The sequence below is a fragment of the Eubacterium sp. genome, from assembly GCF_057858645.1.
Genome location: NZ_DBLZZO010000019.1, coordinates 1 through 53457, shown reverse-complemented (window position 1 = coordinate 53457; position 53457 = coordinate 1). Strand labels below are relative to the sequence as shown.

Genomic DNA, 53457 nt, shown 5'->3' with positions numbered 1-53457 from the left:
TATAATATCAAATGCTTCTTTATCTGTCAACACTTTTTTTGTCATTTATAGTGTAATTTATAGTGTAAAAAGTATAATTTTTTCTTTTATGCTTGCATAAAGGGAAAAATTTGGATTTTTTATACCCCTTCTCACGAGCCTATAAGCTCTCTAATGGAGAGCGATATGCCAGCGAGGGGGCGAATCGGGGGAGCACTTATGTGCGGAGCAATTCGTATAAATGACTTTTCATTTATCACTCTATGCCTACATGCAAGGGAAAATTGGGAGCCTGTTTGTTATTTAAATGCCAAATGGATTGCTATAGCGTTTTCGTTTTCTTAATCTTGTAAGAAATTTTCTACTACAGATATGTCTTCGGGAGTTGTTACTTTTATATTTTTATAATCTCCCTCTACAAATTTTACTTTTGCATGTCCAAACTGTTCCATTACCATTGCATCATCAGTAATATTTTCAGCATTTAATGCCATCATTTTTTGATAGGCTTCCTTTATCATAGTTGTCTTAAAACATTGCGGGGTTTGAGTTATCCACAACGTGTTTCTGTTTGGTGTGTCTACCACTTCATTATTTTCATTTACTATTTTTATTGTATCTTTAACAGGTACACCAACAACACAGGCATTATCTTTTATTGCGCCATTAATGCCTCTTTCTATTATTTCATTTGTTAATACAGGTCTGGCGCCATCGTGAATAAGTACAATGTCTCCTGATATATGTTTTAAACCGTTATACACTGATTCGTATCTTTCTTTTCCGCCGGCTACAATGTCTTTTACTTTTGTAAAATTATATTTTTCTACTATTTCTTTTTTGCAAAAGTCTATATCTTCCGAACCTGTTACCAGTATGATTTCATCTACTCCATATTTTTCAAACGCAAAAAGGGAATACCATACAAGAGGCTTCCCTTTTATTTCCATAAACTGTTTCTTTTTACTGCTTTGCATTCTACTGCCACTTCCTGCTGCAAGTACAATAGCTGATATTTTCATTATCTTTCTCCTAATTTTAAATTTGGTATTGCATTTAAGTCCCAACCGGAACGAACTCCATTAATATATTCATAATATGCTGCAGAGCCAATCATAACAGCATTGTCTGTACATAAAATAGGTGATGGATGATAAAATTCTACATTACGTTTTTCACATTCTTCCTTAAAGGCTTTTCTAATGGCTGTATTTGAAGCCACCCCACCTGCTATTGCAAACTTTTTCATGCCTGTTTCTTCAAGCGCATGCATTGCACGTGTTACCAAGGTATCCACCACGCAATTTTGGAATGATGCAGCCACGTCTGCAGGATTAATTTCTTCGCCTTTCATTTTTGACAAGTTAAGCTGATTTAGTACAGCAGATTTCAAACCGCTGAAACTAAAGTCATATACACTGTCAGTTATTTTTGCCCTAGGAAATTCGTATGCATGCGGATTTCCATCCTTTGAAATTTTATCTATTTTAGGACCACCTGGATATCCTAAGCCTATTGCTCTTGCCACTTTGTCAAAGGCTTCTCCTGCGGCATCGTCTCTTGTTTTTCCAAGAATCTTATACTTGCCATAATCTTCTACCACAACAAGGTGAGTATGACCACCCGATACAACAAGACATACAAATGGTGGTTCTAACTCTTTGTTTTCCACATAATTGGCGCAAATATGTCCTTCAATATGATGTACTCCAACTAAAGGAATATCTTTAGCAAAACATATAGCTTTCGCTTCCGCTACTCCCACTAAAAGTGCGCCTACTAACCCTGGTCCGTATGTAACTCCTATTGCATCAATTTCATCTAATGTTGTTTTAGCATCTGATAAAGCCTTCTCGATAACATAGTTAATGTTTTCAATATGTTTTCTTGAAGCTATTTCAGGTACTACACCTCCATATAATGTATGTAAATCTATTTGTGAAGATATGACGTTAGATAGCGCTTCTCTTCCATTAACAACAACTGCTGCTGCTGTTTCGTCACACGAACTTTCAATTGCTAATATTTTTATATCTTTCAAAACAATACCTCTACTTTTCTAATCTTCAAACATTAAATCAACAGACATCCCATCTTTTCCTGTCTTTGCATTTGGAAAAATGTCTGTAACCGTATCTAAATAAAGCCAAGGTTTTACAAGAGATGGGCTGTAGTGTGTCAGCCACATTTCTTTTGGATTGGCTTCTTTTGCGATGTTTGCAGCTTCCACAAAAGTCATATGTTTGTGTTCTTTCGCTTTTTCTTCTTTATCAGGTTCTCCATACATTCCTTCGCACACAAATAAATCTGCATCTTTTGCAGCTTTAGCAATGTTTGCAACAGGTCTTGTGTCAGTTGCATATGTTACTTTTAAACCTTTTCGTGGTGGTCCCATTACCATATCAGGTGTGAAAACCCGGCCGTCTGCCTCGATTGTCTCGCCTTTTTGTAAAAGACTCCATTTTTTTATTGGTATATCCAGTTCTTTTGCTTTTGTGGCATCAAACTTTCCGCTTCTGTCCACTTCAATTGAATATCCGTAACATGTTATGCTATGTTTTACCTTAAAAGCTTTTATTCTGTATTCTTCAAACTGGATTGTCTCCAAATCTTCTGATAATTCAATAAACTTTATATCAAAAGGAAGTTCAGGTGCAATTGTTCTAAGTGCCCTTACAACTCTTTCTAAGCCTTTTGGTCCAATCATTGTAAGTGGCTCTTTTCTTTCAGCATTTCCCATTGTAAGCAGTAAGCCTGGAAGTCCACTTATGTGATCAGCATGATAGTGTGTTATGCATATTACATCAATTGGTTTAAAGGTCCAGCCTTTCTGCTTTACCGCAACCTGTGTGCCTTCCCCACAATCAATTAATATGTTACTTCCATTATATCTGCACATTAAAGATGTCAGCCATCTTCTGGGAATTGGCATCATTCCTCCTGTACCTAACAAACATACGTCTAACATTCTCTTCCTCTTTCTTTTCTGCAATTCTACAGTTACTCTTTATTTTTACTACCTACAGGAATTCCAAATAAGTTCTTTATTTTTCCTGTCATTCTCAGAAATTAGAATTTTCACAATAATGCTTTATATTCTTTGTTGCTATCTGAAATCAGAATTTCTATAACAATTCTTTATATTCCCTGTGGTCTACAGGGATTAAAAATTCTCCCGTTATTTTGTCGTAACATTCTTCGCACAAATCAAAAAAATGTTCTCTTCCATCTTTGTTTGAAAAATAGTTCCATTTATATTCTACAGTAAAATTGCCTTCTTTTATAATTTCATTTTCTACGATTAATTTCTTCCCACATTTATTGCAAGTCACTTCCACTAATTTTTCATCTTCGTATCTTCTCATAACTTCCTCCTAAAATAAACATTTTTTATTTTATAGGTTTCACAGGTAAAATAATAGTGGAAAGTAATGTATTTTATAGATTTTGTTTCCACATTATAACTGCATTTTCTTTTGGTTTTTCGTAATAATCTTTTCTAATGCCGGCCTCCTTAAAACCATTCTTTTCATATAGTTTTATTGCGGGCACATTAGTTTCTCTTACTTCTAAAGTGAGATTTTTTATTTTTTTATTTTGTGACCAATCAAAGATATAGTCAAGCATATTCTGGGCAATATGCTTTCTTCTGTGTTTAAGAGAGACTGCAACATTTGATATATCAGCCTCTTCTCCAAATACATACATACCAATGTAGCCTACAATTTCATCATTGCACAAAGCTACTACAAAATTGGTATTTTCACTTTCCAGAGAATCTTTAAATGATTTTTCAGACCAGGGAATAGAAAATATGCTTTGTTCAATTTCAAAAACAGCAGGAATATCCTCTATGTTCATTTTTCTAATTGTTATTTTTTCCTGTTCCATATTTTAGTCCTACTCTTTATATTATATTTTATGCTTCAGCCTAATTCTTACTTTTTTGTATTTTCACTACGAAATTTTGTTCTGCTTAATTTTAATTAAAATTTTTATCTTTTTTTCATTATTAATCTCTGTTGTATTTTAATTAATTTTTTGTTTTATTTCTTTTCACACAGATTTATTTTTCTGCCTGCGCTTTTTCTTTGGCTAATTTTTCTTTAAGTTCTCTCTCTGCCTGAGATAATCTTAAATATTCAGGTTTATGGTCTGCCGCTTTTTCAATTTTTCCCTGAGCATAATAGATTTCACCAAGGGCTGCCACACTTGAAGCTTTCTGTCCATTCATAGATGCAGGTGCATAGTAATGCTCTGACTTCATTTGGGCGTCAATAATTTCTTTTCCTTTTTCAACACCATCGCCAAGGAAAATCACAGCTTTACCTATTTTATCTAATTCTTCAATTAAGTCCTCAAGCATCATAATGCACTGTTCTTTTATTGTTTGCATTTCTGTGCCTTCAAATTGATAAATTCCTGTATAAACCTGTCCTCGTCTCGCATCCATAATTGGACAAACAATATACTGTGACGAAAACATATTGTACGCCAAAGCGTCCATTGTTGGAACATTTATGATTGGAATACCAAGCGCCAAGCCGAAGCCTTTTGCTGTGGCACTACCTATTCTAAGTCCTGTGTAAGAACCGGGACCTCCTGATATTGCTATAGCATCTACTGTTTTCATATCAAGTTCAATTGTTTTACACATTTCATCTATCATTGGTAGCAATGTTTGAGAATGTGTTTTTTTGTGATTAATTGTATATTCTGCATTTAAAACTCCATCTGTTGTCACGGCAACTGTTGCCACCATTGCAGAGCTGTCTATTGCTAATATTCTCATAGTCCCTCCACTGTAATCTTTCTATAGTCTAAACCTTTTTCAAGATTTTTATCTATTTCAATATTTATTGCTTCCTCAGGTATTAATTCTTCTATTAATTTTGACCATTCTATGAGGCATACGCCTTCTCCGAAAAAATATTCCTCGTATCCGATTTCATACATTTCTTCAGGATCACCAATTCTATATACATCAAAATGATATAAAGGAATTCTCCCCTCCTCGTATACCTGTATAATTGTAAATGTTGGACTGTTGACGTTTTCTTCAATGCCAAGTCCCTTTGCAAATCCCTGAGTAAACACAGTTTTTCCAACTCCTAAATCTCCATTTAGGCAAAAAATCTGACCAGCCTTTGCTTGCTCACCCAGATTTTTTCCTAATTCAAAAGTTTCCTTTTCGGAATTTGTTTCGTATATCATCTATCCTCCAATATATTTAGGTTAACTTTGTTTTCATACTAGGATACATCCTAGCGTAATGCTTTTTGTGACATATTCTTCTTTGAAATTTCTATTACATTAAAAAGCACAGAAATATGCCATACTGATTAGTATAAACAATATTTCTGTGTTTTTCAAATTTTTCTATGTTTTAATTTGACGATTGTGTTTTGATTTAGCCATATACTTATTTTTTTAGAGTCAATATTTTTATTTTTTTGAACCAATCTCTTTTATAAATGAACTGATTCTTTTGTAGACAACGGCTGTGATTAAACTGTCGATTACACCTTTTAAAATATTAAACGGTCCTACACAAATAAGGACGAATGTAAATTTGTTAGAAATAGCTCCGTTGATTTTTGCTCCCATTCCAATAATTGCATCTAATGGCATGCCGAAAGCTTTTACATAAAAAGGAATTAAAACCCAATAGTTAATGGCAATTCCAGCAACTGCCATTACAAGTATACCTACTGCCATTCCAATGAACGCGCCCATTTTTGTTTTCTTATACTTGTATATTAAACTTGCAGGAACAACAAATGCACAACCAATTATGAAGTTTGCCAAATCTCCAACGTAGGCTGTTGATGTTCCTTTTACTAATAATTTTAATAATATTTTTATTGCTTCAATAAACACGCCTGCCAATGGTCCCATTATAAATGAACCAATTAGTACAGGAATTTCACTTAAATCTAATTTATAGAATTCCGGTGCAATTACAGGAATCGAAAAATCAAATAAGTGTAAAACTAAAGCCAATGCTGAAAACATCGCTATTAAAACTATGTTTTTTGTTGTAAAAGTTTTTTTCATTTATATTACCTCCAATCTATAACATTAATGTAACAAAGAATGTCCCTTGCGAAATTTTACACACCAAGCGCAGGTTACTTTAGTAACTTTTTTCTTTTCGCTGGGGTGGACATCCCTAGCGGGACGTTTTTTATTTAATAAGAAATCACACACGACTTTATGTGAGTGATTACCCCCAAGCTTGACAAAGAGCCAAAAAAAAACAACAACCAAAATTTCTTCAGTTGCTGTTTTTACTACTGCATGTAACAGTAATTATATTCTATCTTCTCTCATCCAGACTTTACTGTCGGTTATGGATTCTCACCATATCATGCCAATAGGCTCGCTGACTTATGCTTAAGCAATCACAGCCGGTTAGGAATTGCACCTTACCCCGAAGAACTTTATTCAATTTTCACATTAATGTTAATACTTTGTTATTATGTTGTCAAGTTTGTTAATAACTTATTCTTCACAAAATACTAACGTTAATAAAATTTACTTTTTTACTTATTTATTTTTTTACTTTAATGAATGCATTGTAAATTGCACGTAATGCAACTTCAAAATCTTCTTCTGCTACACCGATAATGATGTTAAGTTCTGAAGATCCCTGGTCAATCATTTTAATATTAACTCTTGCCTCTGCTAAAGCTGTGAATAAGATTGCAGCTGTACCTCTGGCACTCTTCATTCCACGACCTACTACTGCAATAAGGGCAAGGTTACTTTCAATAAATAACTGGTCAGGATGTACTCTTGAACGGATTTCGTCAAGAATAGCTGTTTCCTTTCCTGCTAATGCATCTGTCTGAATAACAACACTCATTGTGTCTACACCTGATGGCATATGTTCAAAACTTACATTGCTCTTTTCCAATGCACGAAGTACATTTCTACCAAAGCCTACTTCACTGTTCATTTTGTCCTTTTCAATATTAATTACTGACATACCCTTCTTGCCGGCAATACCTGTAATAATATGTTCACATGGCTCAGCAGTTTCTGAAACAATCATAGTTCCTCTATCCTGTGGGCAGTTTGTGTTTTTGATATTTACAGGGATACCTGCTGCTCTAACAGGGAAGATAGCATCTTCGTGTAAAACAGTAGCTCCCATGTATGCTAATTCTCTAAGTTCTGCGTATGTGATTGTGTTAATTGGACTTGGATTATTTACAATTCTTGGATCGCAAATTAAAAATCCACTAACGTCTGTCCAGTTTTCATAAATCATTGCGTCTGCTGCTCTGGCAACAATTGAACCTGTTACGTCTGAACCACCTCTTGAAAATGTTTTGATAGTTCCGTTAGGCATAGAACCATAAAATCCCGGAATCACTGCATATTCAGATTTTGCAAGCTTTGGAGCTAACTTTTCTGATGTTTTATCCCAATCAAATTCTCCTCTTTCATTGAAGAAAATATATTTTGCAGCATCAATGAAATCAAAGCCTAAAAATTTGGCTAATACTTTACTGTTTAAGAATTCACCACGACTGGCTGCATAATCTCTACCTGCCATATGAGAGAATGCGCCCTTTATAATGTCAAAATCTTCGTCCAACGAAAAATCCTGAATGCCTAAGCCTTCAATAATTCCATTATATCTTTCCTTAATAAGATTAAACTGTTCTTCAAATTCTTCACCTTCTGAAGCTAATTCATAACAGTTATAAAGCATATCTGTAACTTTAATATCTTCTACAAAACGTTTACCCGGTGCTGATGCAACAACAAAACGTCTTGTTGGATCTGCTAAAATAATATCTGCAACTTTTCTAAACTGGTTTGCATCAGCTAGTGAACTACCACCAAACTTTACAACCTTTGTTTCTTTCATAACCTGCCTCCTAATTTATCTTTTATTATCCTTCAATTCTAATTCTAGAGATTACATTTCCTAATTTTTCAGCTTTTGCATCAAAATCCTGTTCGCTTAATTTTTCTGTAGCAAAACCGATTTCTCCTGAAATTCCTGCATCAATGTATTCTACATTTCCAAATACAGCTTCAACTTCTTCTTTTGACTTTGTTGTTCTAACAAAGAACTTCTTCTTTGATTTTGAGAAATCTTCAACTTCAAGCTTTTCTTCTTTCCACATTACAGTTGTAGAAACATTCAAATGTCTAACGCTATCAACCACGTCAGATACTACCGCACTTGCTGTAGGAAGTTTGCCTGCACCGCTACCGATAAATACTAAATCACCAACCATGTTTCCACGTACTAAAATACCGTTAGTTACACCACTAACGTTGTATAATGGATGGTCAGGTGCTAAAAGTCTTGGCGCTACTGAACATACAACACCTGTATCTTCGTTTTTGCATTTTCCTAATAACTTAATTGAACGGCCCATTTTCTTTGCGTACTTAAAGTCTTCAGCTGTAATTTTTGAAATACCTTCTGTGTAAATTTCTTCAAAATCAACTGTCTTTCCTTTTGCTAATGAAGCTAAAATTGCAATCTTTCTAACTGCATCATAACCTTCAATATCAGCTTCAGGATTACGTTCTGCATAACCTAATTCCTGTGCTTTCTTTAATGTGCTGTCAAAATCAGCACCTTCTTTATCCATCTTTGTAAGAATATAGTTTGTTGTACCGTTTAATATACCTGTAATTTCACAAATCTTATCTGCTGTAATATGCATGTTCATTGGACGGATAATAGGAATTCCGCCACCTACTGCTGCTTCAAATAAGAAGTTTCTATTGTTTGACTGAGCAATCTTAATAAGCTCTGCACCGTATTTTGCAACTAACTCCTTGTTAGATGTACACACGCTCTTCTTTGCAAGTAATGCTGATTTTACAAAATCATACGCTGGTTTTAACCCACCCATTACTTCAATTACTACTTCTACTTCAGGATCGTTTAAAATAACATTGTAGTCATGTACTAAAACGCTTTCGCATGGATCTCCCGGAAATTCTCTTAAATCTAATACATATTTTACATCAATTTCTTCACCTGCATTTGCAGTAATAAGCTCTTTATTTTCATTTATAATTTCAAATACACCTGAACCTACTGTTCCGTATCCTAAGATTGCTACCTTTATCATATTTCCTCCTTAATTGTGTTTCTGCCCTTCATGGTGCAAATTCTTCGTAAATTTTAGCATGGTTAAATATTTTTATCAACTAATTTTAAGCTGTTTACTTTGTTTTCATAACAAATTATTGCATATTTATTAATTTTTTTAATAAATTACATGGGTTTTTATGCAATATTGTGGTAGTTCGGTAAAGTGTTAAAGTGGTTTATAATACTAACTTTCCTCATTAGCTGTATTAATCCATTTCAAATATCCATTAATAAAAGGATCAATGTAGCCATCTAAAACCTTGTTAACGTCAGTAACCTCCACGTTTGTTCTATGATCTTTGACCATAGTATACGGTTGCATTACATAAGACCTTATTTGGTTGCCCCAGCCAATCTCTTTTACTTCACCTCTGATTCCTGAGCGCTTTTCTTCCTCTTCCTGTTTTTTTAGCATGTATAATTTTGCCTTCAACATTTTCATTGCCTTGTCTTTGTTCTGAAGCTGTGATCTTTCATTCTGGCATTGAACAACTATGCCTGTTGGCATATGAGTAATTCTAACAGCAGATGATGTTTTGTTAATATGCTGTCCACCTGCGCCACTTGATCTATATGTATCAATTCTTATATCGTCGTCATTAATTTCCACATCTAAATCTTCCTCAATATCCGGCATTACATCTAAAGATACAAATGAAGTCTGTCTTTTGCCTGCCGCGTTAAATGGTGATATTCTAACAAGCCTGTGAACTCCCTTTTCAGATTTCAAATAACCATAGGCATTTTCTCCATTAACCTGAAAAGTTATTGACTTTATTCCTGCTTCGTCACCATCTAAAAAATCTAAAACTTCAGTCTTATAACCTTTTGACTCTGCCCATCTTGTAAACATTCTATAAAGCATACTTGCCCAATCGCAGGATTCTGTTCCACCGGCTCCTGCATTTAATTTAAGAATTGCGTTACATTTGTCATATTCTCCTGATAAAAGAGTGTCTATTTTTGTTTTTTCAAAATTTTCTATAAATTCATTTAACTGTTCTTTTACATCTTCAACGATAGACGCATCTTCCTCTTCATTGCCCATATCTATCAAAATTCCAATATCTTCATAATCCCTTTGGATTTTTGAAATTGTGTCTATTTGAGATTTAAGATTTTTCAATTCCTTCATCAGCTTCTGCGATTTTTCAACATCATCCCAAAACTCCTGTTGTTCCATTGCTTCTTCAATTTCGCGTATTCTGTTTTCTTTTGTTTCAATATCAAAAGAAGCTGCAAGTTCTTTTACTTTATCTTTGTACTGGTTCCACTCATATTTGTATTGTTCAAATTCAACCACAATATTCCCTCACTTGTTGTTTTATAATTTCAAGAAAAGGCGGGTAATCCCCGCCTTCTCGTAATTTTTATTATATGAACTTATGCTTTACGTCCACAACAGTTCTTATATTTCTTTCCACTTCCACAAGGACATGGATCATTTGGATAAATCTTAGCTTCAACTCTCTGCTTTGGCTTCTTAACTCCATCTGAGTCATCTTTGTTTGTTCCTGTAACTTCTGCTACCTCTTCACGTTCAACGTTCTGCTCAACCTGAATATGATATAAAGTCTTTACAGTATCAATCTTAATGTTTTCAATCATATAGCCAAACATTTCGAAACCTTGAATCTTGTATTCAACAGCCGGATCTTTCTGACCGTAAGCCATAAGACCGATACCCTGTTTTAACTGTTCCATGTCATCTAAGTGATCCATCCATTTCTGGTCGATTACTTTAAGAAGGACAATTCTTTCAAGTTCTCTAATATGTTCAGGTTCTGGGAATTCTGCTTCTTTTGCTTCATATAATTTCAAAGCTTCTTCCTTTAATTTCTGTTTGAATTCAGACTTTGTATATTTTTCAAGTTCTTCCGGTTTGCTCTTTAACTTAAATGGAATAATTTCAAATAATGACTGAACTAAACCTGCAATATCCCAATCTTTTGGTGACTGATCATCGCCTGCAAACATATCAACCTGAGATTCAATAATTTCGTTAATCATCTTGATTATTGCATCTCTCATGTTTTCACCGTTAAGAACTCTTGCTCTTTCAGCGTATATGATTTCTCTCTGGTCATTATTAACCTTATCATATTCCATAAGGTTCTTTCTTATACCAAAGTTATTTCCTTCAATCTTCTTCTGAGCTCTTTCAATTGTACTTGTGAGCGCCTTGTGATGTAACTCTTCGTCTTCAGGTACCCCTAATGCATTAAATACTGACATTAATTTTTCTGAAGCAAAAAGTCTCATAATGTCATCTTCAAGTGAGATGTAGAACTTAGATTCACCAACATCTCCCTGACGACCTGAACGACCTCTTAACTGATTATCGATACGTCGTGATTCATGACGCTCTGTACCAATAATCTTAAGTCCGCCTGCTTCTCTTGCTGCATCATCAAGTTTAATATCAGTACCACGACCAGCCATGTTAGTAGCGATAGTTACTGCTCCATGCTGTCCTGCCTGTGCTACAATTTCTGCTTCTTTTTCATGATATTTAGCATTCAATACCTGATGTGGTATACCACGTTTCTTTAAGATATCACTAATCTCTTCTGAAGCATCAATGTTAATTGTACCAACCAAAACAGGCTGTCCTTTTGCATGTGACTGTTCGATATCATCAGCTACTGCTTTTAATTTACCACGCTTTGTTTTAAATACTGCATCTTCGTGGTCAATACGGGCAATTGGTCTGTTTGTTGGTATTTCAACAACGTCCATGCTGTAAATATCTCTAAATTCTTTTTCTTCAGTAAGGGCTGTACCTGTCATACCAGCCTTCTTTTCATACTTGTTAAAGAAGTTCTGGAATGTAATTGTAGCAAGTGTCTTACTTTCTCTGTTAACTTTTACATGTTCTTTTGCTTCAATAGCCTGATGTAGTCCATCAGAATATCTACGGCCAGGCATTATACGACCTGTAAATTCATCAACGATTAATACTTCGTCGTCTTTTACAACGTAATCCTGATCTCTATGCATTAAGTTATGTGCTCTTAAAGCTAAAATAACATTATGCTGTAATTCTAAGTTTTCAGCATCTGCATAGTTATCTATGTGGAAGAATTTTTCAACCTTTGCAATACCCTGTGCTGTAAGGTTAATAATCTTATCCTTTTCATTTACTAAGAAATCACCATCTTCTTCGATATCAACACCCATAAGGGCATCCATCTTGCTCAATTCAGGACTTGCTGTTCCTCTTTCCATCTGTCTTGCTAAAATATCGCACATTTCATAAAGCTTTGTAGACTTACCACTCTGACCTGAAATGATAAGTGGTGTTCTTGCTTCATCAATAAGAACAGAGTCAACCTCATCGATAATACAGTAAGCTAATCCACGCTGAACTAACTGTTCCTTGTATACAACCATGTTATCTCTAAGGTAATCAAATCCAAGTTCGTTATTTGTAATATATGTTATGTCGCAGTCATAAGCTGCTTTCTTGTCTTCATGTTCCATGTCTGAAAGGACACAACCAACTGTAAGTCCTAAAAATCTATGAACCTGTCCCATCCATTCAGCATCTCGAGTAGCAAGGTATTCATTAACTGTTACGATATGAACTCCCTTTCCTGTTAATGCATTTAAATATGCCGGAAGCAAACATGTCTGTGTCTTACCTTCACCTGTTTTCATTTCTGCTATACGTCCCTGGTGAAGAATAATACCACCCATTATCTGACAAGGATAATGTTCTGTTCCAAGAGTTCTTCTTGTTGCTTCTCTTACTAAAGCGAAAGCTTCAGGAAGTAAATCGTCTAATGTTTCCCCCTCTGCATATCTTTTCTTGAATTCTTCTGTTTTTGCTCTCATTTCATCATCTGTTAATTTTTCCATTTCAGGTTTAAGAGCTAAAACCTTGTCTAATGTATGCTTATGTCTTTTTAATTCACGCTCACTATGCGTGCCAATAATTTTGTTAATTACACCCATTGCAATCTCCTCTTTAAATTTATTCTGATCTGCAACGTGGTATCAATTGCTGTTTTCAATCAATTCCCATTGCCAAAGTATTTCACACACTATCGAATATATTAACATTTTACCGTTATTAATTCAACATATTAGATTTTATTTTATTGTAAATTTTGTAAACTTTCCGTTAAAAACAAAGAAATCGCTGTTAACATACACTAATATGTCAACAGCGATTCCGCTTACTTAAATATCACGCAATATTCTAGTCGAAGTTTGGTTCGATTAATCCGAATGTACCGCCCTTTCTCTTATAAACCACGTTCACTTCATCTGTTTCTGCATTAAGGAATACAAAAAAGTTATGTCCTAATAATTCCATCTGAATACAAGCTTCTTCAGCATCCATAGGTTTAATGCCAAAGCTCTTTGTTCTTACAATCTTAACTACATCTTCGTCCTCATCTTCATAATCAGCTTCGATGTAATCATTTGTGAAATTGTCGCGATATGATTTTTTCTTGTCAACTAACTTATTCTTATATTTAACTAACTGACGTTCTATTGTCTCCTCTACCATGTCAATAGAAGCATACATATCCTCACTAACTTCTTCTGCTCTAATAATGCCGCCCTTTACTGGAATTGTTACCTCCACTTTTTGATCGTTTCGGTTAACACTAAGAGTAACATCTGCTTTTGTCTCTTCTGAGAAGTATTTGTCAAGCTTACCAAGCTTCTCTTCTACAGCGCCTTTGATGCCCTCTGTCACCTCAATATTTTTTCCGAAAATTTTAATTTTCATGGTACCACTTCCTTTCGTTATCTAGTAACTAGATTATACCATAAACCACCTACTTTTAACAACGAAAATCACACATTTTTCATTAGTTATATTTTTAACTATCTTTTTGTGCATTTTATACAATTTTTGCGGTTTTTCGTACATTCGATTACATTTAACATAAATTTACCATTTTCTAGTTATTAACATGTATTAACATAGGTTTTTTTTAGATTTTATGGGTTATTAACCGACTTATTAACATTATTAACTTTTTTCACACAGATTTTATGTAAATCTTTGTCGAATTATAAAAGAACAGATGTTTTGTGGGGAAGTTATGAAATTGTGCATTTTTCACATATATCCTTGACAAATGTGGTGACTTTAGTTTTATAAAACAGGCTTTTTGAGAGATAAAAAAAGACCTACAACATATAGTAACATAAGCCCTATATGTTGTAGGTAATAATGCTTTTTTATTAAATTAGTTTATGATTCTTCTTGCTGCACAAGGTGAACCCATACCACTTATTATAATTCCTGTTTCTTCTGTTGATGCATGTATTATCTGACCACCGCCAATGTACATTGCAACGTGAGAAATTGTTGAACTATTATATTTGTAGAATAATAAATCACCTGGCTGTAATGAACCTAATGAGACAGCTCTTCCGTTGTATACCTGAGTATATGATGATCTGTTAAGTGAGTATCCAAAGTGTGCATATACTGACATTGTAAATCCTGAACAGTCTGTTCCGTTTGTTAAACTTGAACCGCCATATACATACGGATTACCTAAAAACTGCTTTGCATAAGCAACTACTGCAGATGCCCCGCCTGATGATGTCTGAGTATTATTATTCTGTGGTGCCTGTGTTGTCTGCTGTCTTGTTGTTTTTGGTGCTGTATATGTATTACTGTTAGTATTTGTATTCTGTCTTGGCTGTGCTTCACCTATTTCTTCTTCCTCAGAAGCTCTCTGCTGTGCCTGAGCCTTAGCCTTGGCCTTGGCTGCTGCCTGAGCTGCTTTTCTTGCAGCTTTCTCTTTTTGTCTCTGTGCTTTCTTAATAGCCTTTTCTTCCTTCATTGTAACTGCTGTGTCCATATCAACACTAACTTTTACAAAATCTGCTGAAACCCAACCACTAACGCCATCGGCGATCTTAATCTTTACCCATTTGCCATCAGCGCTGTATTTTCTAATTGAATAATCTTCGTTACGATATACGTTTGTAACAATATCTGACTTAGTAGATGACTTTTCTCTAACGTGAACACCTGTTGCTGTTACATTAGCAAAAACATAACCATTATCTAATGCTCTTGACTGTGCCTTGTTACCTGTTACAAAAAATTCAGCCTTAATGTATCCTGTACAATTACCAGACTTTATCTTGTACCAGCCATTGCTTGTCTCTTCAATGATTGTGGCTCCACAGTTATTATAAATCTTACCAACTCTTTTTCCTTTTGCTGAAGGTCTTCTTCTAACATTTACATAACCTTCGCTACCACCTTCAACCTTTGCGATGGCAATATTGGAAAATAATTTGTTTTCGTTTGTTGTCTTTTTGCTTTCAACCTTTGTTGTTTTGTTTTCTGTCTTCTCAGGTGCCGGAAGATATGATGACAAACCGTCTTCACTTCCTGTGCTTGATATGTAATTCTCAATATCAACTGCTGCTCCTGCACTTGCCATTTCCGTATTTAAGTCATCAGCAAGCATTGGTTGTGCAAGGGCAAATGTCATAGCTAATGCAAAACATCCTCCTGCAATTTTCTTTGCACAATTGTGCTTCATTATTATACGCCTCCATAAAATATATTTTAACATAAAATGTTACAATAGTATTACAATAATAACATTGAAAAAAAAATCTGTCAACCTATACCTGAATGTGGTATTGTATGTGTATAACAATTCAGCCATGCACATAAAAACAGGAAGGCAAAAAAAGAATGCTTGCATTCTTTTAAGCATTACTGTTTTTATGTATTTGGAGAATCCAAATCAGCGAGATGAAACGAAGTGGAATCGAGCTGCATGGCTGAATATGTAGGCAGGCTGCTTGCGAGATGAAGCAAAGCGAAATCGAGCTGCATGGCTGAATATATAGGCAGGCTGCTTGCGAGATGAAGCAAAGCGAAATCGAGCTGCATGGCTGAATATGTAGGCAGGTTGCTTGCGAGATGAAAGGAAGGGAAAACATGAAAAAAACTGCTATTGTTACCGGAGCATCAGGAGATATTGGAAAAGAAATTGCAAGATTTCTTTTAGAAAAAAATTATACTGTTGTAGGTATTTATTTTAATAATAATGAAGCTTTAGACGAATTAATTGATATTTATGGAGATAATTTGCATACTCTTAAATGTGATTTGTCTTCTTTTTCCTGCGGCAAGGAAATTGCAGACTATATTAGTGAAAATAATCTCAATGTGAATCTTCTTATTAATAATGCGGGGATTTCTATAATTGGATTATTGCAGGACTTAAATGAGGATTCATGGAACAAAATATGGAATACAAATGTTACTTCTGCTATTTCTGTTAGTCAGGCATTAATACCTTTATTTTTGAAGCAGGGTTATGGTCAGATTATTAATATATCATCTGTTTGGGGTAATTGTGGTGCTTCCTGTGAAGTTGCCTATTCTACAACAAAAGGTGCCATTAACACTTTCACTAAAGCTTTAGCAAAAGAGCTGGCACCTTCTAATATTCAAGTTAATGGAATTGCGTGCGGTATCATTGATACCAAAATGAATTCACATTTAGATTCTGAGGATATCGCTTCTATAATAGAAGAAATACCTGTTGGCAGACTGGGCACACCTGAAGATGTAGCCAAAACTGTATATTCCATAAGTGAAGCTGGTTCTTATCTAACCGGGCAAATTATTACTCTAGACGGCGGTTGGACAAGTTAATTGTCCTTTCCGCTATATTCACAAGACTATTCCTTGCTATAAAGTAAAAGATTAATTATTTCTTGTGAACGTGATGACAAGTTAATTATTTTTTATCAAGATATTCCATATCTTCATTGCTTATTTCAAAATCAACCTGTACGTTAGAAATAATTCTTTCTTCCTTAGTTGATTTTGGAATAGCTATTGCATCTTTTTGAATACAATATCTAACACAAATCTGTGGAATTGTTGCGTTGTATTTTTCAGCAATTTTTGCAACATATTCATCATTTACCAAGCCACCTGTTGCAAGTGGTGAATATGCCATTAACTGAATGTCATGTTCCTTACACATAGCAACTACTGCTTCCTGTCTGTTTCCAATATGGAAGTTTCTTTAAGTATCATTTATTTCTACTATCCTTCTATATATTTTTTATTGAATAATAATTCCGTTTTCGTATTCTCTTATTCTGCATGCATCACCTAAATTTTCAGTTGCTGTTCCACTTTTGTTTATAATGTGGGAAATCTGTCCCTGACCGTTTAGTTTTACTGTGCATGTGTTATGTAGCTTAACTCCTTTTCTATCAGGAACTTCCACTGCTGATGTAATGTCTATGTCACTGTCTCTGTTATAACAGTAAACACCTATGCCGTAGCTCTCAAACTTTTTAACACTGTCTACAACTTTAATTGAAGCACAGCCGTTGACTTTTCCATTGTGGCTTTTATAGGCTTCCTGCTTTGGCACATCGTATGGCAACTCACTTTGGTAAAAGAATAATTTACCATTTTCGCCATTCCAAATAGTCTGATATTCCTTAAAGTGTTCCACAAACAAACCATACATTGTTACATTATCACCGTTAATGATAATTCCGTTAGTTGCTGTGTTAACGTCCCAACCTACATTTGTGCTATGGTCAGCTCGCCATACCCAGAAATTATCGCCTATTACGTTATTGCTGTTAATTGTTACGCAGTTTTTAACCTTGCCTGCGTACTTTCCACCACCAACTCTAAAGTACACATCACTAAAAGAAAGTGGATTTTTTTCATGAGATACATTTGTTTTCTTATCGCCAACCTGTAATAATGTTTCTGACTCTTTTTCACCTGCATCAAACAAAAGTCCGCATACCTTTATACCGTCTTCATCTGAAACATTCATGACAACATTTCCTTTTGAAGCTTCAAGTGTAGCCAGTCCCATACCGTAAATAATTGTATCTTTCTTTGTTACTTTTAGAGTTTCTTTTATATTATAGATGCCCGGTGTAAATAAAATATTCTTTCCGTCAGCTAAAGCCTTGTTTAATGTTTTGCTATTGTCTTTGTCAGGATTTGCAATGTAAAAAGTGTTTAGGCTGTAAAATGTGCCTGTTACACCATTTTCCCATGAAATGCCTTGTGCATTTTTGCGAAGTTTTGGAACCATAACCCCATAGCCTTTGTCATTATCGTAGCAAATATATGGCTTCTCCTGTACTACCGGTGACTCTTCCACTACTGTATATGGAGCGTATGGCCACTCTCCTGAAGGATTACTGTAAGCTTCCTCGCCTACAAAAACCATGTTCCAAACACCGTTTTCCCAGTTGTTCCACTGATTATTTCTACATAAATACTGCTGCTGTGAACCTGAAGAAACTGTCCCGTCAAATTTGCTGTCTGCAATAAAACCGCCACTTGACCAGCCTTCTCCATCACTTAAAACAATCCCATCACTTGAATTAACTCGTCGTAATGAAACTGCCTGAGAATTAGCCCACATACAATATTTATTAATGGAAAAGTTTTCTGCACTTCTCCAGAAGTTACATGTTGCATTTGTGCCCATCCACTTTGCATCGACCCATAATTGATTAATATTAGTATCTGTAGGTTCAATTCCTAAACCTGAAACCTGAGTATAAAATCCTACTTTTACAGATAATGATTTATCATACTTACCGGATTTAAACAAAAGTGCATATCGCTCATCACCAAACTGATTTGACTCCTGTTTTTTGTACACCGAATCTATTTTGTTCTGTGCATCTTCTATTTTGTCTTTGCTGTCAAAAACATAAACATTATCTCCGAAAATCTTGTTGTCAGTTACAGGATTTCCTTTTGAAACGTATGTTATTTTTTCTTTAGATTCCTTTGCACTATCGCTGTTATTTTTGCTATTATTTTTGCTGCCACCGCAACCTACCATGGTAAAAGCCAACAACGCAGCTAATGCCATAATCAATCCTTTTCTCATAATTTTAATAATCCTTTACTAAATATACTGCATGTCTCGTTGTCACAATAAGATTGTTTCTCTTCTCCCCTCCAAAATCAAAAGTTGTAGGTCTTTGTGGCAACTTAATTGTGTCTGACAATTTGAAATCTTCATATATTTTAATATTGTCATCTGCCACGTAAATTTTATTGTTAAACTTTCTTACTTTATAATCGCCCTCTTCTATAATCGGAACCGGGTTCTCCAGTAAACCGTCTTCTGTAATATCACACTGCCATACGCGCTTGTACAATTCATCTACTGAATATAACTTTCTTCCCGGCTTTGATCTTGATAAATTATTTGCTCTCATTAAATCATAGTGGCATGGGATAATTGTCTTTCCGTCTTTTGCCAAAAATGCCTTCTTTGGATTGTAGGTAACAACCTGTTCAAAGTCATTTCCATCTCTCCAACGGTTTCCCGGATATAAAACTCTTTCCGGTTTAATATCGCCTATATTGACTTTGTGCAATTTCTCAATGTCACCATTTTTGTCAATTGTAAATGCCACAACAATTGCTCTGCTGTCATACCAGAAGCCATAAGATGTGCCATAGCTGTCAGGTGGTAAGTTGTTTATTATTTCCTTGCCATTTAAAGTAGCTTCTCTTGGAATTGAATATTCACCAACTACAACAATATTGTCTCTTGTGTCAAAACCAATAGAATTAATCTTGAACGGTGATTCAAAATACATTGTCATCTTCAGGGTTTTGCCATCTATTCGATAAATCTTCTTGTCTAAGCTATCAAGGAAATAGAAGTTACCTCTGCCGTCACAACAGCCACCATCAGCAAATCTAAATCCACTGTATAATAATTCATTACTATATTTATTTTTGGAATCCATTGAAAATTCAACTACCGTATTTCTTGTTATGTGACTTGTTTCTTTTCCAGTAACTTCAATTCTTGCCGCCTGCCAAGGTCTTACCTCAATGCCTGTATTAACATCTAATAGGAAATTGTCTATTGTATATTTCATCTGAGAATAATTGTGTACATTAAGGAATTTAATGTTTTCACAATCCCAGGTTTTGACACAATATGGATAAGGCTTGTTTACAAATACAGTTCTGAAACAGTAGGTTGATGCAAAAGTAATATCCTTACAATTATGTAATTCTATTGGCTGTGCAAATTCGCCCTCTGCTTTTTCCTCTTCACTTTGGAAACCATAAATTGTTACGTCTTTTGCCTTTATCATTCTAATTTCGCATCTTTGATGATGTTCTAAGGACAAACAGTAAATTCTAATTGGAGAACTGTTTTTCTCAATTTGAACACCTGCTGTAACATAAGGGCTGGCTGACCAAACGTCTTTAAAAATACCTCCACCATTTCTGATTAACAAACTTGGATATTGATAGTCCCATATTTTCTTAAGGTCAGCGTCTCTTGCTCTTCCTCTGTCGTATGGCATTTCAAAGTCGCCTGTGCCTTTGACCAAATTACCATGACCACCAAAGAATTTCACGTCGTTCATATATGAATCGCCGTTGGCACACCAGAACACACCACATGCTCTAGGATTTCGACCACCTGTGTACACGCCTAATCCAAAGAGAATATTCTTTCCGGTTGATGTCTTTATGAAAGGTTTTACCTTTCCAAAACCTGTAAATTTCTCTGCATTTTCTTTTAATACTAATCTTGTGGAAACCGGATTCATACCAACAAAAGAAGTATCCTCTTTTAAAGTAATTGTGTCTGTTAAAATGTATTCTCCCTGTGGGAAATATATTGTCTGATACTTTTCAACTGCATTCTTTAAGGCTTCTGTATCATCTGTAACGCCATCACCTTTCAAGCCTAGATCTTTAGCATTTGCCCACAATTTCATCTCCTGAAGTACCGGCAGGTCTGTTTTTAAAATAGAATAATCCACTTCTCTTGCATAGCGGTAAATTTCATCGTGGAACTGTTTGTCAGGATTAATGTCACTTGCCACAATTCCATGGGTATACTTTTTCAATCTGCACTGGTAATCTTCGCTGTTTATTTTTCTTCCTGTGTCTTTAAAAGAAACAATATTTTCCACTGCCCTCAGATAACAGTTTTTTACATTAATCTGTGTAAGCTGATTTTTCTCCTGAGCAATGTCCAAAAATGTATTCATGTCCTCAAATATTGAGTCTTCTATAATTAATTTTTCAAAATAACCTTCATCAACATCAATGAACTTGGATGTGTTAGTGCTGTGAGCTCTTATTATATTAAGACCTGCTTCGTGGGTTCTAATGGCTGCTGCAGTCTGACCGTTAAACCTTACATCAACCATAACAAAAGGCCAGCCCGGAGAACACTTTGTAGTAACGATGCCATACTTTCCACCATTAATGAAAATATCTTCCATTTCGTTTCCAACATCGTAAATGCCTGCCATTCCTGACTCAACATTAATATCGATATGATTAATGAAACAATGCTGTGCGTAATGAGTTCTAAAAGCCACTGCCTGAGAATTGCCCCTGCCCAGACTTACATTTACGTTAGACATTGCACTGTAAAAAGTTCCCGGATTGGCATCCTGAATACGACTTTCGTCCTCTTCCATTTTGTTAGTAAACCAAAACAGATATTTAAAACCACCTTTTTGTTCAGGATGTGGTTCATCAAAACCATCCGCATTATCCTGTAAAATAAATTCAGGTCTGTTCTTGCCATAACCTATAATTCGTACTGCTTTTGGAACATAGATTGTTCTACTAAGAAGGTACTTACCTTCAGGCACAAATAGCACTCCATATCCATCCTGTTTTACAACAGCGTGGATTGCTTCCTGTAACTGCACACTTACATCTTCCGTTCCATCATTTTTAATATTAAAATTGTCCTGTGTAAAATACACAGCTTTACCATCCGTTAGTTTTTCCTTATAAAATGACACTCCATTCATACGCTATACCGATTCCTTTTTATAATTTATGATTAGGTACAACTGCATACATTACAAAATCCTCTGTACCTTTATTTACCATTCCATGACTATGTCCCATTGGACAATAATGAACTGTACCGGGTTTTAAAATTTCTGTCTTCCCGTCCATTATTACTTCCGCTTCCCCTGAAAGTGCAAAAACTACTTCGCTGTTATTTTCGTGAGTGTGAACACCTATGGAAGCTCCCGGAATTAAAGTGCCTTTCATTAATTTTAAATTGTCGTCCACATGCATTTTGGCACTAATCTGTTTTTCTCCACCATAAAAATTAGGAATTACTGTATCTTCCATCTTACTAAATTCAAAAATCATAATCTGTCTCCTTTTTTACTGTTTATTTTTATATTAAAATATCTATTTGATTCCTTTTGCAAGTGCGTTCTTTTCAATACTTTTCTTAATGTTTTCCATTTTTTGGTCTAAATCGGCACACTTTAGGGCACACTCTGTTAATTCTTTTGACAATTTTTCAAGGATATCCTCATCTAAATCTTTCTTGTATCTTAATTTGTGCTCAAGACTTGCCCAAAAATCCATAGCAATTGTTCTAAGCTGAACTTCTACTTTCATGGCTCTTTTTTCGTTTTCCAAAAATATTGGTACTTCAACAATCAAATGAAGACTCCTGTAGCCACTTTCTTTAGGATTTTTAATATAATCCTTCTTTTCGATTAATGTTATGTCATCCTGCTGTAACAGTAAATCTGCCATTTTATAAATATCTTCCTTAAAAGAACAAATTATTCTAATTCCTGCAATATCAAAAATATTTTCCTCAATTCCTTCTGTTGTCATTGGAATATTTTTCTTTCGCATTTTTTTCATTATACTATCCGGTGACTTAAGTCTTGACTTAATTGCCTCAATAGGGTTCTCGTCATAACGTAGTGAAAACTGTTCGTTTAGCACCTTAAACTTAGTTTCCACCTCCATAATGGCACATCTGTAATAGGTCATTAGTCTGTTATAAGACAATGTACCCTCTTTTATTTTCTCTAGATGTTCTTCCTTTGTTAGTTCATTAAAAAAATGATCCTTTAAATGTTCTACAATCATATTTTTCTCCTGTTCCATTTATATATAATCTCTTTGCGTGTAAGCTATTTATATAAATATATTTACTATTCAACCAGAGTTATCATTTAACTAGGGTTAATTTTTATTATTCAATTTTATCCGACCTGCAAACTTGCTATAATTATACCATTTAGGAGTAAAATATGAAACGATTTTTTAACAATATTTAATCCTGAATAGCCACTACTCAATTTTGCAATCACTGGTTAAAACATAATTTTTTAGTGTTTGTATGACTTGAAAACACATTATTCCCAACTGATTTTTGCCATATTAAATAAGCTGCACGCTAATTGTTTAGTGTGCAGCTTATTTAATAATTAATATTTATTTTGCATACATAGCCGATATATATTCATTATCGTCTACTTCTACTTCTGTTCTGTTTTTTTCTGTTAATTTATCTTTTTCCATTATGTATTCAACTATTTCATCATCAAAGTTTACAATATATAATTTATTTCCTACAACATCATACTGTATAGCACATGAATTAATATTATACTCTGTTTCGATTTTTTCTAAATCCATATTATACTTTATAATTTTTGAATCATTGTTTTGTGCATGCATAGATGCCACTAATACATACAAATAATTCCCTACGCCCTTTACCAATATAGGATCAGTATACTTTAAAGTTTTTATTTTTATTTTATGAACCTTGTTATTTTTAACATACAACAGGCTTTTTCTCCCCGGCATATAGAGCTTATTTTTATATTCATAAAAAGATAAAGGTTCTGTATCTTCGTCACAATATTTCGTCAACTCTATTTTATTACCTGATTTGTCTTTTCCATCAAAGTCTACTTTGGCTAGAAATGCTCTTCCATTTATCCAATCGGTTAGTCTATAAAAATCTCCACTATATACGCAACACTCCATGCACATTTCATTTTTCACTTCTACCTCGTCCATTTTATTATCTTTAATAGTAGTTCTGCTAACTGTTGTTGCTCCGTTTAAATTAGCTATTCCATATATGTATTTTTCATCTACGCATATGTTATTTGTATATTTACATACTTTATATTCCTTTATTTCTCCTGTTTCAGTATTCAACTGCAAGACTTTACATTTTTTTTATCTATTCCGTGACCTATACTCATTTCATAAATATATTTTCCCTTTTTTATTGGTAATCCAAAATTTGTTCTGCCAACGCCACCATAAGAATATTTATTTGTTTTAATTGATTTTAAATGCTGGTTGAAAAATTCTATTTTTGTTTTTCCGAATATATTATTTGTTTTTGGCGTTTTCACAACTGCTACGCTATATTTTTTTTCTTTACCACTTAGCTTGGAATTTGTATTAGTACAACCACTTGTTACTATTAGTACACACACAATGACTGATAGCATTAAATATTGTTTTAGTTTCATTTTTCATTATCTCCTTACCTATTATGTTTATTAAGGAATTCCCCATTATATACATTGCGAGTACCCAGTCATATCTGTTCCTCCACAATGTACCTACAGCTAACTTAACTATATTTTTACACAATTTTGTTTTTTATTCAATTAACAATTTTTACAATATCCTTTTTTCAAAAAACGACATTTTCGTCTTATTGTTTCTTTTTTTTGTGTCATTGTATATTGTGTATAATATGAGTAACGTTTTTTGTAAAATGTGTTGCATTGTTTTGTTTACTTATAATTAAATAGAATGTCTATTGCAAAAATCACAAAAAAGAACTAAACCACAAAAACAGCATCGACAATTGTCAATGCTGTTCTTGTTCTTAAAGTTCATTTTTTAATTATATCCGAAATTTTTTCCGGTTGTTTATGTTTTTATAGATGAAGCACTCTATCTTTTATTTCCTGTGTTCTTCCCTGGTTCCAGAACTGTGTTCCGATGTAACCGCAAGTTCTTCTAGCAACACTCATTTTGTCCTGGTCTCTGTTTCCACAGTTTGGACATTCCCAAACAAGTTTGCCTGTTTTTTCATCATTTATAATTTGAATTTCGCCGTTATATCCACAACATTCGCAATAATCTGATTTTGTATTTAATTCAGCGTACATAATGTTGTCATAAATAAACTTCATTACTTCGATTACTGCTTCTATATTATCCTGTAGGTTTGGAACTTCTACATAACTGATAGCTCCACCCGGTGATAATTTCTGGAAATCTGATTCGAATTTAAGTTTGCTGAAAGCGTCTATTTTTTCTGTAACATGTACGTGGTAACTGTTTGTAATGTAATTCTTGTCTGTAACGCCTTTAATAATTCCAAATCTCTTCTGTAAACATTTTGCAAACTTATATGTTGTAGATTCCATTGGTGTACCATATACTGAATAACTAATGTTCTCTGCTGCTTTCCATTCTGCACATTTGTCGTTAAGTCTCTGCATAACTTTAAGAGCAAATGGTCTAGCCTCAGGATCTGTATGTGATTTACCTGTCATTCTTACACACATTTCATAAAGTCCGGCGTAACCAAGAGATATTGTTGAATATCCATCAAATAATAATTTATCAATTGTTTCACCTTTTTTAAGACGGGCCAATGCTCCATTTTGCCAAAGAATTGGTGCCACATCTGAAGGTGTTCCAAGTAATCTTTCGTGTCTGCATCTTAATGCTCTGTGACATAACTCTAATCTTTCATCTAAAATTTTCCAGAATAAATCCATATCTCCGTTAGATGAACATGCAACATCAACTAAGTTAATAGTTACAACACCCTGGTTGAAACGTCCATAGAACTTATGGCTTCCGTCTTCATTTCTCTGACTGTCTTCTACAGTAAGGAATGAACGACATCCCATACATGGATAAACGCACCCCTGTTTCATTTCTTTCATTACTTTGGCTGAAATATAATCAGGTACCATACGTTTAGCTGTACATTTTGCTGCAAGTTCTGTTAACTTCCAATATTTTGAATCAGGTGTTACATTGTCTTCGTCTAAAACATATATAATCTTAGGGAATGCCGGTGTAATCCAAACACCTTTTTCATTTTTTACACCCTGAATACGCTGCTTTAATACTTCTTCTATAAGTGTAGCCAAGTCATCTCTTGTCTGACCTTCAGGCACTTCATCAAGGTACATAAACATTGTTACAAAAGGAGCCTGTCCATTACATGTCATAAGTGTAATAAGCTGATACTGAATAGTCTGTATACCTCTGTTGATTTCGTCTTTTAATCTTCTCTCAACAATTTTCTTTACCTGTTCATCGCTGTAATTAAGTCCAATCTGCTCTCTTTCAGCTAAAACTTCTTTTGTAATTTTCTCTCTACTAACCTGTACAAATGGTGCTAAATGTCCTAATGAAAAAGACTGTCCACCGTACTGATTACTTGCAACCTGAGCAACAATCTGTGTAGTAACGTTACATGCTGTGTAGAAACTATGTGGTTTATCAATCTTTGTTTCTGAAATGCATGTTCCGTTCTGTAACATATCCTCTAAATTAATTAAGTCACAGTTATGCTCTTTTTGAGCAAAATAGTCTGAATCGTGGAAATGAATAATTCCCTGTTCATGTGCTTCAACTATTTCTTCAGGTAATAATATACGTCTTGTTAAATCCTTACTAACTTCGCCTGCCATATAATCTCTTTGAGTTGAGTTAATTGTAGGATTTTTGTTTGAGTTCTCCTGCTTAACTTCTTCGTTTAACTGTTCAATAAGCGCAAGAATTCCTTCGTCTGTTGTATTAGTTTTACGTGCAAGTTCACGTACATAACGGTATCTTACATACTTCTGTGCAACTTCATAGCCACGCATTTCCATAATTCCACGTTCAACCATATCCTGAATATCTTCAACTGATGTGGCATGCTGTGTAGACATAATTTCTTTCTCAAGTATATTTCCTACTGCTGCAATCTGGTATTCATTTAACTTGTGTATTGGTTCCACTTCGTTATTTGCAGCTCTAATTGCATTTAGGATTTTATTTACATCAAAAGAAACTTCCTCTCCATTTCTCTTAATAACTCTTCTAATCTTTGACTCCATATTAATACCTATCTCCTTTGCAATTTCTTGTATATTTCCCTAACTATTGTTCTAAATATTGTTAATCTTATCTCCAAAAAATCCCTTTATTCTGCCTGAACTCCCCTATTTATGGGGTGATTCCTATATTTTGTCCGTTTTTTAAGCGAACACAAGATATTGTGTCCGCCTAACGTATTATAGCACAACATATTCTATTTTGTATAGTACATATTTTTCTTTTTTTCAAAATTTTTTTTATTATTTTTCAATAAGTTACCTTTTATATAATCTGTGTTTAAAATATATAATTTTGTTAAGTTACTGCAATGTTTTAAACACTTTTCTTACGACTATAAGTGACAGTGCTGCTGCAAGAAAATCTGAAATCGGTGCAACGTACATTACACCTTCAATTCCCATTGCCTTTCCACCTATTGTTGTAAAAATAATTGGAAGAACCAACATTAAAGGAATAAAACAAATCACCTGTCTTGTAAGAGATAAAAATGTTCCCTTGTTAGGTTCACCGATAACTGTACAAAATGTTGATGTTATTGGCTGTATTCCATTTAAAAATGTCATAAATAAAAATACTCTAAAGAATTTGACTCCAAACTGTATGTATTCTTTGCTTCCTGAACCAAATATGCTTAAAAGCTGTTCAGGGAATAACTGAAATACAACAAATGCAATACATGAAATTACAACGTTGCATGTAAGTGCCATCTTGTAGGTTCTCTTAACTCTGTCAAACTTTCCTGCTCCTCTGTTAAAACTTACAATTGGCTGCATGCCCTGGGCTACCCCAATACAAACTGAGAAGTAAACCTGATTTACCTTCATTACAATTCCGCATACTGCAAGGGGTATATTTGCTCCGTATGAACTTAACGCCCCGTAATATGTTAGTGTCTTGTTCATTACAATCTGAACAAACATAATTGCCAACTGATTTAGTCCTTGAGCCATACCAAGGTGACTTGCTCTTAAACATATTTTTGCATTTGGCACAAAATGCTCTTTCTTTAATTTAACTGTTTTAAAATGTATTAAATACCAAATAACCATTAATGTAGCAACGTACTGACCGATAATTGTAGCAATTGCAGCACCTGACATTCCCCAACCAAAGAGAATTACAAAAATATAATCAAGTACAACATTAATAACCGCCCCTGTCAGATTGCACGCCATTGAAAAGTTAGGATTACCATCTGCCCTTACTAAATGTGCTCCACCTGCTGATACAATGGCTGCCGGAAATCCTAATGCAATAACTCTTGTATATTCCATTGCAAAAGGAAGCACCTTGTCTGTTGAACCAAAAAATAAAAGCATTGGCTTCATAAAAACTATACCGATAACTCCTATAATCACACCTATAATAAGCATAAGTGTTGTTGCATTACCTATGTAATATGGTGCTTTCTTTGTGTCACCTGCCCCCATGTTTAAATTAAAGCCTGATGCCGAACCTATACCTAATGTAAGAGCTGTAGCAAGGCATAAAGTTGTAAGCGGAAAAGCCACATTAGTTGCCGCATTTCCTAACTCTCCTACTGTTTGTCCTATAAAAATTTGGTCTACTATATTATATAGGGACATTACTATCATTGATATAATACTTGGCACTGCGAATTTTTTTAATAATTTTCCTATTGGTTGTGTTCCTAAAGGATTAGCTATTTCCTGTGTCATTGTTTTCCTCCCTATTTCTTCTTTTTTTGCCAGACAGCTAAACTCTATAATACAACTGTATTGTATGTTTTTTCAACATTTATTTTCAAAAATATTATTATTTTCTATTATTCATTATTACTCTATTTTTAAATTAAATGTAATTCAATAGTTTTATTTCCCTTATTTATTCTCCTGTAATTATAATTAGAAATTATTTAATAAATTTGTTTAGGTTTTTACGGGTATTTTCTTATTTTATTAAGTTCTTTTAGTTATGTTAAAACTTTGTTAAATTTTTAACCAATTCTCTTTATCATTCACTTTTAATATGTTATAATTTAGGTAAATTAGGCTTTGCCTACTATTATCATACAGAATGGAGAAATTTATGAGAGGTATTTATTCAAATAAAACTGAAATTCGTCATAAGGTTTTTACTGAAATAGCCAGAATGGCTTACGAAGATTATCCTTTATCACATATAGAGGATCTTCCTTTTGAAATTATTCCCGGCGAAATTGGAAAATATTATGACAATATTTTTCTTGAACGTGCTATTATTGGGGAACGATTAAGAGCAACTCTTGGTTTGCCTGTAAGAAATATGTCTGAGCATGCACCATTATCTGATGGAATTGATGCCAGTGCCATAGACGAAAAATATTATGATCCTCCCCTTATTAATATAATAAAGTTTGCGTGCCATGCCTGCCCTGAGAAACGTGTTTTAATTACTAACGGCTGTCAGGGTTGTATTGAACATCCTTGTATTGAGGTTTGTCCAAAGAACGCAATTCATATGGAAAATGGTCGTTCTGTTATTGACCAGGAAAAATGTATTAAATGTGGTAAGTGTGTAAATGCATGTCCTTACAACGCAATTATTAAACAGGAACGTCCTTGTGCTGCTGCCTGTGGTATGAATGCCATTAAGTCAGACGAATATGGACGAGCTGATATTGATTATGATCAGTGTGTATCCTGCGGTATGTGTTTGGTAAGCTGTCCATTTAGTGCCATTGTTGATAAAAGTCAGATTTTCCAGACGGTGCTTGCATTAAAAAGCGATACACCTATATACGCTGCCATTGCCCCTTCATTTGTTAAACAGTTTGGTGATAAGGTTACACCTGAACAGGTTAGAGCCGCACTTAAGGCTGTTGGTTTTGAAGATATGGTTGAGGTTGCCATTGGTGCCGATTTATGTGCGGTGCAGGAAGCTGCCGACTTTATGAAGGAAGTTCCTAATGAACATCCTTGGCTTGGTACTTCATGTTGTCCTGCCTGGTCAGTTATGGCTAAGAAAACTTATCCTGAATACGCTGACTGCATTTCAATGGCACTTACACCTATGGTTTTAACAGGTCGTATGACAAAGAAACAACATCCTGACTGCAAGGTTGTATTTATCGGACCTTGTGCTGCTAAGAAATTAGAAGCTAGTAGAAAATCAGTTAGAAGTGATATTGACTTTGTTTTAACTTTTGAAGAAATGATGGGTATTTTTGATGCTAAAAACATTGAATTTGATAAATTAGAAGTTGAAGAGCCATTAAATACATCAAGCTCTCTTGGTAAAGGTTTCGCTGCCAGTGGTGGTGTTGCCGCAGCCGTTGTTAATGCAATTAACTGTCTTGAACCAGAAAGAGAAGTTAAGACTGTTAAAGCTGAAGGTTTAAAAGAATGTAAGACAATGCTTGCTAAGGCAAAAGCCGGTATGTATGATGGCTATCTTTTAGAAGGTATGGCATGTCCCGGTGGATGCATGGGTGGTGCCGGAGTTCTTGCTGATGTTAGAAAAGCCACAATGGGACTTGAGCAACAGAAGAAAACTTCAACTTTTGAAAAGCCTTCACGTTCAGATTACCTTAAATATCTTCACCTGATTACTAAGGAGGATTTCTACAACAATGAAAATGAAAACTAAAACAATAACTGTAACAGCCATAATGATTGCTCTTTGTGTTGTTGTACAGTTATTAAAAACCCCCGGTACTTTACCTATTACCGGAGGCTTAATTAACCTGATTTTAATTATTGATACACTTTATTGTGGATTACTTAGCGGTGTAATAGTTTCAGTTGTAGCACCTGTTACTTCTTTCATTATTACACAGTCTGCAATAATTTCCACTGTACCAATGATATTACCATTTATTATGCTTGGTAATATTGTAATCGTCCTTTTTGCCTGGTTTGTTCGTGGCAAGAAGTTGGAACTTAATTTACTTCCACTTAGCCTTGTTGCCGGTTCTTTTGCAAAATGGGCTGTTATGAACCTTTTAATTGTAAAATGGGTTATTCCTACATTCGGAAGTCACTTGTCACCTAAAATGACAAGAATTGCAGGTGTAACATATTCTACAACTCAACTTTATGCTGCTTTGCTGGGAACAGCAGCAGCCTGCATTATCTGGCCGGTAGTCAGAATTGCAGTAAAGAGATTGCATTAAAAAGCACTAGAGTTGTCACTTTAACGTTTTGTAATCGTCAAAGTGACAGCTCTTTCTTACATTCTAAACGTAGATAACGTTCAAAATATTCCATCTAAAAAAAAGTGCTAAAAAAATCTTTTTAGATTTTTTAAAAGAAAAATCCGGTACTCTTGCTCCATTTTGTATAAACCTTCTTTTTGTTTTTATACTTATAAGCTCTGATTTTTACAAATATTTCGTAATCTGCCTGTTTAAGTTTCTTTCCTAATTTACTAAATCTGCCAATATAGTCTGCTTTCTGGGTGCAAACAATGGTTTTATTTTTCTTTTTGACCTTGTATGTTAATTTAAGTTGATACCCTTTTGCACCGATAACTTTATTCCAACATTTACCATCACCTATATATGGTTTAATTTTCGAAAATGGCACACTATATTTGATTTTAGTTCTTGGATCTAACGATTGTTCAGCAAGTTTAACTCCCGGCTTTAATGTAAACTGTTTAATTCCCGTATACATAAAAGCCTCTTCACCAAACTCTTTAACTTTTGATAAATTAACTTTCTTTAAACTTGTGCACCCATTAAAAGCTTCGCTTTCAATTTTTGTAACTTTGCCTAATTGAATCGTCTTTAACTTTACATTCTGATAAAATGCATCAATGCCTATTTTTTTTATTTTGTTACCTTTTATCGTCTTTAAACTCTTGCACCGAGAAAAGGCAGCCTCCCCAATATTTGTTACATTGTTTAAGTTTACCTTTTGTAAATTTGTACATTCATAGAAAGCATCTTCGCTTACCTTCTTGATTTTAGACGGCATACTCACTTCCTTTAGTTCACTTAATGAAAATGCCCATTCATCAATTTTTTCGATATTGTTATTTAGTTTAATTTCTGTTATTTTTTGCCTGATAAAAAGCTCTACTTGCTATTGTTTTCACACTATTGGGTACTGTATAACTTTTCCCTTCATTCTTTGTTGGAGGATACCATATTAATTTCTTTCCATCTTTTGAAAATAACACTCCATCAATTGATTTATACACCGGATTATCTGGCGACACATTTATGTTTTCTAAATACTCAAACTGTCTCTCATATGAAGACAAGCCACCTAGACCTTCAACATCCACTGTATAATCTTTATCAAAGTATATTTTTGAGTATAATGTTTCGTGCTCCTCACTAGATCTTATTATTCTAATATTTGTTTCTTTTCCCACATAAGGATCAGCCTTTACAATCTGTGGAAATGCAAGTAACACTAATAACATAGTTAATAATATTTTTCTTTTTAAATTTTTTCTCATAATCTTACCTCCCTAGTCTAAATAAATTGTTCTTTTTCTAACATCACTCCATTTTGTATAAACTTTCTTTTTGTTCTTGTATCTGTATGCTCTAATTTTTACGCCTAATGATGACATTTCACCATTTAATTTTTCATTCATTCTTGCAATTTTCTTACGAAATTTCTTTGAAAGTTTTGGTTTCTTTACTGTAGTTTTTAAATAAACTTTATCTTTTACATTATCAAGATTATATACCCTTACTACAACTTCATAGCCCTTGGCTCCTTTAACTTCATTCCATCTTTTGTAGCTTAGAAGATATGGTTTAATATCTTTAAACTTCTTTCCGTAATTAATTTTTATCTTCGTATCAAATGCAGCCACACCTAAATTGTATTTTTTGTTTAGCGTAATGTTTTTTACTCCTATTCCCCAGAAAGCTTCTTCTCCTATGTTTTTAACTTTGCCAAGATTTAACTGAGTCAAGTTAGAACATGAACTAAATGCCAAAATGTCTACAGTTTTTACGTTCTTTAAATCTACGCCTATTAGATTCTTACAGTAATAAAATGCAGATACTCCAATCTTTCTAAGTTTTTCATTAAAACTAATTTTTTTTACTTTGCTTTTGTAAAAAGCATTGTTGCAAATAATTTTCACTGTTTTAGGGAATATATATTCTTCACATTCCTTTTGTGGTGGAAATGCATATACTTTTGAGCCATCTTTAGAAAGTAAGGCGCCATCTACAATTTTGTATTTAGTGTTTTTTTCTGAAACTTCTATATTATTTAGATTTTCAAATTCCCACATATCCGGAACCGGACCTAAATAATTTTCATCCAAATAAATTTGTGTATATTTCTCAGGATCCTTAATTTCCTCTATATTTGTTAATTTTTCAATTAGTGTATTAGTGTTTTCTACTCCACTTACCCAGGTTGTACCACCACACGAACCTGTCACTAATAATACAGATGCCATCAGCATTGTACACATGTTTCTTAATAATTTTCTCATATCCATCGCCTCCTATTTGATTTAATACTGTTATAACAATGTAACGTTAAAAATTTCATTTTTATTGCATGATGTTCACAACACTTGTTACTAATTTGACCTTTTTTAATATTTTGTTTCGTTTAACCATTTTCAATTACCCCTCTTTCCTTTTGTTAATCTATTTCTTTGGTTTATTAGATAATAACATATATGTATCTTTTTTCAATGCAAATGTAACACTTTACAGTGTTATTGTAACTTTTAATGTTTTTTTCTATTGATTTTTTAATTTTTAATATTTTAAAAATAATTTTTCCAATTCTATATTCTAATTTATGGTTTGATGTTTTTTAACATAACTAATAAGAGCCACATTGCCTATGCAATGCAGCTCTTGTTAAACAAAATATTTTTATATAACTTTTTATATTATTTTCTTACTTTCTATAATCCTAATACGTTAATCAATAGTAACCATGCTAAGCCATAATAAGTTACTGCGGCTACCAAGTCGTTTATTGTTGAGATAAGTGGTCCTGACGCTACGGCAGGATCAAATCCAATTTTGTCTAAGATAATAGGAATAATTGTTCCTACAAAACTTGAGATTAACATGGCTAGTGCCAATGCACCACCTATACAACCTGAAATTGCAAATGCACTTCCAATTGCCTGACCTCTTGCAATCCAAATAAACATACCTGTAAATACAACTGCAATAGCGCCTACAATTAATCCGTTACACAAACCAACTCTGATTTCCTTAAACACAAAACCTACCATTTCTTTGAAAGATAGCTCTTCGTCCATTAAAACTCGAATTGTAACGGCTAGTGACTGTGTTCCAACATTACCTGACATACCAAGGATAACTGACTGGAAAGTTACAATAATCGGTAGTCCTACAATTACCGTTTCAAACATATTGATAACTGATGAAACAATCATACCAAGCATTAATAAAATTAAAAGCCATGGAACTCTCTTCTTCAGACTTTGTCCTAAAGGCTCCTCCAGTTCTTCTTCTGCAGACAAACCGGCTAACTTAGCATAATCTTCACCCATCTCTTCATCGACTACTTCTACCAAATCCTGAGAAGTGATTACACCTAAAATATGCATGTCTTTATCTAAAACCGGTATTGAATCTTCTGAGTAATCTTTCAATTCTTCAATACAGTCATCTACTGTTTCGTGGTCATGTACATACGGATACGATGTAGTTACCAAAGACTCTAACTCTACATACTCTCTGGCAACAATTAAGTCTGTTAAATCGATGGCACCATAAAATGTTCCATCCTCTTTTTTTACATAAAGAGTTGTAATATTATCATTTTCAGCAGCCTGTTCAACCAATCTTTTCATTGCCTGCTTAATAGTCAGGTCTAATGTAAGAGTTACATAATTAGTAGTCATTTTGCTACCAATCTCGTCTTCATCATAAGACTGAATCAAGTCAATGTCTTTCTTTGCATCTTCATCGATTAATTCTATAAGTTCATTACTTGTGTCATCTTCCAATTCATCCAAAATATCAACAGCATCATCAGCCTCCATGTTACCAAGGATTCTAGCTGCAACCTTTGGATCTAATTCCTCTATGAATTCTGCTGGATCATCTATATATGAGAATATATCAGATACTCTGTCTACTCCCAAAATAGAATATAATTTCTTTCTTTCTTCGCTGTCTAAATATTCCAGCGCTGAAGCTATATCGTTTTCGTGATAATCGTCTAACTTGTCAAGCTTAACAGGTGTTGGATCGTCACTTCTAATAATTTCAATAAGTTCTTCTTCGTAGTTTGCTTTTTCAGGAATTTCATACTCTTCCTGATCTAATTTTTCATTAGATTCTTCGTTATTTTCTAATTCTTCTTCGAATTTTTCTTCCACCTTCATATACCTCCATTTAATTAAATTCTAGGACTCTCACCTATTTTTAATAAATACAATTGCGTATATGAGGGAAGTTATCTATAAACACTAAGAACGAAACGGATGATATGCATCAGTATCGTCTATATTGTATTTATCAGTAAAACTTCGCCCACTACTGTCACAATTATCCATTCTGTTCTCCTTCCTTAAAAAATATCAAATCTCTAAACACTATATATTGTAAATAATTTCTTTAAAACAATACTATTTTTTGTGTTAAAAATCCCTTAAATTACAAAGTGAAAAAACCTTCACTCGCAAAAGTAAAGGCTTATGGCAGAACCACAAGCCCTCAATAATTACTCTATCATTTGTTGCAACAAAATGTCAACCGATTTTACCCCAATTTAACAATTTCATTGCATATTAATCAACTGTGTGAACCTTAATCATATTAGTTGTACCTGATTTTCCAAGGGGTACACCAGATGTAATTACTACTACATCATCTTTCTTAACTAAGCCTTTTTTCTTTGCAACTTCCACTGCGTAATCAAAAAGCTCAAGAACGTGTTCCTTCTCCTTAATTAAAACAGGAGTAACTCCCCATGACATATTAAGCTGTCTTACAACTTTTTCTTCAGTGCTGCCTGCAACTATCATACAGTCAGGTCTGAATCTTGAAATCATTCTTGCAGAACGTCCTGATTTAGTAACTGTTAGAATACAATTTGATTCCAAATCGTACGCTGTCATACATGTAGCATGACAAACAGCTTCTGTAATATCTGTTCTGCTCTTTCTATGATGATCTAAAAATCTTCTCTTATAGTTAATATCCATTTCTGTTCTCTCAGCAATTCTTGACATTGTCTGAACTGCTTCAATTGGATATTTACCTGCTGCTGTTTCTCCTGATAACATAATGGCACTTGTACCATCATAAATAGCATTGGCAACGTCTGTTGTTTCTGCTCTTGTTGGTCTTGGGTTGTTCATCATTGAATCAAGCATCTGTGTTGCTGTAATAACCTGCTTACCTGCTTCATAAACTTTCTTAATAATCATCTTCTGAATAATTGGAACTTCTTCCTCAGGTAATTCAACACCCATGTCACCACGTGCTACCATAATAGCATCAGCTTCATCTATAATTGAGTCAATATTAATAATTCCTTCACTGTTTTCTATTTTTGCAATGATGTTGACTTTTTCTCCACCGTTGTCGTCAAGAACTTTTCTAACTTCCTTAACATCATCAGCTGTTCTTACAAATGATGCTGCAACAAAGTCAATATCCTGACTAATACCAAAAATAATATCGCTCTTATCCTGCTCACTCATATATTCCATGTTAATGTGTACATCAGGAACATTTACACCTTTGTGGTTAGCAATTTTTCCGTCGTTCTTTACTTCGCAGACAATGTCTGTTCCGTCAATCTTTACAACTTCCATTTTTACTAAACCATCATCAATTAAGATAACTGTTCCTTCTTTAACATCCTTATATAAATCAGGATAAGTAATACCTACTCTTTCGTTATTTCCTAAAATATTTTTATCTGCAACTAATGTAAAAGTCTGTCCTGTTACAACGTTTACAACGTCGTTTTCAAAATTGCCTGTTCTAATTTCAGGACCTTTTGTGTCTAAAAGAATTGCAATTGGTCTGTCGCACTTCTCTCTTAGTCTCTTAATTCTGTCCATTCTTCCTTTGTGCTCTTCATGTGAACCATGTGAAAAATTGCATCTTGCAACATTCATTCCACTTTTGATTAACCCTTCCAAAATTTCATCACTGTCTGTTGATGGTCCCATTGTACATACAATTTTAGTCTTTCTCATGTTCTGTCATGTAAATATATTGAATATATTTACCTCTCCTTTCCCATTACTGTTAGTATAACTTACTTCTCAGTCGTAAATTAAATAGAAATTCCAAATTTCTACACTAAAATATATTTTTCATCTCTCCTAATATAACAATGAAGACAGAATATTACAAGTTAAAATAATGTTAAGTACTATAATTTTATGCAACATGTTATTTATTATTTTTATTACATATAACTTTATATGCAAATCCACCTATGGCACTTATTCCTAAAATTACCAATAATACAATAATCGCCACAATGTACTGTCCCTTACCTAACGCCTGACCACCCATTGCTGATACAATAATTGCCGGAATTCTTGCTATTGTGGAAATAACAAGCCATCTTGAGAGTTTAATATCAGTTAGTCCCATAAAATAAGATATTAAATCCTTTGGCATTCCGGGAATCAGAAAAATGATAAATGATAATATATCTCTTTTCCTTTCGTCATGTAAAAATTTTAAATTCTGAATCTTTTCAATTGGAAAAAATGCTTCTACGAATTTAACACCAAACTTTCTTGCAAGCCAGAATACAATTGCACAACCAATAATTGAACCTATTGTACAAAGTATTGTTGCCTCAACTACGCCAAAGGCGTATCCTGCTCCGATTTCCATTGCACCGCCGGGGATAATTGCAACAATAATCTGAAGTGCCATTGCCCCAATGCACACAAGCCAGCTCCACATACCAAAACTCTTAATCCATTCTCTAAAAAATTCTGCTTCACTAAAGAATTTAATAAATGGTATTGCTATTGCTGCTGACAAAGCAAGGAAAATTAACAAGCCAATAATACTTACTGCTCTTCGTTTTCTTTTTGCTCTTTCGTCATCCTTCTTGGTTCTTGTTTGCTCAAGTTCTTTAACATTTGGGTTGCTAATCTTGTTTTCCATATCTGCTGTTTCTTTCTTTTTGTTACTAGCCATACACGCCTCTTTCCTAATATTGTCTCCTATTTTTCTAAAATAATCTTACGTGACACAATATTATTTTTCTTTTGCAAACTTATTAATTTTATTTTTGTAATTCTTTTCCTTCTTTTATTTTACACTTATTATACTTTTAAGCTTATTCTACATGGCTACAGTATATCATAATAAAACCCGAATTATTCACTAAGCCATAAATATTAAGAAAATTTTTAACAAATCTTAACATTTTTTCCTGTTTATTAACATAAAGAGACCTTTTAAAGCTGTCTTCTTAATTCTTCCCCTTATTAATTCTTATGTTTGGAGAATTTTTAATTTAACAGACTTTAAAAGGTCTTTAAATTACTTCTTAAATATTTTTTTAATTGTTTCTTAAATGTTTCTTTAAATTATTTTATAATTTTGATTTTACTCCATTTACCGTAAGTCTTTTTACCTTTCACAATTTTAATTGCTCTTGCTTTTATGTAAAGCTTCTTATGCTTCCATATTTTCTTTTTAGAGATAATGAATTTGTATGTCTTACGGCTTACTTTAACCATTTTGGTAGTTGTATTTTTTTTGCTGAAGGCTCTCTTGTAAGAAACTTTTATTTGGCAAGTTGTACCCTTACTTATTTTCTTAAATGTAAGCTTTATCTTCTTCTTAGAGATTTTCTTTGCCTTCTTAATTGATACTTTTCCAACTTTTACTTTCTTTGTAACAACAGGCCTTTTTGATGTCTGTTTATTTTTAGTTGTTGTAGGTTTAGCTGTTGTTACATTCTTTGTTGTCTGTGTAGTTTCAGTTGTTGCTAACGGAGTTGTAGATTCCTGAGAATCTTTCTTGGTTGTTGTCTGTGATGTAGTTGTTGTAGCGTCGGATTTTGTTGTGCTATCATTTTTTGTTGTACTTTCCTTCTCGCCTGTAACTTTTACTGTCATGGATATTCCCTTTGACTCTTTTCCATTAAGTATACCTTTAACCTCTACTGTATGTTTTCCTGCAACTATGGATTCTATTGTATAAGTTCCTGCAACTACAGATGATAACTTCAAATTTCCATCCACATATACGTTGTACAACTGACCTTTTTCATTCTGTTCTTCTGTAGCTCTAAATGTAACCAAAATTGTATTGTCTTTTGGATTGCCGGCTACAAATCCTAAAGCATCTGTTGGTGCATTAGCATCAACTGTTGTTGCTTCCTGACCGCTGTCATAATCTGATAAGTCAGGGGCAGCTGTTGGATTGCCATATTTTACAAGCACGTATACCTGTTTACTTCCGCTAACAAGTTTGATTGTATTATAAGTGTCTGCTGTAAGTGTGTTCTTTACAGAATACTTAAATACGCCTGTTAATGCCTGTGTTGTGTTCTTATTAAGATATGCTGTTGTGTTATCTGATGTATATATGCCTTCATATTCCATGTAGAATGTATCATTGGCATCTAACAATTTAACACTCGCATTAAAATCATTTCTTAAAATACGATAAGAAATATCCACACCATTTGATTTTCCAAGGGATGTGTAATTACTGTTGTCCTCGTATTCATTTGTAGTTACAACTTTTGAAAGATCATAGTACAATCTAAGAACAAGTGAACCGTCATCTTTGATTACGCCGTCTTTCACTGTATCTTTTGCATCTAAATTTACAATATAACCTGTATAATTATTAGGTGTTGCAGAAACTTCATTTCCTATTTTTCCTGATTTTTTCTCAGTATCAACAAGGTTATAGTTTCCATTACCATCTGATAAATAATGCTCTACTTTGTAAGTTGATTTTGTTGAAACTTCTCCGTCACTGGTTTCAGTCATAGCATGGGCTTTTGCAGTTATTTCCGTACCATCAGAGAAAGTTACTGTTTCGTCATTATCTGAAGCATTGTATGCAACGTATGTAATATCCCCATCTTCATTTTTGAAGGCACATGCAAGTGGACTGTCACTTGTAATTGTCAAATCAGGTGTTCCATTTTTTTCCATTGACATAATCCAGTTGTAAGCATGAGCTTTTGATTCACCTGCTTCCGGATCACACTGGTCATCAAAATAATCCATTGCCTTTTCAGGATCAGCCATTGCAAGATATTCACTCCAGATTTCATTCCAGCGCTTCTCCTGCTTTTCATTTACACCTGCATAACTGTTTTCATTTCTTACAGCTGTCTTCCAGTTTGTTAAAATGAAATCTTTATTGGCTGCTGCGTAAAATGAAGCTGCAGTCATTGGTAAAATATTAATACCCTGAATCTGTAATGGTTCGTCAGTCCACCAGGCGGCATAAGTGTATTTTCCGCCCCATACCATTGACGCCTGACTGTATTTTGCATTCTCGCCTTTGCCTTCTGTAAACTGTTCATCTAAAATATCCCCATCAGTATCAAACCAATAACAATTTACAGATGATACTTCTGTAGAATATAAGTACATTCCAAGTGATGTTAAGTCTTCATTGCCTGTAGCCTGTCCATATAAAATAAGTCCTGCCCAGGCATTAACTGCTTCTGAACTTGATTCCTGATTGTTACCGTCACCAAAGTTTGCATGACCTGAAGCCCAGGAATGACCTTCATACGTTGAGAAATATCTTAAGAACGGATATCTTGAGTCTGAACAGTTTTCTTTATAAGTTGCGAAATCTCCGATTATTTCTTCTATAACATTGTCATATTTTTTAATAAATTCAGGATCTCTCATTGCTACCTGAGCTGCTGCATTTACAAAATAACCATAGTGGAAATGATGGTCTGTCATTCCATCAACTGTATAGTATGCCTGTGGAAAACCAAACAATGAACCTACTTCCTTATCATAATAGAAATATTTTTCATCATTTTCTCCGTCTGCTGTAAACCAATCCGCTAATTCGTTTTCAATAGCTTTTAATATTTTGTCTGCATCTGCACTGTCACCACAAGCCTCTGCAGCTTCCATAACCTGAATTGCTCTATTTAATTTCTTACCTGCGTCATAAGTATTAACACCGTAAGATTCTTTTGTAAGCTGACCGTCGTCTGTTGGACCATATTTGTCCATAAAGTCATCTATATAACCCTGCAAAGTATCCTTGTCACCGTTATCAACACTAGGAAGAGTTGGAAGTATACCTGTAAATGTTAATTTTGTTTCATAAGAATCACCTACTAAATATTTCATTGTGCCACGAATTGTTCTGGCTGTATAATCCATATATTTGTAGCCACTCATATTCTTATACTGATGTGGTAAAATTCCCATTATTGTTCCATCTGCTGTACTTTCAGCCTTCTTATCAATTGTGTATTTGAAAGTAGTTGTAATTTCTGAACCATTTCTAACAAATGAAGACTTTGTATCTGTTATGAAATTGTATGCGTATGGAGCAAATGCATCTTTTACTTCCTTGGCATCCGCATCTTTCTTGCCTGTTGACTCCATTAACCATGCCATTGACATATATGGTCTGTCCGCAGGTAATGTAAATGTTAAATCACCCATTTTGTTGTCTGCGTATTTTGCAGTTGCATCTGCCTGGAAAACCTTTGTTCCTTCAGGCAAATATACAGCATAGTAATCATAGTCTCCATATCCTGATATTAAATCAGCATTGTCATACACTCTGATAATCAACTGTGTTGAATCTTCCAAAGATGTACCGTTGTAAGCTACAATTTCACTAGGTAAAGTTCTAGGTCTTTGCAATGTGATTGTATTACCACCTGCCACTTGGAAATAAGCAAATGGGCTACCCTGTACCATTGTAGTTTTTAAGTATTGAGATGAATCTGCTGTATTCTCCATAACTACATCTGTAAGCCATTCATCTGACTTGTCCACTTTTGTACTTGAAAAACTATAACCTGTACCAACTATAAAATCAGACATTGTTCCCTGATTATTCATTGCCATTGTAAATGTCTGTGTGCATGTGTCCTTTATAATTAAAGTTGATGGTTTTGACACATACATACCATTTGCATTTCCACAGTACGCTAAAGGTATTGCATAAGTACAGTCGCCAAAAGCTGTTGTTGAATAATTCCACAACATTGATGATGAGAAACCACCTACATCAATTGCATTTGTGTTCTTATCATAATTGTCCGTTGTAAAACGATATGTACCCTGGTTAGCCTTTGTTGGTAGTTTGTCAAACAACATTTTATTTGTTTGAACCACATCCTGCTTACCGTCCCAATAAGACCATGTTCCTGTTACTTCCTTAGCCAGACTACCTAACTGTTCTGCCTGAACTTTTTTCGAACCTTCAGGCATTGAAATAGGTGTCACAGCCATTGCTGCCGTAAGCAAAACTGCTACGGACTTTTTAAAAATTCCTTTCACTTTTGCCTCCTTTTTGTTACCTTCGTAACAGCTAACAAGCTTGTATTCAGTTTTAAATTTTCTGTACTCTTCTTCTTTCCTAAATCTATCACACTTATACTATGATGTAAACAAATTAAGTTCAATGAAAAATTTTATTCCCAAACAAAGAATCTCGCTTGCGACGTTCTACGCAATCAGCGCGTGTTGCTTTAGCAACATTTTTCCATTCATGCGAGTGCGCATCCATAGTAGAACGTTTTTTATGTAATAAAAAAATCTAAAGGAATTTCTTATTACATAAAAATAATCAGTAGCTTAATACGCTCTTAAAACCATGTAATTACATATTAATCTACCGATTATTTTTATATTATCTATTTGGGGTTATTAAAAACCTAATTATTTATCAAACATATTGCTTTGTTTAGATTAAAAAAAATATAATAAAACTAAAATACCAAGTATAATTCTATACCAGCCAAATACCTGGAAGTCATGTTTCTTAATATAGCCCATTAAGAATTTTATAACAAGAAGTGATACTACAAAAGCTACCACCATACCCAAGATTAAAACAAATGCCTCATAGCCTGACATTGCAAAACCTAATTTTATCATTTTTAAGGCACTCATTCCAAACATTACAGGCACCGCCAGGAAGAATGTAAATTCTGCCGCAGCCACTCTTGATACACCAATTAATAAAGCACCTATGATTGTGGAGCCTGATCTTGATGTACCCGGTATAATTGATAAAATCTGGAATAAACCAATAATGAATGCTGTCTTGTATGTAATATCTGACAAGCTTCTAATCTTCGGTCTTCTTGTTTTGTTCCATCTTTCAATAATAATAAATGCCACACCATAGAAAATTAATGTAATTGCAATTACAATAGGTGTGTGAAGATGTGCTTCAATAAAATCGTCAAAAGCAATTGTCACAACTGCCCCTGGTATACAGGCAACTACTACCTTAAACCACATTGACCAGACATCTTTTCTAAGGATTGAACCTTTTGGGTTAATTCCGTCACTTCTGTTAGCACTCTTAAACGGCCACATTTTGTTCCAAAATAAAACAACTACAGCAAGAATTGCTCCAAGCTGAATTACAAACATAAACATTTCTTTGAAATTATCGCTTACATTTAACTTGATGAATTCATCAACTAATAGCATATGACCTGTGCTACTAATTGGAAGCCATTCCGTAATACCCTCAACAATTCCAAGGAAAATTACCTTTAATATTTCAATAAAATAAAACATGTCTCTATCCTTTCTGTTTTACACTCAAGGTTTATTGTATAACAATATATGCATTTTTTCTACTGTTTATTTGCCACTATGCAATAATGTTTTCTTAAACTTTCAATTTTTCCATGAAAGGATTTTTTGAGCGTGTCTTCATTTACCAAGTTCCTATGCAAATACATTTTGTCTAAAGTATCCTTGATTATGGCTCCTATGATTTCCATTACATATTCAAATTCTTCATCACTTTCAACTAGAAGTTTTGTTTTGTCAATTCTTGAAATCATGTTCCCATGAAGGTCTTCCTGGCCACCTTTGCATTTCTCAAGTGACCTTGTCCAGACCGCCTCGAACACCCAGCTTTCAGAAAAAATCATTTTGATTTCCTTTGCTTTTTTCGTTGTTTCATCAAGAAGCTCACTAATAAAATTATCTACGCATAGAAAAATATCTCCCTCAGAGTGTTCAAGTTTATTTCCAAAATTAGAAATTACACTTTTTATATTTTCTTCAATAACGTACAAATATAAATCTTTCTTGTCTTCGAAATACTGATAAAAACTGCCTCGTGGTATTTCTGCGTCCTTGATAATTCTATTAATTGATGCTTCGCTAAAAGTACAATTATAAAATTCTTTCTTTGCTCCCTTTAATATACGATTCCTCTTATCATCAGGAAGCCTAAAAAATGTATCTTTAGGCATTTACTCTTCCTCCTGTGATTTATCTGCATTATTATTATAGGCTACACCATCTGACTGCTGCGTCATTTTCTCAATTAACTCCGCTGCCTCATCAGGTACATCGTCCAGATTTTCATCTCCTAAATCAACTGTTTTAGGCTGTTTTCTATACAACAAGTCATATAAAATCGGAACAATAAACAATGTCATAATTGTTGCATAAAGCAAACCAAAACTTACAACAATTGCCATACTCTTTTGCATTGCATTACCAGCATCCTGTGAAAATACCATAACACTCATTGAAAGAATTGTTGTAATTGCAGTCATAAGAATTGGGCGCATACGTGTTTTGCCTGTTGCAATTAACGCTGTTCTCTTGTCTACTCCCTGTATTCTTAACTGATTTGCGTAATCAACAAACACAATACCGTTGTTTACAACTGTACCCATTAATATCATAAAGCCCATTAATGCCATTGCGGAAATCTGTTTTCCGAAAATCATTAAACCAATCATACCTCCTGTAAATGCTAATGGCACTGTAAATATAATAATGAATGGTGAAAGCAGGCTTTGGAACTGGGCAACCATTACAAGGTATACTAAAATGAATCCTAATAAAATAGCTAACAATAACTGTTTAACCATTTCCATTACCTGTTCTGACTCACCCTGAATTTCCACTGTATAACCGGTTGGTGCCTTGTAATTATCAAGTTTGCTTTGTATCTTTCTTGAAAGTAATGTGGCATTATAGCCGTCTTTTACATCAGCAGTTACTGAAATATAAGTTCTCTGGTTTTCACGTTTTATTGTGTTTAATGCCTCCTGTTCAACTACTGTTGCGTAACGTGAAAGTTTATATTTGTTAATAACATCATTGCCTTCACTGTCTTTTGTTGTTGACTTAATTATTGTTTTTAAAATATTTTCGTAGTTAGGTTTATTGTTTTCATTTACAACATTTACTTCATAATCTTTTCCCCCCTGGGTAATTGTAATTGAAGTTTTTTCTGTTGTGATTTTTTCTGCCAGCTGCTGATAAATCTGAGCTACTGTCAAGCCGTCATCTGCTGCCTTGTTTTTATTTATTTTCAAATGTAACTGCTTATCCTGAGCTGTTACACCGTTATCAACATTTTCAGTTCCTTTTACAGATGTTATTAACTTCATTATCTGATTACTTGTCTTTAATAACTTCTGCTGGTCATCACCATAAATACGAACTTCAATTCCCTGATTCATCATCTGTGACATACTTCCCATGGCTGATGAAGAAACAGTTAAATTCTCACATTTTATGTTCTTTGTGTTATTTTCTATTTTCTTGATTATTTTTCTAAACTGACTGGTTGATGTTATGTCATCGTCAGTAATAATCTGGAATGTAAAATTACTGTAGTTGTCAGTGCTACCACCTGTTAAGCCTGAAGTTGCAGTGGCATTTCCATCCATTGCCCCAACTTTATTAATTCCCTTAACTTTAAGAATTGCGTTGGTTACTTCATTAGCTGTCTTGTATGCAGTGTTCTTGTCTACATCTTTGTCTAAAGATAAACTTACGGAAATCTGATTGCTTTCCATATCATCCATCATTACAAGCCCTGTGTTAAATACTTGGGCAACACAGATTGCTAATAAAATAATTGCTAATGCTAAAGGTATTAACTTGTGGTTTAAACACTTATCCAAAAGTCTACCATAAGCATCCTGGAATTTATCAAACCACTTGTGGTTTTGTTTTTTGGTTTTCTTTAAAACTGTGGCACTAATTGTTGGAACTACAGTTAAAGCTACAATTAATGAGGCTACTAATGCGTATGTCATTGTAAATGCAAAAGGCATTAATAACTGACCCACAGTTCCTTTTACATAAATCATTGGCAAGAATACACAAATTGTTGTAAGTGTAGAAGATACAATTGGGGCTGCAACCTGCTTTGCTCCCTGAACTGCCGCTCTTGGGGCTGACAGACCTCTGTTTCTTAATCGGTAAACATTTTCCATTACAACAATGGAGTTATCTACCAACATACCAATACCTATGCAAAGTCCTGCCAGTGACATTACGTTCAATGTTATTCCTGTAAAATACATTACAATAATTGCGCAGACAACACTAAACGGAATACTAAAGGCAACTATTACCGTTGGCTTAACATCTTTTAAGAATAAAGCAAGGACTATAATTGCAAGGATTGCTCCTAATAACATACTTTGTAAAACTGTGTTTACGATAACGCTTATATACTCACTTTGGTCCATTAAAGATGTACATGATAAGCCTTTGTATTTGCCTTCCATTGTCTTAAAAGCTGATTTAATATTTCCTGCCACTTCACTTGTGTTAGCTGTACTTGACTTATAAATTGCAAGAAGAACTGCTGCTCTACCGTTGATTTTTGAATAACTCTCGCCTGAATTGTCAACAACAGTTATGTCTGCAACATCAGATAATTTAATTTCTCCAATGCCTGCAACTTTTGTAAGAACCATTGATTTTAACTGTTTTTTGTTCTCATAGTTATCACCAACATCTACAAGCCACTGGTTGTCTGATTTGTCGTCAATGTAACCTGCAGGCATTGAGAAGTTTTGCGCAGTGATTAACTGTGATAATGTGTCAATGCTAAGTAAGGCATCAATGTTTGAATTCTCAATAGCAGCTTCTCTGGAATCATTTAACTTATCTTTTGATTCCTGTAATTTTTCCTTTGCGTTTTTTAATTCAGTTTCTGCTGAGGAAATCTTTGCCTGACCGGCGCCAAATCCTGCTGCTGCAGAATAGCCACCTGAAATAGCTGTGGACTGGTTCTTATCCATGCCCTGCATTTGCTTATCTATTTGCTTAATTGCCATTTTCATGGCTGTTATTTCAGTTTTTAAATTAGCAAGTTCTGTGTCTATTTGAGGAAGTCTGAATTTTACTACATTGTAAACCTGTTTTATCTGCTTATATGAAAGGTCTTTAACCTGATCCTTGTAGCCTAAATTTGTAAGCCATTTTATAAACTTATTAAATTCTGACTTGTTGTTTACAGCATCTTCAAGATTTTTCGGAATAGTGATACCTGCCATTTTTGCCGGCTGTTCTAATTGAGTATTAAAAGTTGCAAACATTGTATCTATCTTAGTGTAGGCATCCTCTAGTTTTGCGTCAGTGTATGCTTTCTTTTCAGCTTCTAAGGCACTTTTACTTGCTTTTAAACTGTTAAGATTTGCCTGATATGCAACTTTGGTAGCCTGTGCCTGTGACAGTTTAACCTGTGCATCAGCCAGCTGTTTGTTTGTACTTTTCTGTGTGCTGTTTAACTTACTCTTCTGAGTAGCTAACTGACTTTCTCCATCTTTGATTTGCTTTTCTGCTTTTTCAATTTCTTTGCTGGCATCAGTTAGTTTGTCATTTGTTTTTCCAAGAATCTTGTGGTTAATCTTGTCAATTTTATCCTGATTTAATTTTACCTCTATGGAATCTGTTGTAAGTCCCATTGGAGTTATACTTGCAACACCCTCCTGTCTTTCAAGGTAAGGTTTTAAAGTATTGGTTGTAAAATCTGACAACTCTTTGATGTCTTTTCCTTTGTAATCAATGCCGGCATACATTGTTGCCATCATGTCCATGCTTACTTCCATTAAGTTAGGTTTGCCACAGCCATCCGGCAAATCGATTGTCTCGATTTTCTGGGAAACTCTTACTAATGTTGAGTCCATGTTGGTTCCATCTGCAAACTGAAGCATAATCATACTGTAGTTGTTTGCTGAGTTGCTGATTACTTTTTCAACGCCACTAACAGTTCCCAATGTACTTTCCATTGGTTCTGTTATGTCCCTTTCTACTTTGTTTGGTGATGCACCGGGTTCTGTGGTAATGACCATTAAATATGGCACCTCCATGTTGGGCATCAAGTCTGTGCTCATGTTGCCGAGGCTTACGCCACCTATGATTAGGATTATGATTACGGCCACTAGAACGAAGTATGGTTTTTTTACAAAAAACTTAGTCATGTGTTTTCCTTTCTGCTCCACATAAAATTGGGTTACTCCCAGTGGGGAAATATGCATTAAAAGTACGCATCCACTTATGAATTAGCCGTTCCCCAGTGAGAAAATATATGTATTACGAAAGCACGCTCCCGCTGCCTTCAGCTCGTAGCGGTTATATAAAGCCGACTTCGCTGCCTTTATTAACCGACGGCTTCAGAGCACTTTCTTTAATACATATATTTTCTCACTGGGATATACAAATTCGTGTGGGGAGTATAATGTCTTAATATGTATATGTTCGCCTTGGAATTGCATATTCGTATGGGGAGTATAATGTTTGTTGTATGACATGTTGTCATATGGTATTGTATATGACAGGGTGTCATAAGTCAACTTGTTTTTCAACTATTTTCTTCTTGCACCATAGTGCATCCATAGTGAAACGTTTCTTATTAAATAAAAGAAAACAAGGCGGGGCAATGTTTTTTGCTCTGTCTTGTTTCCTGATTTTATCTTATTTATTTTTTTGATTATTACTATGTATAATTTGTTTATTTAGCTTCTCTTGTTTATGCATAGTTTGTTCATCTCTTCTGTTACTGTGTTTACTTGCCTGTATTCTGTCTGTTTTATCTTTCTTTTTATTTTAATTTAAAGCTCATAAATACGGGCTGGTGGTCTGAGTATTTGAAGCCGTTGTCTTTGATTGTGTAATCTGTCATTTGAACGTTGTCGGATATGATGAACCCGTCTAATATACATGTGAAAGTCTTTCCTTTGATGTATTCCATATCTGTATTTCTGTTGGATGGTGCAAGGCTATCGTATTTGCCTTTTGACAGTTGGTCCATTGCAAAGCTTAATTCCTTTGGCATTTTACTTCGTGGAAATGGATATGCCCAGCCTTCGTGTTCTGCATTATCGTTTTCGTCCAGTTTTAAGTTGTGATTAAAATCGCCACCGCATATAACGTAATTGCCTTTTTGGCGTTCTTCCTTCATATCGTTAAAAAGCATTGAAGTCTGACCTTCTCGTATTTCGTCGCTATTTCCGTAAGCAGACATATGAACGCTGTACACTACAAGTTCCTTTCCACCGTCTACAGGAATACGGCTTACACTATAGCATCTGTCCAAATCCAATATTTTTGAAAAAGAAGTTGAAATTGGAAAGCTTCTTCTTACTGCTGATGTAATCAAATATTTTGAGTAAAAGGCAATTCCTGAATATGACTTTCCGATAGGTTCATTAAATGGATAAAATAAATATGCTGAATCGTAATTTACGGCAAAGTCTTCGTAATAATTTGCGAATTTTTCTGTTATTAAATTTTCCTGATTAACGTGATAGCTTCTGGTAGATTTTCTGTCTACTTCCTGAAAAATCATAAAATCAGGCTTTTCTTCCATAGCATAATCTGCCGCACCGTTAATGGCGTCAATGCCTGACTGTTTGCTAAAACATCTTGAATATTTTCCGCCATCCATAAAGAAACTGTAAGTTGGAGTATAAGCTCCAAATCCAACATTATATGTTCCTATTTTGTATTCTTTATTTTTTGTCAGTTTGCTTGTATCTAACGTTTTGACATTTTTGCTTTCACCGGTCTCACTACTATTTGCATTCTGAGATGACGCAGGTTTGTTAATTGATAATTTCTGCTTGTCCGGTATTCTGTGGTAAGTTCCGAAAACATATGCCACGTAGCCTAAAACAATTATCAGAAAAAGCGCCACTATGCTTACAAGGGTTGCAACCACTTTCTTTTTGGTAGACCATTTTTTCTTTTCTCTTTTGTTACTCATTTCTTCTCCTTTTGTCACGTCTTTATTTTTTATGATACTAAACTCCATAAACTTTTTCTACTAGTTAATTTTTTAATCTTACATTTAATTTTTGTATTAGCGAATCTTTAATAAATTTTGCATTTAGTTTTTTGTATTTACTTTATTTTGTTTTTTTAAGTAGACTTTCTTCCCTATCTATAAACATAACAAGAAATGCTAAAATTAATAATATGGCACTTACAAGGATTGCCCTCTTGCCAAGAATCTCAATAAAGCCGTTACTAATTATTGCGCCTACTATAAAGCAGCCTATAATTCCAAAATATAAAATTCCATTTAGCAATTTTTGTCTGTCTTTTGACTTGGTGAAGTCGCACATATTCTGGGTAGCGCTTCTTAAATTACCGATACACATTGTTGTGGCGATGCCTTTACCATGAATTTTTCTGAAGCTTTCAACCTGTATTCCGCAGGCAAGGGATGTTAAACTGTTTGCTAAAAGATTTAATGATAATGGTACAAATGATACCCCTATTAAAATTATTGCCTCATACAATACCGACCACTGTCTCCAATGAAGTTTCCTTGTTGTTTTCATTCTTACAACGTCAGCCAACATTATGCCTATTGTAAAAGCTAAAATTGGGCAGAAATAATATATTGCCTTATGAAAATTTCCCACAGAAAGGTTTACACCAAACAGAAGCATATTTCCTGTTTGGGCATTTGCAAAGACTTCTCCTCTTTCAATATATGAGTAAGCATCCATCATACCACCTGAAATTGCGAGCAATGCTCCTAACTCAATGGATTCTGATATTTGTTTTGCCTTTATCATTTTGTAATCACCTCAGTTTTAATATTTTTATACCTTGTTTTTATACTTTATTTTTATGCTTTGTTTTTATTTGTTTTTGTACTTTGTTTTTATGCTTTAAATATCATACTTTCTTTTTTATAAAAGTGTAATTTTATATTTTGCTTTTTTATAATTTATTTATATCTTTTACTTTTTTATAATTTCCTTCATCTATTATATACTTTAAGAAGATAATTTCAAGAAATAGTATGTACTCAGATAATTCTTCAATAACCTTCATTTAGTAATTGAACTTTATAAATTTCTTTTGTGCGAAAGTTCATTGTTGTGGAACATTTTTATATAATAAACAATTTTCCATTACACAAAAAACTCTACAGGAAATTTTTTCAAATCTCCCGTAGAGTTTTTATTTAACTTTTTATCAACTTAAGTTTTTATTCTTTTAAGTTCTTATTTAACTTTTTACTTTAGCTGAATATGAGCCGTACACTTTTGCTCCAGTTACTTTCTTAAACTTAATAGAAATTTTCTTCTTACCAGCTTTGTTTGAAATAATCTTGGACTTGCCTGATTTGTATATTTTTACCAATCAATTTCCGCCATGGCATCATCTACACCTTCAGCATAATCCTCATCATTGTCATATCGGTCGTAATCATAGTCTCCATCATCATAAATATCATCATAGCCATCATCATAGGCATCTTCACTTGAATCATATTGTATACGTTTATGGTATTTGTAAACCTTGTTGTCGCTGGTAGTTTCCTGAGTATAGTCCGAATCATCGTCATAATCATTGTCATCACTAATCAAATGCCATCTGCAATAATTTGTTCCTTCAACTACCTTTTCGGTACATCCTTCTTCAATACATTTTGGTTCAAAATATCCTATAATTTTATCTCTTTGAGCAATAGTGAATAATGCAAGGATAATAACAGTTATTATAGTTGTTTTCATATACTTGTTCATTTTCTTCATAACGGTACCTCCTGAAATTGAGTTTTTCATAAGTAGCTAATTGGCTTCTATGCTGAAATTTTCATTGTTTCAGTTAAATCTATTTTTTCCATTTCTTCTAAATTTTCCTTACAAATATCTGCCATGTTCTGACAATCAATGTACATTGTCATATTGTAAAGTAAATCCAGCTCGTGTTCTTTCTGCTTCTGCAGCTGCTTAAGATTTCTTAAATCCTTGTATACTTTATAGCCCTCTGTCACGTTATATTTACTATCCTCTATGTAATCTGTTTCATCTGCTATCTGGTCTGCAGATTCATGTAAGAGAGTTGGTTCTGCTGTATCTTCCGCTGAATTCATTTGTTCATTGGGAGTTACATCTGTTATCTCTTCTACTGAATTCATTTGTTCATTTGAGGTTGCTTCTTCTGTCTCTTCTACCGGTGAAATTAAATAAAAATGAGATTTCTTTCCTACTGAGGTTCTTGAATTAGCATCTTTCAAAGTAAATATCTCTGCCTCTTCCCGTCCTGATGCAACGACAAGCTGGTCAGATTTATTTGTTCGATAATAATTACCACTGTAGTCCATTATGTAAAAAAACTGTTTGTTCCAATCATAATAAAACCTCCTAACTCAATGTAGTTTAGAATGTAAAAGTTAAGATGTGCCGCTAGAAATGTGTGAATTTACATTCTTGCTGGGGAATTTTCCCTGTTTTGTGTAGTTGTTTTTACCTTGTTATTCAATCTAGGACAAAGTTAATTCTAGTCAAAATCATAATCGTCTGCTTCTAACCCGGCTTCTTCCAATGCCTCTGCTCTTTCATCAGAATCCATAAACTCTAACTCATCAGCATCAAGTCCTGCCAGCATGGCATCAGTCTCAAAATCATCATTTGCGTCTTCTTCAAAGTCTCCAGCATCTCCAAATAATGCCTCATGCTCTTCCCTGCTGGAACAAATCATCTCTTGTGCAAACATCATTTCTGTACCATCTATTTCACCATCACCATTTAAATCCATCCAATTTCTCATCACTATACCTCCTCGTTTCTATTATTCTCTTTAAGATATGTTTATTTATTTTTATCTGTTTTTTCTTCTATCCAATGCTCTTATTGTTCCTTCTAACTTTATAGAATCTTCCACTGTCCATTTCTTTCCCGAGCCAATACATGCTCCCATTGCACTTCCGTATATTGCTGCTCTGTTTGTTTTCTTATTTTTGTTAAAAGCATTGCCTGCTCCTAAAGCTGCTCCAACAATTGCATCTTTGTCTCCGAATAATCCCATAAGTACCACCTTTCCGTTCCTTAAGAACTAAATCTTATTTTTTTACTCTGGTTTATTTACTCTCATTCTAGCAAATAGGTTGTCCTATAAATGGGACTTATGGCAGAAAAGTATTGAAATTTAATTGCAATTTAAACTGCTAGTTTTTCCATGCTACTACTTTTGCAAACTAGCAGTTACCTTTGCAAAAGTGTATATTTTAAGTAGTCTTTGTTTG

At 34.0% G+C, this 53457-nt stretch carries 43 protein-coding genes and 1 riboswitch; of the genes, 3 read left to right on the top strand and 40 right to left on the bottom strand.

Translation table 11 applies throughout. From position 1 onward, the window contains the following. Positions 1-320: 320 nt before the first annotated feature. The 14 genes from ispD to ACZM4J_RS07955 form a co-directional block, all read right to left on the bottom strand. Positions 321-1001: a 2-C-methyl-D-erythritol 4-phosphate cytidylyltransferase gene (gene ispD, locus ACZM4J_RS08020; RefSeq protein ID WP_022164512.1), complete on the bottom strand. Its 681-nt coding sequence runs from the start codon at positions 999-1001 to the stop codon at positions 321-323. Next, on the bottom strand, positions 1001-2020 hold the full coding sequence (tsaD, locus tag ACZM4J_RS08015) for a tRNA (adenosine(37)-N6)-threonylcarbamoyltransferase complex transferase subunit TsaD (protein ID WP_022164511.1): 1020 nt from the start codon (positions 2018-2020) through the stop codon (positions 1001-1003). The genes ispD and tsaD overlap by 1 nt, the downstream gene beginning before the upstream one ends. Before the next feature lie 18 nt (positions 2021-2038). After that, a complete protein-coding gene (locus tag ACZM4J_RS08010) occupies positions 2039-2947 on the bottom strand; it encodes a ribonuclease Z (protein WP_022164510.1) in 909 nt (302 codons plus the stop codon). Positions 2948-3104: 157 nt separating this feature from the next. Further along, positions 3105-3344, bottom strand: a complete 240-nt coding sequence (locus ACZM4J_RS08005) for a hypothetical protein (protein WP_022164509.1) — start codon at positions 3342-3344, stop codon at positions 3105-3107. A 73-nt stretch (positions 3345-3417) separates the two neighbouring features. Further along, entirely contained in the window at positions 3418-3870 is a 453-nt protein-coding gene (rimI, locus tag ACZM4J_RS08000; RefSeq protein ID WP_022164508.1) for a ribosomal protein S18-alanine N-acetyltransferase, read from the bottom strand. Between the two features lie 175 nt (positions 3871-4045). Beyond that, positions 4046-4771 carry a tRNA (adenosine(37)-N6)-threonylcarbamoyltransferase complex dimerization subunit type 1 TsaB gene (tsaB, locus tag ACZM4J_RS07995; protein WP_412335667.1) on the bottom strand — a complete coding sequence of 242 codons (726 nt, stop codon included), beginning with the start codon at positions 4769-4771 and terminating at the stop codon, positions 4046-4048. Next, entirely contained in the window at positions 4768-5193 is a 426-nt protein-coding gene (tsaE, locus tag ACZM4J_RS07990; RefSeq protein WP_022165277.1) for a tRNA (adenosine(37)-N6)-threonylcarbamoyltransferase complex ATPase subunit type 1 TsaE, read from the bottom strand. The genes tsaB and tsaE overlap by 4 nt, the downstream gene beginning before the upstream one ends. Positions 5194-5424: 231 nt before the next feature. Continuing rightward, the gene (locus ACZM4J_RS07985) at positions 5425-6036 is read right to left on the bottom strand and encodes an ECF transporter S component (protein ID WP_022165276.1); all 612 of its coding nucleotides are present in this window, start codon (positions 6034-6036) and stop codon (positions 5425-5427) included. A gap of 260 nt (positions 6037-6296) precedes the next feature. Then, positions 6297-6424: riboswitch (FMN riboswitch) on the bottom strand. A gap of 108 nt (positions 6425-6532) precedes the next feature. Continuing rightward, positions 6533-7861, bottom strand: coding sequence for an aspartate kinase (locus ACZM4J_RS07980; protein ID WP_022165275.1), 1329 nt, complete (start codon positions 7859-7861; stop codon positions 6533-6535). A 25-nt stretch (positions 7862-7886) separates the two neighbouring features. Continuing rightward, complete coding sequence (locus tag ACZM4J_RS07975) at positions 7887-9089, bottom strand: homoserine dehydrogenase (RefSeq protein WP_022165274.1); 1203 nt, start codon at positions 9087-9089, stop codon at positions 7887-7889. 207 nt (positions 9090-9296) lie between these two features. Further along, on the bottom strand, positions 9297-10415 hold the full coding sequence (gene prfB / locus ACZM4J_RS07970) for a peptide chain release factor 2 (protein ID WP_022165273.1): 1119 nt from the start codon (positions 10413-10415) through the stop codon (positions 9297-9299). Positions 10416-10495: 80 nt separating this feature from the next. Next, on the bottom strand, positions 10496-13069 hold the full coding sequence (secA, locus tag ACZM4J_RS07965) for a preprotein translocase subunit SecA (RefSeq protein WP_302689847.1): 2574 nt from the start codon (positions 13067-13069) through the stop codon (positions 10496-10498). 247 nt (positions 13070-13316) lie between these two features. Beyond that, on the bottom strand, positions 13317-13856 hold the full coding sequence (hpf, locus tag ACZM4J_RS07960) for a ribosome hibernation-promoting factor, HPF/YfiA family (protein ID WP_022164538.1): 540 nt from the start codon (positions 13854-13856) through the stop codon (positions 13317-13319). 466 nt (positions 13857-14322) lie between these two features. Then, positions 14323-15642 carry a C40 family peptidase gene (locus ACZM4J_RS07955; protein WP_412622956.1) on the bottom strand — a complete coding sequence of 440 codons (1320 nt, stop codon included), beginning with the start codon at positions 15640-15642 and terminating at the stop codon, positions 14323-14325. A 407-nt stretch (positions 15643-16049) separates the two neighbouring features. Here ACZM4J_RS07955 and ymfI point away from each other — a divergent pair, with 407 nt between their 5' ends. Further along, entirely contained in the window at positions 16050-16772 is a 723-nt protein-coding gene (gene ymfI, locus ACZM4J_RS07950) for an elongation factor P 5-aminopentanone reductase (protein ID WP_412622957.1), read from the top strand. Between the two features lie 85 nt (positions 16773-16857). On the opposite strand, the gene ACZM4J_RS07945 is transcribed toward ymfI, so the two are convergent. From ACZM4J_RS07945 to ACZM4J_RS07905, 9 genes are all read right to left on the bottom strand, one after another. Continuing rightward, positions 16858-17139: an aldo/keto reductase gene (locus ACZM4J_RS07945; protein WP_412622962.1), complete on the bottom strand. Its 282-nt coding sequence runs from the start codon at positions 17137-17139 to the stop codon at positions 16858-16860. Positions 17140-17190: 51 nt separating this feature from the next. Then, positions 17191-19008: a sialidase gene (locus ACZM4J_RS07940; protein ID WP_412622958.1), complete on the bottom strand. Its 1818-nt coding sequence runs from the start codon at positions 19006-19008 to the stop codon at positions 17191-17193. A gap of 4 nt (positions 19009-19012) precedes the next feature. After that, positions 19013-21931, bottom strand: coding sequence for a glycosyl hydrolase family 28-related protein (locus tag ACZM4J_RS07935; RefSeq protein WP_412622959.1), 2919 nt, complete (start codon positions 21929-21931; stop codon positions 19013-19015). Between the two features lie 19 nt (positions 21932-21950). Further along, a complete protein-coding gene (locus tag ACZM4J_RS07930) occupies positions 21951-22286 on the bottom strand; it encodes a cupin domain-containing protein (RefSeq protein WP_022165216.1) in 336 nt (111 codons plus the stop codon). Between the two features lie 42 nt (positions 22287-22328). Next, complete coding sequence (locus ACZM4J_RS07925) at positions 22329-23030, bottom strand: GTP pyrophosphokinase (protein ID WP_022165217.1); 702 nt, start codon at positions 23028-23030, stop codon at positions 22329-22331. A 348-nt stretch (positions 23031-23378) separates the two neighbouring features. Next, entirely contained in the window at positions 23379-24116 is a 738-nt protein-coding gene (locus tag ACZM4J_RS07920) for a hypothetical protein (protein ID WP_022165218.1), read from the bottom strand. Further along, positions 24113-24439, bottom strand: a complete 327-nt coding sequence (locus ACZM4J_RS07915; protein ID WP_022165219.1) for a hypothetical protein — start codon at positions 24437-24439, stop codon at positions 24113-24115. The genes ACZM4J_RS07920 and ACZM4J_RS07915 overlap by 4 nt, the downstream gene beginning before the upstream one ends. Positions 24440-24856: 417 nt before the next feature. After that, positions 24857-27046: an anaerobic ribonucleoside-triphosphate reductase gene (nrdD, locus tag ACZM4J_RS07910; protein ID WP_022165220.1), complete on the bottom strand. Its 2190-nt coding sequence runs from the start codon at positions 27044-27046 to the stop codon at positions 24857-24859. A 300-nt stretch (positions 27047-27346) separates the two neighbouring features. Then, positions 27347-28726: an MATE family efflux transporter gene (locus ACZM4J_RS07905; protein ID WP_022165221.1), complete on the bottom strand. Its 1380-nt coding sequence runs from the start codon at positions 28724-28726 to the stop codon at positions 27347-27349. A gap of 370 nt (positions 28727-29096) precedes the next feature. Between ACZM4J_RS07905 and ACZM4J_RS07900 the strand changes: the two genes are divergently transcribed. Next, positions 29097-30635, top strand: coding sequence for a 4Fe-4S dicluster domain-containing protein (locus ACZM4J_RS07900; RefSeq protein WP_022165222.1), 1539 nt, complete (start codon positions 29097-29099; stop codon positions 30633-30635). Further along, positions 30619-31161: an ECF transporter S component gene (locus ACZM4J_RS07895; RefSeq protein ID WP_022165223.1), complete on the top strand. Its 543-nt coding sequence runs from the start codon at positions 30619-30621 to the stop codon at positions 31159-31161. The genes ACZM4J_RS07900 and ACZM4J_RS07895 overlap by 17 nt, the downstream gene beginning before the upstream one ends. A gap of 130 nt (positions 31162-31291) precedes the next feature. On the opposite strand, the gene ACZM4J_RS07890 is transcribed toward ACZM4J_RS07895, so the two are convergent. The 17 genes from ACZM4J_RS07890 to ACZM4J_RS07810 form a co-directional block, all read right to left on the bottom strand. Beyond that, positions 31292-32011: a leucine-rich repeat domain-containing protein gene (locus ACZM4J_RS07890; RefSeq protein ID WP_428245286.1), complete on the bottom strand. Its 720-nt coding sequence runs from the start codon at positions 32009-32011 to the stop codon at positions 31292-31294. A 22-nt stretch (positions 32012-32033) separates the two neighbouring features. Next, positions 32034-32456, bottom strand: a complete 423-nt coding sequence (locus ACZM4J_RS07885) for a hypothetical protein (RefSeq protein ID WP_022165225.1) — start codon at positions 32454-32456, stop codon at positions 32034-32036. A gap of 12 nt (positions 32457-32468) precedes the next feature. After that, positions 32469-33458 (bottom strand): leucine-rich repeat domain-containing protein, encoded by a 990-nt coding sequence (locus tag ACZM4J_RS07880; RefSeq protein ID WP_022165226.1) that lies wholly within the window; start codon positions 33456-33458, stop codon positions 32469-32471. 426 nt (positions 33459-33884) lie between these two features. Beyond that, on the bottom strand, positions 33885-35345 hold the full coding sequence (gene mgtE / locus ACZM4J_RS07875; protein ID WP_302689859.1) for a magnesium transporter: 1461 nt from the start codon (positions 35343-35345) through the stop codon (positions 33885-33887). 405 nt (positions 35346-35750) lie between these two features. Further along, positions 35751-37172, bottom strand: a complete 1422-nt coding sequence (pyk, locus tag ACZM4J_RS07870; protein WP_022165228.1) for a pyruvate kinase — start codon at positions 37170-37172, stop codon at positions 35751-35753. Positions 37173-37371: 199 nt separating this feature from the next. Further along, complete coding sequence (locus ACZM4J_RS07865) at positions 37372-38139, bottom strand: TVP38/TMEM64 family protein (RefSeq protein WP_412622960.1); 768 nt, start codon at positions 38137-38139, stop codon at positions 37372-37374. 395 nt (positions 38140-38534) lie between these two features. After that, positions 38535-42461, bottom strand: coding sequence for a glycosyl hydrolase (locus ACZM4J_RS07860; protein ID WP_428245266.1), 3927 nt, complete (start codon positions 42459-42461; stop codon positions 38535-38537). Between the two features lie 411 nt (positions 42462-42872). Then, positions 42873-43715, bottom strand: coding sequence for an undecaprenyl-diphosphate phosphatase (locus ACZM4J_RS07855; protein ID WP_302689861.1), 843 nt, complete (start codon positions 43713-43715; stop codon positions 42873-42875). Positions 43716-43774: 59 nt separating this feature from the next. Beyond that, positions 43775-44404: a TetR/AcrR family transcriptional regulator gene (locus tag ACZM4J_RS07850; protein WP_489485938.1), complete on the bottom strand. Its 630-nt coding sequence runs from the start codon at positions 44402-44404 to the stop codon at positions 43775-43777. Continuing rightward, positions 44405-48391, bottom strand: coding sequence for an efflux RND transporter permease subunit (locus tag ACZM4J_RS07845; protein WP_428245264.1), 3987 nt, complete (start codon positions 48389-48391; stop codon positions 44405-44407). It abuts the gene before it with no gap. 620 nt (positions 48392-49011) lie between these two features. Beyond that, positions 49012-50175: an endonuclease/exonuclease/phosphatase family protein gene (locus tag ACZM4J_RS07840; RefSeq protein WP_428245263.1), complete on the bottom strand. Its 1164-nt coding sequence runs from the start codon at positions 50173-50175 to the stop codon at positions 49012-49014. Positions 50176-50317: 142 nt separating this feature from the next. Beyond that, the gene (locus ACZM4J_RS07835; RefSeq protein ID WP_022165235.1) at positions 50318-50995 is read right to left on the bottom strand and encodes a YoaK family protein; all 678 of its coding nucleotides are present in this window, start codon (positions 50993-50995) and stop codon (positions 50318-50320) included. Between the two features lie 439 nt (positions 50996-51434). Further along, positions 51435-51569, bottom strand: coding sequence for a hypothetical protein (locus ACZM4J_RS07830; protein WP_428245262.1), 135 nt, complete (start codon positions 51567-51569; stop codon positions 51435-51437). Next, positions 51563-51964 (bottom strand): hypothetical protein, encoded by a 402-nt coding sequence (locus tag ACZM4J_RS07825; RefSeq protein ID WP_022165236.1) that lies wholly within the window; start codon positions 51962-51964, stop codon positions 51563-51565. The genes ACZM4J_RS07830 and ACZM4J_RS07825 overlap by 7 nt, the downstream gene beginning before the upstream one ends. Before the next feature lie 47 nt (positions 51965-52011). Next, positions 52012-52536 (bottom strand): hypothetical protein, encoded by a 525-nt coding sequence (locus ACZM4J_RS07820; RefSeq protein ID WP_022165237.1) that lies wholly within the window; start codon positions 52534-52536, stop codon positions 52012-52014. 176 nt (positions 52537-52712) lie between these two features. After that, complete coding sequence (locus ACZM4J_RS07815; RefSeq protein ID WP_022165238.1) at positions 52713-52982, bottom strand: hypothetical protein; 270 nt, start codon at positions 52980-52982, stop codon at positions 52713-52715. 51 nt (positions 52983-53033) lie between these two features. Further along, a complete protein-coding gene (locus ACZM4J_RS07810) occupies positions 53034-53240 on the bottom strand; it encodes a hypothetical protein (protein ID WP_022165239.1) in 207 nt (68 codons plus the stop codon). Positions 53241-53457 lie beyond the last annotated feature (217 nt).

Coding starts and splice junctions, on each gene's coding strand:
- ispD (WP_022164512.1), bottom strand. CDS start 1,001: ATGAAAATATCAGCTATTGTACTTGCAGCAGGAAGTGGCAGTAGAATG.
- ACZM4J_RS08010 (WP_022164510.1), bottom strand. CDS start 2,947: ATGTTAGACGTATGTTTGTTAGGTACAGGAGGAATGATGCCAATTCCC.
- ACZM4J_RS08005 (WP_022164509.1), bottom strand. CDS start 3,344: ATGAGAAGATACGAAGATGAAAAATTAGTGGAAGTGACTTGCAATAAA.
- rimI (WP_022164508.1), bottom strand. CDS start 3,870: ATGGAACAGGAAAAAATAACAATTAGAAAAATGAACATAGAGGATATT.
- tsaB (WP_412335667.1), bottom strand. CDS start 4,771: ATGAGAATATTAGCAATAGACAGCTCTGCAATGGTGGCAACAGTTGCC.
- tsaE (WP_022165277.1), bottom strand. CDS start 5,193: ATGATATACGAAACAAATTCCGAAAAGGAAACTTTTGAATTAGGAAAA.
- ACZM4J_RS07985 (WP_022165276.1), bottom strand. CDS start 6,036: ATGAAAAAAACTTTTACAACAAAAAACATAGTTTTAATAGCGATGTTT.
- ACZM4J_RS07980 (WP_022165275.1), bottom strand. CDS start 7,861: ATGAAAGAAACAAAGGTTGTAAAGTTTGGTGGTAGTTCACTAGCTGAT.
- ACZM4J_RS07975 (WP_022165274.1), bottom strand. CDS start 9,089: ATGATAAAGGTAGCAATCTTAGGATACGGAACAGTAGGTTCAGGTGTA.
- secA (WP_302689847.1), bottom strand. CDS start 13,069: ATGGGTGTAATTAACAAAATTATTGGCACGCATAGTGAGCGTGAATTA.
- hpf (WP_022164538.1), bottom strand. CDS start 13,856: ATGAAAATTAAAATTTTCGGAAAAAATATTGAGGTGACAGAGGGCATC.
- ACZM4J_RS07955 (WP_412622956.1), bottom strand. CDS start 15,642: ATGAAGCACAATTGTGCAAAGAAAATTGCAGGAGGATGTTTTGCATTA.
- ymfI (WP_412622957.1), top strand. CDS start 16,050: ATGAAAAAAACTGCTATTGTTACCGGAGCATCAGGAGATATTGGAAAA.
- ACZM4J_RS07940 (WP_412622958.1), bottom strand. CDS start 19,008: ATGAGAAAAGGATTGATTATGGCATTAGCTGCGTTGTTGGCTTTTACC.
- ACZM4J_RS07935 (WP_412622959.1), bottom strand. CDS start 21,931: ATGAATGGAGTGTCATTTTATAAGGAAAAACTAACGGATGGTAAAGCT.
- ACZM4J_RS07930 (WP_022165216.1), bottom strand. CDS start 22,286: ATGATTTTTGAATTTAGTAAGATGGAAGATACAGTAATTCCTAATTTT.
- ACZM4J_RS07925 (WP_022165217.1), bottom strand. CDS start 23,030: ATGATTGTAGAACATTTAAAGGATCATTTTTTTAATGAACTAACAAAG.
- ACZM4J_RS07915 (WP_022165219.1), bottom strand. CDS start 24,439: ATGAAACTAAAACAATATTTAATGCTATCAGTCATTGTGTGTGTACTA.
- nrdD (WP_022165220.1), bottom strand. CDS start 27,046: ATGGAGTCAAAGATTAGAAGAGTTATTAAGAGAAATGGAGAGGAAGTT.
- ACZM4J_RS07905 (WP_022165221.1), bottom strand. CDS start 28,726: ATGACACAGGAAATAGCTAATCCTTTAGGAACACAACCAATAGGAAAA.
- ACZM4J_RS07900 (WP_022165222.1), top strand. CDS start 29,097: ATGAGAGGTATTTATTCAAATAAAACTGAAATTCGTCATAAGGTTTTT.
- ACZM4J_RS07895 (WP_022165223.1), top strand. CDS start 30,619: ATGAAAATGAAAACTAAAACAATAACTGTAACAGCCATAATGATTGCT.
- ACZM4J_RS07885 (WP_022165225.1), bottom strand. CDS start 32,456: ATGAGAAAAAATTTAAAAAGAAAAATATTATTAACTATGTTATTAGTG.
- ACZM4J_RS07880 (WP_022165226.1), bottom strand. CDS start 33,458: ATGAGAAAATTATTAAGAAACATGTGTACAATGCTGATGGCATCTGTA.
- mgtE (WP_302689859.1), bottom strand. CDS start 35,345: ATGAAGGTGGAAGAAAAATTCGAAGAAGAATTAGAAAATAACGAAGAA.
- pyk (WP_022165228.1), bottom strand. CDS start 37,172: ATGAGAAAGACTAAAATTGTATGTACAATGGGACCATCAACAGACAGT.
- ACZM4J_RS07865 (WP_412622960.1), bottom strand. CDS start 38,139: ATGGCTAGTAACAAAAAGAAAGAAACAGCAGATATGGAAAACAAGATT.
- ACZM4J_RS07855 (WP_302689861.1), bottom strand. CDS start 43,715: ATGTTTTATTTTATTGAAATATTAAAGGTAATTTTCCTTGGAATTGTT.
- ACZM4J_RS07850 (WP_489485938.1), bottom strand. CDS start 44,404: ATGCCTAAAGATACATTTTTTAGGCTTCCTGATGATAAGAGGAATCGT.
- ACZM4J_RS07845 (WP_428245264.1), bottom strand. CDS start 48,391: ATGACTAAGTTTTTTGTAAAAAAACCATACTTCGTTCTAGTGGCCGTA.
- ACZM4J_RS07840 (WP_428245263.1), bottom strand. CDS start 50,175: ATGAGTAACAAAAGAGAAAAGAAAAAATGGTCTACCAAAAAGAAAGTG.
- ACZM4J_RS07835 (WP_022165235.1), bottom strand. CDS start 50,995: ATGATAAAGGCAAAACAAATATCAGAATCCATTGAGTTAGGAGCATTG.
- ACZM4J_RS07825 (WP_022165236.1), bottom strand. CDS start 51,964: ATGAAGAAAATGAACAAGTATATGAAAACAACTATAATAACTGTTATT.
- ACZM4J_RS07820 (WP_022165237.1), bottom strand. CDS start 52,536: ATGGACTACAGTGGTAATTATTATCGAACAAATAAATCTGACCAGCTT.
- ACZM4J_RS07815 (WP_022165238.1), bottom strand. CDS start 52,982: ATGAGAAATTGGATGGATTTAAATGGTGATGGTGAAATAGATGGTACA.
- ACZM4J_RS07810 (WP_022165239.1), bottom strand. CDS start 53,240: ATGGGATTATTCGGAGACAAAGATGCAATTGTTGGAGCAGCTTTAGGA.